The sequence below is a fragment of the Pseudomonas sp. BF-B-26 genome, assembly GCF_019956495.1.
Taxonomy (GTDB): Bacteria; Pseudomonadota; Gammaproteobacteria; order Pseudomonadales; family Pseudomonadaceae; genus Aquipseudomonas.
Genome location: NZ_JAHBDP010000069.1, coordinates 115,343 through 173,013 on the forward strand (window position 1 = coordinate 115,343; position 57,671 = coordinate 173,013).

Consider the following 57,671-nt stretch of genomic DNA (forward strand, 5'->3'; position numbering starts at 1 on the left):
CTGCTTGTCGGCTCGACTGCTGGCAATGACTTGGGATTTGTCGTTCACATGGCTCGCGTCCCACAAGCGATTGGCAATCGCGGGCGCCGGGCCCTCGGCGGGTTCGGCCACGAGCGGCGCCGGTGTGTCGCCAACACTGGTGGCCAACTCGTGGACCACACCGTTCTCGACGCTCAACACTCGACCCAGAGGCCAAGGCAAACCTGCGTGCAAACCGGGACCGAACACCTCCACCGGTTTGCCGAATCGCTCGTAGATGCCCCGCCCTTGCAGCGGTATTTCGTGAATGCCGGTGAGTGACCAACCGACAATTGCCACCACCATCAGCACCGGAAAAAATGCCCGACGCATGTAAGTGAAGGCCCAGATCTGCCGCAGGTCGATGCCGAAGCGGTTGTGCAATTCGTGCTGCAACGCCAACAACGGTTGCGGCGGCCAGCGCAGCATGTCGGCGACGAAGCTGCGCGCCAGCAAGGCAGGTTCGAGTTGTTCGCGCTGCGGACTGAACAACGACAGCAAGGCGCGCAACAGCAGCTCAGCGGCGACCAACCCTGGCAGCAAACCCATCAGTACCGCCAGACGCACCGGCCAGACCGAAGTTTCGCCACCCAGCAACAGGCACAAAGCGCTGAGCACCAGACAAATGATCGCCACCCGAGTCAGCTGCGCCAACGACGCTGCTTCGGGCCATTGCGCGACGTTTTCCTGCGCCAGTTGTCGCTCCAGCACCAGCAAACCGAAGGCCAGCAACAAGGACAGCGCCGCACCGACACTGGCCGACAATCCCAGTGCGGTTGGCGTCAGTGCAAGGTTCCAGATTTGTTCGATGCTCAATAACGTCAGCAGCGACCAACCTGCAAGCCACAGTGTCGGAGCGCCGATCTGCACCAACATTCGCAGCCATCGCTGGCTGAGCCGATCCAGCAGCCGTTCGTACCAGCCCACCGGGGCAACGACTTCCTCAGCAACGACGACCTGCACGACCGGGTGCAACGCCCGCGCGCGCCACTGCGTCACCCACCAGGCCGATTGCAAACCGGCGACCAGCACCAGCAACCCGGCACTCTGATTGACCAGCAACGCAGGCCAGAGTGACTGTGGCGCAAACAGCCCGACAAAAAACGCCAACAACCAACCTGTCGCCGCCAGAGCGCCCAGACCGATTGCGAACTGACGCAATCGTCGCCCTTGAAAAACCGCCTGCTGGAAACGCGGCAGCCCGGCTACTTGCGTCCCATCGACATCGAGATCGACTTGCATACCACCCCAGTGTTTATCGTTGCTCACATCACATTTCGTTACGATATAACGAAAACCGTGAAATTTCCGTTCTTGAATGCTGTATCTAAAGGCGCTCAACCTGTCGCTTGGCTGAAGCCTTGACCGAAATGCTGCGGAACGCACATATTACGTTCGTAATTTTACCCAAAGACTACGTTTACCCATTCCGATCCGATTCACTCCAGGAGTACACCATGAGCATTTATGACGTCGTGATTCTGGGCGGAGGCCCCGGTGGTTATAACGCGGCGATCCGCGCCGGTCAGTTGGGCCTCAGAGCGGTTTGCGTCGAAGGACGCGCCACGCTCGGCGGCACCTGCCTGAACGTCGGTTGCATGCCATCAAAAGCGCTGCTGCACGCCTCCGAACTCTACGACGCCGCCATGGGCGCGGAATTCGCCAACCTGGGGATTGAAGTCAAACCCACACTCAACCTCGCGCAAATGATGAAACAAAAGGATGAAAGCGTTGCCGGGTTGACCAAGGGCATCGAGTTTCTGTTTCGAAAAAACAAAGTCCATTGGATCAAGGGCTGGGGCCACATCGACGGGCCCGGCAAAGTGACAGTGACCGACAGCCAGGGCGAAAAGACCGAACTGAACACCAAGAACATCATCATAGCCACCGGTTCCGAGCCCACTCCCCTGCCCGGTGTGGACATCGACAACAAACGCATCCTCGATTCGACGGGCGCACTGTCACTGACTGAAGTGCCCAAGCATCTGGTGGTGATCGGCGCCGGAGTGATCGGTCTGGAGCTGGGCTCGGTGTGGCGGCGCTTGGGCGCTCAGGTGACGGTGATCGAGTTTCTCGACCGGATCTGCCCCGGTGTGGATGGTGAAACAGGCAAGACTTTGCAACGTTCGTTGAGTAAACAGGGCATCAACTTCAAATTGAGTTCCAAAGTCACCCGCGCCACAACCTCCGCGACTGGCGTTCAACTCAGCGTCGAACCCGCCGCCGGTGGCACGGCCGAAACGATTGAAGCGGATTATGTGCTGGTATCCATCGGCCGCCGACCTTACACCCAAGGCCTGGGGCTGGAGAACGTCGGCCTCGCCACGGACAAACGCGGCATGCTCGCCAACAAGGGCCATCGCACTGAAGCGGCTGGTGTCTGGGTGATTGGCGACGTCACGTCCGGGCCGATGCTCGCCCACAAGGCCGAAGACGAGGCCATGGTCTGCATCGAGCAGATTGTCGGCAAGGCAGCCGAGGTCAACTATGACCTGATCCCCAACGTGATCTACACTAAACCCGAACTGGCCAGCGTCGGCAAGACCGAAGAGCAGCTCAAGGCCGAAGGCCGCGCCTACAAGGTCGGCAAGTTTCCCTTCACCGCCAACAGCCGGGCAAAGATCAATCACGAAACCGAAGGCTTCGCCAAAGTGCTGGCCGATGAGCGCACCGACGAGATTCTCGGCGTACACCTTGTGGGGCCGAGCGTCAGTGAAATGATTGGCGAGTACTGCGTGGCCATGGAGTTCAGCGCCTCTGCCGAAGACATTGCCCTGACCTGCCATCCACACCCGACCCGCTCCGAGGCCTTGCGCCAGGCGGCGATGAATGTGGAGGGGATGGCGACGCAGATGTAAGCCCGGAGGTTGGCGGTGGCGAGTCTACCGCTATCGCGAGCAGGCTCACTCCCACATTGGTTTTGTGAACGCCACAGATCAAATGTGGGAGCGAGCCTGCTCGCGATTGGGTCGACTCGGTCTCAGCCCGGTAAATGCTCCAGCGGCAACGCCCCCGGGGTCTTCACCGTATGAATCGCAAAGTTGCTGCGGATGTCGCTCACGCCCGGCAATTTCAGCAACCGCCCCGTGAGGAAACGGTCATAGGCGCGCAGGTCCGGCACCACCACTTGCAGCAGAAAATCCGATTCCCCTGACACCAGAAAGGCCGAAATCACCTCGGGCAACGCGGTCACGGCCAGGCGAAAGGATTCGGCCTGTTCGTCGTTGTGCCGTTCGACCTTGACCCCGACAAACACCGTCAACCCAAGCCCCACTTCGTCGCGATCCAGATTGGCCTGGTAACCGCGTATCACCCCGGCTTCTTCGAGCATCCGAACCCGGCGCAAACAAGGCGAGGCGGACAGGCCGATCTCGTCAGCCAGTTGCACATTACTCAGGCGACCGTCCCGTTGCAGGGCGGCGAGAATCTTGCGGTCGTAGGCGTCGAGTTTCATGGTTTGGCAGATCCTGATGGTTTACCTGCAATTGAGTGGCAGGTTATGCCAACCGGAAGCATTTTAGAAGCGAACTACGCAACCACCTGCCCCGCCCTTCAGCCCTAGACTGGCCGTACCGAATCGACAACGAATGGGGTGCAACGTGGCAGGACTCTGGGTGTTTTTCATGGCGCTGGCGGTGGTCTATCTGTTGCCGGGCCCGGACATGATCCTGTTGTTGCAGACCGGCGCTCGTCAGGGCAAAGGCGCGGCGCTGGCGACTGCGGTGGGTCTGGGCGTTGCCCGTGGTTGCCATGTGGCGTTGGCAGCGCTGGGGTTGGCGGCACTGTTCAAGGCTGCGCCCTGGACGTTCGACGTGGTACGCCTGGCCGGGGCCGCCTATCTACTGTGGATCGGCATTCAATGCCTGCGAACCACAATGCTGCCGAGTTTGAACGGAGCAGACGCCACCACCGAGAAACCTCGCTGGCGCGCAGCGATCCAGCGCGGTTTGCTGACCAACCTGCTCAACCCCAAAGCGTTACTGTTCTGCTCGGTGCTGCTGCCGCAGTTCATCGATCCACATGCCGGGCCAGTGCTCGCGCAATTTGCGACCCTCGGAATTGTGCTGGTCGGTGTCGGCTTGCTGTTCGACAGCGCCTACGCACTGACCGGAGCAGCGCTGGGCCGTTGGCTGCAACGCAGTCCTTCAGCCCAGCGCCTGCAGCAATGGCTGTTTGGCAGCTTGTTGATCGGCTTCGCCGTGCGGCTGACCTTTGTGCAACAAGCCTGATTACGCCAGCGCCTTGCGCTTGCGGCGATTGATCAGCACCAGCGCTACCGCTGTAAACACAACAACGCCGCCCGCTTGCAGCCATTTCTTGTAAGGTCGCAAGACCGAGCGAACAGGGTCCAATGCCTGGGTTACATAACGTTTGTCAGCGTTCTGGAAATCAGGGTAGGGACAATGGTGACCGAAGTTCACTGCCCAATACACGTACGGCCCTTCTTTGACATAGCGTTGGTAGAAGGCGCTTTCTTCTTCAAGACTGCTGTTCCACCCCGCCGCATTACACAGCACTGCCGCAAAGGCATCACTGGTATGCGGCAAATTGTCCGCTGCGCGACTGGCTAATGCGGTGGCGACAAAACGATAGTGGTAGCGCTGATCGGGCTGGGCTGCGCTTGCCTGCTGGCGCTTGACTTCACCTTCAGCCACTAATGAACCGACCTTGAGTTCGCTGCTTTCGAGGCTGTAATTGCCACCGAAGGTCGCGTAATCCGGGGACATCTCGTAGCCCAACAACTCCATTCCGTCGAAACGCGCCAGTGTCGCGGCATAGTAGTAAGCGAATGCCCGTTTGGTCGGCCACCATTTGGATTCGGCTTCGTGGCGCCACTGCCCGTACCACGTGGCCTTGTGTTGCAACTCGACGTTCTCGAAGTACGCCGGAGCCTCGTCGTACCGCTCTTCGCGCAGCAAGCGTCGCCCGAGCAAATTGCGCAGTTTCGCCGCCACCGGCAACTGCACGTAGTTATCGCGATCTTGCTGAGTCAGAGGGGGCGGCGCCGGCACTTGAGTGTCGACGTATTGCTTGAGCTCATCGACGGTCAACACCCGCTCGGCGACCGTGGCGGCGTCGAACCAGTAGATATCTTTACTGCGATAAAGTTGATCGAACGCTTGCAGATAATCCCCGCGTTGCAACGCCAGGATCGCGCTTTCACCCTCGACCCGGCACTTGGGTTGAAGCGTTTCGAAGTCCCAGTCTGGCGTGCGCCGCTCACCCCACGACTCATTCTGCGGGAAGGCCTGGGCAGCCTTGGCATACGCCGCGGCAGCCGCGTTTTTATCGCCATCGCGCACGGCCAGTTTGGCCCGCAGCCACCACGCCAGTCCGCCATCACCGGCGTGTTCGAGGAACGCCTTGGCGCTGTCGTAGTCACCCTGTTGATAATTCACCGCGGCCAGGCGATCAGCGTTATCGAGGCTGCCGCGGGTGCTGTTTTGCAGCAGTTTGATCAGTTTCAATTCGTTCGGCGGTTGATCACCGAATGACCAGCCCAGTCGGCTGATCAACGAGGCCGTCACCAGTTGCTGTACCGGTTTGCCCTTGAGCAACACCGCCAGTTGATCCTCCGGCAGCGCCGCCAGATCAGCGACCAACAGTTTCAGCGAGGTGTAACCCACCGCCGAACCCTGCAGGTTTTGCGTGGCGTAGAGTTCGATGGCGCGGTTCCAGTCGCCGGCCGTGCGGGCGACGCGGGCCTCTTCGCCGAGGCTGGCGACACCCAGTTCCAGAGGGTCACTGAAGCCGTCGATGCTCAGTTGACGGGTCTGCTCGAAGGCCTTTCGAGACTGAGCCAACAGGTCGGGACCGGCGTCCGCTTCCGCGCTCATGGCAAACAGCGCCCGACCTGACGAATAAGCCGCCCAGGTGCTGCGCAACGCCCGTTGATCCGCCGGCAATGCCAGCACCTTTTGGAAGTACTCGGCTGCCAGCCCATGATCACCGGCATTGAATGCCACCGCGCCGGCCAGATAAAGCGTGAGCTCAGCCGGCAGGCTCGCGCCCTGACTCTCGACCTCATGCGCATCGGTCAGGCTGCGTAACTGTTTCACCAGCGTTTGCTGCTCAGCCGTCAAACCGGATTGCTCAGCCTTATCCCGCTGTTCTGCGTAGTCGGGCGCCTCCATGTTATAGACGGTTTCGGTGACGTTCTTCAGCCCGGCGACCGCATGCCCGAGACGACTGATTTCAAATCTGAAGTTGCCTTCCGGCAGCTCCGCCAGCGACTGGCCGCGGTTGTCCAGCAGACGCATCGGGAAATCCGGCCCGCAGGCCAGCGCCGAACCCAGCGGCAGGCTGAGGCTCAGGCAAAGCAGATGGCGGGGCCAGTTACGGGTCAACATTCGAACCTCCTTGATCAATATGTGCGCAACGAGCCCAACCCATGGCGCGCTGCCCGCCGGCCGGTATTCGACCCTCGCGCAGGCGGGTGAAGGTAAGCAGATCCGGACGTTGTTGCAATGCATAACCGGCCAGCGCATCAGCACCGTCACAACCTTGTACCGCGAGTGTCAGGCGTTCGGGCCAGGCGCTGTCGAGGTTGCCTTGATTGCTGAGGCTGATGTCATAGAGGTCGTTCTGCCCCGAGAGTTTCAACGCCAGTCGACTGTCGAGGGCATCGCCCCGCGCCACTGCCCCCAGGGTCGTCAGGCTCCAGGCCCGGCGGTCGCTGGCCAGCGGCAAACGAAACCAGATCAGGCCCGCCAGATGAGTGGGTGGATCGTTGCGTAATTCGGTCCCGAGCCGGCTCAGTTGCTGCGGATCGGCGAGCAATTCCCGGCGCTTGCCGCCCCGTTCGATCGGCACTTCGCTTTCCACTACCGGCGCACCGCCACCCGGCAACAACGCCACACCGTAGGCCGGCAGCGCCAGATAGAAAGGTTTGGAGGTGATGCGGCTCCAGGCCTTGGTCCATTGTCGAGCCTGATCCGCGTCGAACAAGCCACGACGCGGATCGCTCACCGCGTGCACTTGCAACACGCTGCTGTCGACTGTGGATAACAATGTCGGCAACTCGGGACTGTCGAGCCAGGCCGGCAATGCGGTGATGCTCAGCGGAATGGAGGCCGGCAATATTGCGCGCAGATGCGTAAGAAATTCACGGTAGGCCGGTAGCCGAGCATTACCGGCATCGTGGTCGATTTCCACGCCGGATAGATTCAGCCCCTGCCCTTGCCAATCGCCGAGCACTTGCTGGATTTGCGCGGTGACTGCGTCCCGATCCAGCGACTTGAGCTGGCCATCAAGACGAATCACCGCGATCAGCGGCCGACCGTCACGTTTAAGCAGCGCCAGGTCAATCCGCGCCCGGCTCCAACCCGCCTCGGGGAATGCCTGCAAGGCCAGCACCCGCAACGTGGAAAAGTCAGCGCGGCTGTCCCTCAGCGCCGCTTCGTGGGCCGGTGTCCATTGCCGTTGCCAGATGTAGAGTTGCTGATCGAGCGGTGGCGCATCCTGTCGTTCGCAACCGTTGAGCAATGCCATCATCGCCAGCAAGCCGATCATGCGAATGAAAAAAACCATCAAATGCCTTATCCCTGAAATGCAGGAAAGGCCTCTCAAGGCCCTTTTTCGCTCTGCTCGCTACCCTACTTAGCCAGTGGCTTGCGGGCAATGATCACCGGTGTTGAATTATCAAATATCCAATACCAAAGGTTGCGACCCCTGCGCCGGAATCGCACAACAAATCAGCACGTGTCCGTCATCCGGCACTTCGGCCGGCGGCTGTGGATAATTCACCTGGCCGCTGATCAGCCGGGTCTTGCAGGTCCCGCAGGAACCACCACGGCAGCTGAATTCCGGGCGCAATCCACGGCTTTCCGCCAACTCCAGCAAACTGCCGCCGTCCGGTTGCCAGCGGGCCTCCTTAGCCGAGCGCTGAAACACCACCGGCACCGAGGTGGTAGCAGCGGGTGGTTGCTCGATGACCACCGCGTCGGGGTCCGGCACCCGGCGCAAGGTCGAGGGGCCGAAGGTTTCGGCGTGAATCCTTGCATCACGGATGTCCAGTTCCCGCAGGCCGTCGTACAGCCCTTGGGTAAAACTGCCCGGACCGCAGAGGACAAAATCCAGCTGATCGTAGTCCTCCACTTCAAGGAGGGTCTTGAGCAGCGCAGTGTCGATCCGCCCAGTCAGGTCGAAATCCTCACCCTCCAAGGCCCCGGCTTCCGGCTGACTCACCAGACGCAGCACCCTGACCGCATCACCTGCGTCATCGAGCAAGCGATCCAGCTCAGGACGAAACACTTGATCGGCCAACGTGCGCGAACTCTGGAAAAACCAGGTGGGTCGGATGCGGCGGGTGCGCAGGCCTTGGTAAACCACCTCACGCAGCATCGACAGCAGCGGCGTGATGCCGACACCTGCGGCCAGCAACACCAGCGGCCGACGCTCATTGGGTGCCACGGTGAAATGCCCTTGAGGCGCACGGGCCTCCAACAGATCACCGACGCGCACCTGTTCATGCAGATGCGAGGACACCAAGCCTTCACGCTTAACACTGATGCGGAAAAAATCATCGGACGGCGCGCTCGACAGACTGTAAGTGCGGATATGCACCTCGCCGGCAATGTTGAAGCGCAGCGGCAAATGTTGCCCGGCCTGAAACACTGGCAATCCCGCGCCATCGGCAGGCTCCAGATAGATCGAGCGGATGTTGTGGCTTTCCTCTTTGATGCGCGTCACTCGTAGCGGCCGCCAGGTATCGCCCAAGGCCTGGGCTTGCAGACGGGCGTTGGCCTGCGCCCAGGTGCCGGTAAGCAAACTGGTGGGTGACACGCCGTCGAAGCGCCAGCGCAGAGCAAGCGCGGCGGGCCTGCGAACCACGCGTTCGACCTCGAATGTCCACAAGCGCTCGGCCCCTTGAAACGCCTCGACCTGCGGGCCTTCAAGAATGACTTCGGTGCGGCCACTGAGGTGCAGCAGGTCTCCCGAATTGAAGTCGATAAACAGCAAACCGGCCCGGGGATTGAGCAGCAGGTTGCCCAAGGTGTTGAAAAACAGGTTGCCGGCGAAATCCGGAATGGTCAGGCGATTGCCTTCTACCTGTACGAAACCGGCCTGGCCGCCACGGTGAGAAACGTCCACCGAGCGTTGGCCATCAACATCCACATAACTGGCGACAAAGAACGTATCGGCCCCCGCGATCAGGGTTTTGGCCGCTTCATCCAGCCCGTTGAGGTGGTGCGCGATGCGAGTCGACGGATCCGCCAACGGCACCGAGCGAAACTGCCGCAATTGAATGTATTGCGGGCAATTGCCGAAGGACTGTTCAACCGCCACATCGAAGCCGCTCGCCGTCATCGCACCGACTCGGCCGTTGAGACGATTGCGGCGACGGGTGTGCAGTTCGATCCCCAGCAGGCCGATCGCCGAGCCCTCCGTCAATTGCGCAGGATCATCAACCCCCGGCAGGCTGCTAAATTGCAGCGCACCCGGCGTTGGCGAGTGAGCGAAACCCGGTGGCCCTTCAAGAATACTGGCCCATGGATTACCGTCGGCATCCACTGCGCCGTACAGCATGAACGGCAGTTGCTCATAGAACGTGCGGTGCTGATCCGGCATCTCGCGGCGAATCACCTTACGACCGAGCACCTCCATTCGCTCGGCAATGCCCACATGAGCCTGCAATTGTTTCTCGCCGGCGTGCCAGGGTGAACGGTCCACAACGACTTCTCCCCTGCGCCATCGGCGCAGTGTGAATGACCCGACAGTGTCGGGCCGTAAGCATCAGGCAGTTTTTTGCAGACCGGCCACGGTGCGCGGCATGCCGACAAACCCTGGCAAGGCTTCGATTCGCGTCAGCCAGGCGCGGATGTTGGCGTAATCCTCCAGGGACACGTTGCCTTCTGGCGCATGGGCGATGTAGCTGTAGGCCGAAACGTCGGCAATAGTTGGCTCGGTGCCAGCCAGATACGGCGTTGCGGCCAGTTCCTGATCGATCACTTTGAGCACGGTGTGGGAATAAGCGATCACTTCTTCAGCGTTGTAAGCCGCCCCAAACACCGTGATCAGCCTCGCTCTGGCCGGGCCAAAGGCAATCGGCCCAGCGGCAATCGACAACCAGCGCTGAACCTTGGCCGCTCCGACCGGATCGCTTGGCAGCCAACGGCCGTTGCCATATTTTTGCGCCAGATAAACCAGAATCGCGTTGGAATCGGCCAGCACCACGCCTTGATCATCGATGACCGGAACCTGGCCAAATGCATTGAGCGCGAGGAAATCCGGCTGTTTGTGCGCGCCCTTGGCCAGGTCGACAAATATCAGCTCGGTGGGCAAATGCAGCAGGGACAGCATCAGCTCTACGCGGTGAGCGTGGCCGGAACGTGGGAAGTTGTAGAGTTTGATCGCTTGCATGGTCGACTCCGCTGGGTGGTGGCGCTGTTGAACAGTGTTCAGCACCGATGGGGGGCTATCTTCCACCCGCAACCAAAACAACAGAATAACCAGCCTACGCAATCCATTATTTCACCCAGTGAAATAAACCATCAGGCCTGCAAGGACGGGTGCTCACGTAGCGCGCTCACCGCAAAATCCACAAAACTGCGAATCCGCGCAGGGGCCTTGCGCCCGCCCTGATAAACCACATGGATAGGCAATGGCGGCAGTTCGAAGTCAGCCAGAACGATTTCAAGCTCACCGGAAGCGACTTTACTCGCGATCTGATAAGACAGAACCCGGGTCAGCCCCAAGCCAAGGCACGCCGCCGTAATAGCCGCCTGATTGGCCGTCACCACCAGGCGCGGCGCTGGTCGAACACTCAGCGGCTCTTCCCCTTCGAGGAACGGCCAGGTTCTCGACTGACCGATAGAGGACGTCGCAACAACCGGCGCCTGAGCCAGATCCTGAGGATGTCGAGGTCGACCATGGGCCGCCAGGAATTCCGGCGAGCCACAAATCACCCGCCGAACCTCACCCACGCGAATCGCGTGCTGATTACTGTCGGGCAACTCACCGATCCGCACGGCGACATCGACGCCCTCCTCAACCATGCTGACCACTCGATCGACCAGCAACCCATTGATGCTGACTTCAGGAAACTGCGTCAGATAATTCACCATCACGGGCGTGACAAACAGCTCACCAAACAACACCGGCGCAGTAATCGTCAATTGCCCACGCGGCTGGGTGTGGCTGCCCGCCGCCGAGTCCTCGGCTTCCTGCACCTCGGCGAGAATCCTCCGACAGTCTTCCAGGTAACGCTGACCCGCCTCGCTCAAATGCACGCTGCGGGTGGTGCGCGTCAGCAGCGAGGTGCCGATGCGTTTCTCCAGCGCCGCCACCGCGCGAGTCACGCTGGCGGCCGACAGGCCCAAACGCCGCGCCGCCGCCGAGAAGCCTTGGTCTTGGGCGACGGCAGCGAAGACCTGCATTTCCTGGAATCGGTCCATGGGCGTGTCCTCAATTCAGATAAAAAAAATCGCAACCGTAGGCTGCGATTTTTAATGTTTCCATCACCTGTGGATAACTTATTCCACCGTCACCGACTTCGCCAGGTTACGCGGCTGGTCAACGTCGGTGCCTTTCAACACGGCAACGTAATACGAGAGTAACTGCAGCGGAATGGTGTAGAGGATCGGCGACAGGATGTCGTGGATGTGCGGCATTTGCACAACATGAGTGCCTTCGCCATTGGTCATGCCAGCTTGTTCGTCTGCAAAGACGATCAGCTCGCCGCCACGGGCGCGGACTTCCTGGAGGTTGGATTTCAACTTCTCCAGCAGCTCGTTGTTCGGTGCCACGGTGACCACTGGCATGTCGTTATCCACAAGCGCCAACGGGCCGTGTTTCAGCTCGCCGGCCGGATAGGCTTCAGCGTGGATGTAGGAGATTTCCTTGAGCTTGAGCGCCCCTTCCATTGCCACCGGGAACTGCGCACCACGGCCGAGGAACAAGGTGTGGTTTTTCTCGGCGAACAGCTCGGCGACTTTTTCGACGGTGCTGTCCATGGCCAGGGCTTCGCCGAGGCGGGTTGGCAGGCGACGCAGCTCTTCAACCAATGTGGCTTCGACGTCTTTGGCCAACGTGCCTTGAACCTGGCCCAGGGACAAGGTCAGCAACAGCAGACCGACCAATTGAGTAGTAAAGGCTTTGGTTGAGGCTACGCCGATTTCGCGACCAGCCTGGGTCAGCAAAGTCAGGTCGGATTCACGCACCAACGAGCTGATGCCGACGTTGCAAATCGCCAGGCTCGCGAGGTAGCCCAACTCTTTGGCGTTACGCAGGGCGGCCAGGGTGTCGGCGGTTTCACCGGACTGGGAGATGGTCACGAATAGCGTGTCGGCCTGCACCACTACCTTGCGGTAGCGGAATTCGCTGGCGACTTCGACCTGGCACGGGATGCCGGCCAGTTCTTCGAGCCAGTAACGGGCAACCATGCCGGCGTGGTAACTGGTACCGCACGCGACGATCTGCACGTTACGCACTTTGGCGAACAGTTCGGCAGCCTGTGGACCGAACGCTTGCACCAGCACTTGATTCTGGCTGATGCGACCTTCCAGGGTACGTTGCACCACAGCCGGTTGCTCGTGAATTTCCTTGAGCATGAAGTGGCGGAATTTGCCCTTGTCGGCGGCTTCGGCACCATCACGGTATTGCACCGACTCACGTTCGACCACTTGACCGCTCAGGTCCCAGATCTGCACGCTGTCGCTGCGAATTTCGGCGATATCGCCTTCTTCCAGGTACATGAAGCGGTCAGTGACCTGGCGCAGGGCCAGTTGATCGGAAGCCAGGAAGTTTTCACCCATGCCCAGGCCTATGACCAGCGGGCTGCCGCTGCGGGCTGCAACGAGACGATCCGGTTGCTGAGCGCTGATCACCGCCAAACCGTAAGCACCATGCAGCTCTTTGACGGTAGCCTTCAGGGCCACGGTCAGATCAGGCAGATCCTTGAGTTTGTGGTCCAACAGGTGGGCAATGACTTCGGTGTCGGTGTCCGAGGTGAACACGTAACCCAAGGCTTTCAGTTGCTCGCGCAGGGCTTCGTGGTTCTCGATGATGCCGTTGTGCACCACCGCCAGATCACCGGAAAAATGCGGGTGAGCGTTGCGCTCGCTCGGCGCACCGTGAGTGGCCCAGCGGGTGTGGGCGATACCCAGGCGGCCGGCCAGCGATTCTTCGGCCAGCGCCAGTTCCAATTCACTGACCTTGCCCGGGCGACGCAGGCGCTCAAGCTTTTGGTCATTGGTGTAGACCGCTACACCGGCACTGTCATAGCCACGGTATTCCAGGCGTTTCAGGCCTTCGAGCAGGATGGCGGTGATATTACGTTCTGCGACTGCGCCAACAATTCCACACATGCTATTTCTCCTGATTGACAGCCGCGAGGATCAAGTTGATTCCACGGGCCTGAATCTGATCCCGTGCCTCAAGCGGCAGGCGATCATCGGTAATAAGGGTATGGACGCTGCTCCACGGCAGCTCCAGGTTAGGAATCTTGCGGCCGATCTTGTCGGCCTCCACCATGACAACCACTTCCCGGGCGACTTCAGCCATGACCCGGCTCAGCCCCAGCAGCTCGTTGAACGTGGTGGTACCGCGAACCAGGTCGATGCCGTCGGCACCGATGAACAACTGGTCGAAATCATAAGAGCGCAGGACCTGCTCGGCCACTTGCCCCTGAAAGGACTCGGAATGCGGGTCCCAGGTGCCGCCGGTCATCAACAGTACCGGCTCATGCTCAAGTTCGCTCAAGGCATTGGCGACATGCAGGGAGTTGGTCATTACGACCAGGCCCGGCTGCTGACCGAGTTCCGGAATCATCGCCGCCGTGGTGCTGCCGCTGTCGATAATGATCCGCGCATGCTCGCGAATCCGTGCAACGGCGGCGCGAGCGATAGCCTGTTTGTATATGGACACCGGCTGACCAAGGTCGGCCACCAGCTCTTGAGGCAGGGTAATCGCTCCGCCATAACGGCGCAGCAGCAAGCCATTGCTCTCAAGTGCAGCGAGATCCTTGCGGATCGTAACTTCCGACGTTTCGAAGCGCTTGGCCAGCTCATCCACACTGACTTCGCCCTGCTCATTGAGCAAGGCGAGGATGTTGTGACGGCGTTGAGGTGTATTGCGCTTCGACATGGCTTGGTAAGTTTCGATTCGAAAGATAACGGAAGCAATCAAAACCTATTGGCGAAACTTCGTCAAGCGTGGGGCGATAAAACGACCTGTGGATAAAAGCATCGCGGGCAAGCCCGCTCCCACAGGTTTTGCGAGATCCATGTGGGAGCGGGCTTGCCCGCGAATTCGATGGTGCTGCCTGTGAATAACTTAAGCAGGTCCCAAGTATGTGGATAACTCAGCTTTTCTTAATCTTCTCCGGTCGTTTCCAACCGTCGATATTCTTCTGCCGCGCACGGCCCACGGCCAACTGCAAGTTATCCACATTCTGTGTAATGGTCGAACCCGCAGCAGTGGTTGCCCCGGAAGAGATATCCACAGGCGCAACCAACGAGTTGTTGGAACCGATGAACACATCTTCACCCAGCACGGTTTTCCACTTATTCGCGCCGTCGTAGTTGCAGGTAATGGTGCCCGCGCCGATGTTGGTGCGCGCGCCGATTTCGGCATCACCCAGATAGGTCAGATGACCGGCCTTGGCGCCTTCGCCCAGGTGAGCGTTTTTCAACTCAACAAAGTTACCCACATGGGCGCGTGCATCCAGCACAGTACCTGGACGCAAACGAGCGAACGGGCCGGCATCGCTGCCTTCGCCGAGAACCGCGCCTTCGATGTGGCTGTTAGCCTTGATCACCACACCTTTGCGCAGGGTGCTGTCCTTGATCACGCAGTTCGGGCCGATCACCACGTCATCCTCGATAACGACCTTGCCTTCGAGGATCACGTTGATGTCGATCAGCACGTCGCGGCCGACGGTGATTTCACCGCGTACATCGAAACGAGCAGGATCACGCAGGGTCACGCCTTGAGCCATCAAACGACGACCGGCGCGCAGCTGATAGTGACGCTCAAGCTCGGAAAGCTGCTTGCGGTCGTTGGCGCCCTGCACTTCCATGGCGTCATGCGGTTGCTCGGTTGCCACCACCAGACCGTCGCTGACCGCCATGGCGATTACGTCGGTCAAGTAGTACTCGCCCTGGGCGTTGTTGTTCGAAAGACGGCTCATCCAGCCAGCCAATTGCGCGAACGGCAGCGCCAGAATGCCGGTGTTGCCTTCAGTGATCGCTCGTTCGGCTTCATTGGCGTCTTTTTGCTCCACGATGGCTGTCACCTTGCCGTCGGCGTTGCGGACGATGCGGCCATAGCCGGTCGGGTCGTCCAGTTCGACTGTCAACAAACCCAGTTGCTGCGGCGCTACTTGCTTGAGCAGACGCTGCAGGGTCTCGACTTCGATCAATGGCACGTCACCATAAAGAATCAGGACGGTATCGGACTCAATGAAAGGCACCGCTTGAGCAACGGCGTGGCCAGTCCCAAGCTGTTTGTCCTGCAGGACGAAATTCAGATCATCAGCCGCCAGACGCTCGCGCACTGCATCGGCGCCATGGCCGATCACGACGTGGATGCGCTGTGGATCAAGTTGGCGGGCGCTGTGGATAACATGGCCGAGCATCGAGTTGCCGGCAATCGGATGCAGAACTTTCGGCAGTGCCGAACGCATGCGAGTGCCTTGACCAGCAGCGAGGATAACGATTTCTAAAGACATGACTGGCTACCAATCCTGGGTGGTCAGCGACTGCGACCAGGTTATGAATATCTAAAAAGAAAAAAGGGTAGCCGAGGCTACCCTTTTTAATCAATCGCACAACAAGCAGTGGCCTATTAGTGGCCGAACTTCTTGCGGATCTGCTGGACGGTGCGCAGCTGAGCTGCAGCCTCGGCCAGACGTGCGGCAGCAGAACCGTAATCGAATTCTGCACCACGGTCATGCAAGGCCTTCTCGGCAGCCTTAACGGCTTCCTGAGCGGAGGCTTCGTCCAGGTCGGCAGCACGTTGCACAGTGTCGGCAAGTACCTTGACCATGTTCGGCTGAACCTCGAGGAAACCGCCGGAGATGTAATACACCTCCTCTTCCCCGCCCTGCTTGATCAGGCGGATCGGGCCCGGCTTGAGATTAGTGATCAGCGGCGCGTGACCCAGGGCGATACCAAGATCACCCAGTGCACCGTGCGCAACCACCATCTCGACCAGGCCGGAGAAGATTTCCCCTTCCGCGCTGACGATATCGCAATGGACTGTCATAGCCATCTGATTGCCTCAACCTAAATTAGCGCCCGTTGCCGGGCGCCGGGATTACAGTTTCTTGGCTTTCTCGATCGCTTCTTCGATGCCGCCGACCATGTAGAACGCTTGTTCTGGCAGGTGGTCGTAGTCACCGTTGAGGATGCCTTTGAAGCCAGCAATGGTGTCTTTCAGGGAAACGTATTTACCCGAAGCACCGGTGAAGACTTCAGCCACGAAGAACGGCTGCGACAAGAAACGCTGGATCTTACGAGCACGGTTTACCAACTGCTTGTCGGCTTCCGACAGCTCGTCCATACCCAGGATCGCAATGATGTCCTTCAGTTCTTTGTAACGTTGCAGAACATACTGTACGCCGCGAGCGGTGTCGTAGTGGTCCTGGCCGATTACGTTCGGGTCCAGCTGGCGCGAAGTCGAGTCGAGTGGATCGACCGCTGGGTAGATACCCAGGGAAGCGATGTCACGGGACAGAACGACGGTAGCGTCCAAGTGGGCGAAAGTGGTCGCTGGCGACGGGTCAGTCAAGTCATCCGCCGGTACGTATACCGCCTGGATCGAGGTGATCGAACCGTTTTTGGTCGAAGTGATACGCTCTTGCAGAGTACCCATCTCTTCGGCCAGGGTCGGCTGGTAACCTACTGCGGAAGGCATACGGCCCAGCAGTGCGGATACTTCAGTACCGGCCAGGGTGTAACGATAGATGTTGTCGACGAACAGCAGAACGTCGTTACCTTCGTCACGGAACTTCTCGGCCATGGTCAGGCCGGTCAGTGCTACGCGCAGACGGTTACCCGGCGGCTCGTTCATCTGACCGTAAACCAGTGCCACTTTGTCCAGAACGTTGGAATCCTTCATCTCGTGGTAGAAGTCGTTACCCTCACGAGTACGCTCACCCACACCGGCGAACACGGAATAACCGCTGTGCTCGATGGCGATGTTACGGATCAGTTCCATCATGTTTACGGTTTTGCCTACACCGGCACCACCGAACAGACCGACTTTACCACCCTTGGCGAACGGGCAAACCAGGTCGATAACCTTGATGCCGGTTTCCAGCAGGTCGTTGCCGCCCGCTTGTTCAGCGAAGGTTGGCGCAGGACGGTGAATGCCCCAGCGCTCTTCGGTGTCGATCGGGCCAGCTTCGTCGATCGGGTTGCCCAGTACGTCCATGATCCGGCCCAGGGTCGCTTTACCGACCGGTACGGAGATGGCTGCGCCGGAGTCCTTGACTTCCAGACCGCGCTTCAAGCCTTCGGTGGAACCCATCGCAATGGTACGAACCACGCCGTCGCCCAGCTGTTGCTGAACTTCGAGAGTAGTCCCGGCCGCGCTTTGTACCAACAGCGCGTTGTAGATGCTCGGTACGCTGTCGCGTGGAAATTCCACGTCGATAACGGCGCCGATGATTTGAACGATACGTCCGCTACTCATAGCTGGATCCTCTGAATATTTGAACCGTTAAACCGCGGCAGCGCCGCCGACGATTTCCGAGATCTCTTGGGTGATCGCAGCCTGACGCGCCTTGTTGTAGACCAGCTGCAAATCGCTGATCAAATCACCGGCGTTGTCGGTAGCGTTCTTCATCGCGATCATCCGCGCAGCTTGTTCAGCCGCGTTGTTCTCGACCACCGCCTGGTAGACCTGCGACTCGACGTAACGGACCATCAAGCCGTCAAGCAGCTCTTTGGCATCCGGTTCGTAGAGATAGTCCCAGTGGTGCTTGAGCGATTGATCCGGGGTTGCCTCCAGTGGAATCAACTGCTCCACAGTAGGCGTTTGCGTCATGGTGTTGATGAACTTGTTGGACACCACGGACAGGCGATCAATACGGCCGTCCAGGTAGGCATCCAGCATCACCTTGACGCTGCCAATCAGATCATTGATCGACGGCTCTTCACCCAGGTGGCTGATAGCTGCAACGACGTTACCGCCGAAGTTGCGGAAGAAAGCCGCACCCTTGCTACCAACAACACACAGATCGATCTCGACGCCGTTTTCGCGGTTTACCGCCATGTCCTTGACCAGGGCCTTGAACAGGTTGGTGTTCAAGCCACCACACAGACCACGGTCAGTGCTCACCACGACGTAACCGACGCGCTTTACTTCGCGCTCGCTCATGAAGGGGTGGCGATATTCCGGGTTGGCGTTGGCCAAATGACCAATAACCTGGCGGATGCGCTCCGCGTAAGGACGGCTAGCAGCCATGCGCATTTGTGCCTTGCGCATTTTACTGACCGCCACTTTTTCCATGGCGCTGGTAATCTTTTGCGTGCTTTTGATGCTCGCAATCTTACTGCGAATCTCTTTTGCGCCTGCCATGTAACACCTATCAGGTTAGCAAGCGGGAGCCTTGCGGCTCCCGCTGCGGCTTACCAGGTTTGGGTGGCCTTGAACTTCTCGATACCGGCTTTCATGCCAGCGTCGATTTCGTCATTGAAGTCACCCTTCACGTTGATCTTCGCCATCAAATCGGCGTGATCGCGGTTGAAGAAAGCAATCAGCGCTTGTTCGAAGCTGCCGATCTTGGCGATTTCAACGTCAGTCAGGAACCCACGCTCAGCGGCATACAGCGACAGCGCCATGTCAGCGATCGACATTGGTGCGTATTGCTTCTGCTTCATCAGCTCGGTAACGCGCTGACCATGCTCAAGTTGCTTACGGGTCGCTTCGTCCAGGTCAGAAGCGAACTGGGCGAATGCCGCCAGTTCACGGTACTGAGCCAGAGCGGTACGGATACCACCGGAGAGCTTCTTGATGATCTTGGTCTGAGCGGCACCACCCACACGGGATACCGAAACACCGGCGTTCACAGCAGGACGGATCCCGGAGTTGAACATGGCCGATTCCAGGAAGATCTGACCGTCAGTGATGGAAATCACGTTGGTCGGAACGAACGCGGAAACGTCGCCAGCCTGGGTTTCGATGATCGGCAGTGCGGTCAGGGAACCGGTTTTGCCGGTCACTGCGCCGTTGGTGAACTTCTCTACGTACTCTTCCGAAACGCGGGATGCGCGCTCCAGCAGACGGGAGTGGAGATAGAACACGTCGCCTGGGTAAGCTTCACGGCCTGGTGGACGGCGCAGCAGCAGGGAAATCTGGCGGTAAGCCACTGCTTGCTTGGACAGATCGTCATAAACGATCAGCGCGTCTTCACCGCGGTCGCGGAAGAATTCACCCATGGTGCAACCGGAGTACGGTGCCAGGAACTGCAGTGCTGCAGATTCCGAAGCGCTCGCAGCCACGACGATGGTGTTAGCCAGTGCGCCGTTTTCTTCCAGTTTGCGAACCACGTTAGCGATGGTCGATTGTTTCTGACCGATCGCTACGTAGACGCAGAAAATGCCGCTGTTTTTCTGGTTGATGATCGCGTCGATCGCCAGAGCGGTTTTACCGATCTGACGGTCACCGATGATCAGCTCACGCTGGCCACGGCCGACAGGGATCATGGCATCGACAGCCTTGTAGCCAGTCTGTACAGGCTGGTCTACCGACTTACGCCAGATCACGCCTGGAGCAACTTTCTCGACCGCATCGGTCTCGGTGTTGTTCAGCGGACCTTTGCCGTCAACTGGGTTACCCAGTGCGTCGACTACGCGACCCAGCAGTTCCTTACCAACCGGAACTTCGAGGATGCGGCCAGTGCACTTGGCGCTCATGCCTTCAGCCAGAGACTGGTAGGAGCCCAATACAACGGCACCTACGGAGTCTTGCTCCAGGTTGAGAGCCATACCGAAGACGCCGCCCGGAAACTCGATCATCTCGCCGTACATGACGTCGGCCAGACCGTGAATCCGCACGATACCGTCAGATACGCTGACGACAGTGCCTTCGTTACGGGCTTGGGAGGTCACATCGAGCTTGTCGATGCGGCCCTTGATAATTTCACTTATTTCGGAAGGATTGAGTTGCTGCATTGCTCTGCTGCCCCTTCAAACTCAAGATTTCAATGCTTCGGCAAGGTTCGCGAGTTTGCCGCGTACCGAGCCATCGATTACCAGGTCGCCGGCGCGGATGACAATGCCCCCAATAAGGGATTTGTCTTCCTCGACTTGCAGGCGCACTTCCCGGTTGAGTCGTGCACTGAGAACCTTGGCGAGTTTGTCTTGCTGTTCTTGGTTCAATGCAAAAGCACTGGTGACTTCAACGTCTACCGATTTCTCTTGTTCGGCCTTGTACAGGTCAAACAGAGCGGCGATCTCCGGCAACAGCGGGAGACGGTCGTTTTCGGCAACGACGTTAATGAAGTTCTGTGCCTTCACATCAAACTTGTCGCCGCACACGTCAATAAACGTGGCGGCCTTGTCTGCGCTCGTCAGTCGCGGGGCCTTGAGCACGCGCTGCATGGTGTCGTCTTGCGACACTGCTGCAGCCAGGCCGAGCATGGCTGACCAAGAGGCCAGTTGCTGGTGGGCCTGGGCGTGCTCGAAGGCTGCCTTAGCGTAAGGTCGGGCCAACGTGGTCAATTCTGCCATGATCGCCCTCGCTTAAATTTCAGCAGCCAGTTTGTTTACCAGCTCCGCGTGCGCGTTTTGATCGATTGTGGCACCCAGGATCTTCTCGGCGCCGCCAACGGCCAGAGCACCCAATTGGGCACGCAGCGCGTCTTTGACACTGTTCAGTTCCTGCTCGATCTCGGCCTGAGCCTGAACCTTCACACGGTCAGCGTCGATACGGGCTTTTTCAACAGCCTCTTCGACGATCTGGTTACCGCGTTTCTTGGCTTGCTCAATGATTTCAGCTGCCTGAGCTTTTGCTTCGCGCAGTTGATGACCCGCTTTCTCTTGGGCCAACTCCAGGTCGCGAGCTGCTCGGCTGGCAGCATCCAGTCCATCCGCGATCTTCTTCTGACGTTCGTGCAAAGCCGCGATGACCGGAGGCCACACGAACTTCATGCAAAACAGTACAAAAATGAAGAACGCAACGGACTGGCCAATCAGGGTTGCATTAATGTTCACGCCAACACCTCGCTCGTTCGTTGCACATCACACCAATTACTCGAAGGTTCGAGTAATTAGCCAGCGAGTTGACCAACGAATGGGTTCGCGAAGGTGAAGAACAGAGCGATACCAACACCGATCATGGTTACGGCGTCGAGCAGACCGGCAACGATGAACATTTTGACTTGCAGCATTGGAACCATCTCTGGCTGACGCGCTGCGCCTTCCAGGAACTTGCCGCCCAACAGGCCGAAACCAATTGCGGTACCCAGTGCGCCCAGGCCGATCAACAGTGCAACAGCGATAGCGGTTAGACCAACTACAGTTTCCATCTTTCCTCCCGACTTTTACGTCGTATGGTTTAGGTTTTTTAGATTTTAAAGCGGTAAAACAAATCGTTTCATAGCCCTGTTCGGGCACCCACTCGTTTGACCGAGTGGGACATCAGACTAGTCGAGACTGGTCTTAATGGTTCTCTTCGTGCGCCATCGACAAGTAAACGATGGTCAGCATCATGAAGATAAACGCCTGCAGGGTGATGATCAGGATGTGGAACACAGCCCACGCCCACTGCAGAACTATGCCCAGGCCGCTAAGCCAGAGCAGACCACTGCCGAACATCACAGCAATCAGAATGAAGACCAGTTCGCCGGCGTACATGTTGCCGAACAGACGCAGTGCCAGGGAGATTGGCTTGGCCACCAGCGTCACGAACTCCAGCAGGAAGTTCACCGGGATCAGCAGGGCTTGAACGAAGATGTTCTTGCTGCCGAAAGGGTGCAGGGTCAGTTCGCCGATGAAGCCGCCGATGCCCTTGACCTTGATGCTGTAGAAAATGATCAACGCGAATACCGACAGGGCCATGCCCAGGGTCGCGTTCGGGTCAGTGGTCGACACCGCACGGAACGGAATGTGATGGTCGCCAGTGATCAGGATGGCCAGCTGAGGAATCCAGTCGACCGGGATCAGGTCGACGGCGTTCATCAGGAAGACCCAGACGAAGATGGTCAGTGCCAACGGTGCAATCACCGGGCTACGGCCATGGAAGCTGTCTTTCACGCTGCCATCGACGAATTCGACCAATACTTCAACGAAGTTCTGCAAAGCACCAGGCTGACCGGAAGTCGCCTTCTTTGCCGCCATGCGGAAAAGAAGAACGAAGATCAGACCCAACGCGACCGACCAGCCGAGAGTATCGACGTGGAAAGCCCAGAAGCCCATTTCTTTGGCTTCTGCTGCGGTGTGGGCAAAACCCCACCCGCCAGTTGGGTGCTGACCGAAGGTCAGGTTCTGCAAGTGGTGCTGGATATAGCCCGAAGCGGTTGTCTCTGCCATGGTTGCCTCAAACGCCCTAAGGTCTCGAAAGTCTTGTTCTCATCAGCAGGGGCGCGAACCAGCTGACCAGTTGGGTCAACACGAAGACGCCGAATACAGCTAGCGGCGCCAATGGCTTCACACCTGCAAACGTCAATGCAAAGAGCACTGCCGTCAAAATTAGTTTGCCCGCCTCGCCGGCATAAAAAGACCGGACGATGGCTTGAGCTGCTCGGGCGCCGGAAAACCGAAATGCCCTGTGAGCGAAATAAACATTGGGTAGCAAGGCTATCAGGCCTCCGCAGAGTCCTGAGTACCCGGCTACGACTCCATGCCAGTACCAAAGCGCCAAAGCGGCCAGTACCAAAACGACAAATTGAGCCAGTAGGACCGGAAAAACTGCCAGGCGATGGAACGGCAAGCGGTTTGGCGTGCGGCTCTCCATCGTTTTTGCTCCCCAATGATCGGCTGCCAGAATTCAATAACTTGGCATAATTTGTGCCGACAAAATGCGCGCAGAGTATAGGGGCGGTTCTGCCCCTATTCAACTGTCAGGTAGTGATTTCCGACTGCACGCTACATGAGGAAATGTTTCAGCGAATGTGCGCAAGTACACCTTGAAGCTCATCGAGGGAGTTGTAACCGATCACCAACTGCCCCTTCCCCTTTTTCCCGTGGCGAATCTGCACCGCAGAGCCTAGGCGCTCAGCCAGACGCTGTTCGAGTCGAGCGATATCCGGGTCCGGCTTTACCGGTTCAGCAGGTTCCTGTTTACCACTCAACCACTGGCGAACCAGTGCTTCAGTCTGGCGTACAGTCAGCCCCCGTGCGACAACATGTCGCGCCCCTTCAACCTGTTGATTTTCCGGTAAACCGAGCAAAGCACGGGCATGACCCATTTCCAGGTCGCCGTGGGACAGCATGGTTTTGATGACTTCCGGCAACGCGATCAAGCGTAGCAGGTTGGCCACGGTCACGCGGGATTTGCCCACGGCTTCGGCCACTTGTTGCTGCGTCAGCTGGAATTCCTGCTGCAAACGCTGCAACGCAACCGCTTCTTCGATCGGGTTGAGGTCTTCGCGCTGGATGTTCTCGATCAGCGCCATGGCGATCGCAGTTTCATCCGGCACATCACGAACCATTGCCGGGATGGTTTCCTGGCCCGCTTGCTGGCTGGCGCGCCAGCGGCGTTCACCGGCGATGATTTCGAAGCGACCGCTGCCAATCGGACGAACCACGATCGGCTGCATCACACCCTGAGCCTTGATCGACTGCGCCAGCTCTTCCAGCGCCTGGGGATCCATATCCCGGCGCGGCTGGTACTTGCCGCGCTGGATCAGGTCCAGAGGCAGGTGCTGCAGCTCACGCTGATCAGCCTGCACCGCTTGTTCTTCCAGCGAGCTGACAGTCGGACCACTCAGCAGTGCATCCAGTCCACGTCCGAGACCTCGTTTCTTGACGGCCATGGGGATTCCTTAAGTTGCCTGAGCAGCGGCAGTGCGTGAGTTTTTGCGTTGACGACGAACCATCTCGCCCGCCAATGCCAGATAGGCAATGGCGCCCCGCGATGATTTGTCGTACGCCAGCGCCGGCATGCCATAGCTTGGTGCTTCAGCCAGGCGGATGTTGCGCGGAATCACCGTGTCGTAGAGCTGCTCGCCGAAGTGTTCCTTGAGCTGCGCCGAAACATCGTTCATCAGGCTCAGGCGCGGGTCATACATGGTCCGCAACAGGCCTTCGACTTTCAGGTTCGGGTTCAGCAACTCAGCGATGCGCTTGATGTTATCCACAAGGTCGCTCAAACCTTCGAGCGCGAAGTACTCGCACTGCATGGGGATAATCACCCCGTCAGCAGCGACCAAAGCGTTCAGCGTGAGCATCGACAACGACGGCGGGCAGTCGATCAAAATGTAATCGTAGTTTTCACGGATCGGCGCCAGCGCGCTGCGCAGGCGGCTTTCCTTCATCTGCATTTCCAGCAGAACCACTTCGGCCGCGGTCAGGTCGCGGTTGGCCGGCAGCAGTTGGTAACCACCGTGCTCGGAGTAGTGCATGGCCTGGGCCAGATCGCATTCGCCGATCAGCAGGTCGTAGACCGAGTTCTCCAGGCCGTGTTTATCCACACCGCTACCCATGGTGGCGTTGCCCTGTGGATCGAGATCGATCAACAGCACCCGACGCTTGGTAGCGACCAGGGAAGCTGCGAGGTTGATACAGGTGGTGGTCTTGCCCACACCACCCTTTTGGTTCGCTATCGCGAATACCTTAGCCATTCTTGCTTGTGTTCCCAATCATGCCGTGCGGCGCAGTATCAGCAGATGGCGTTGGCCTTGGCAACCGGGTACGGCCAGGGCGTGTTCGCTATCGAGGTGGAAGTCTGCCGGCAATGCTACCAGCTCATCGGCGGGATGAACGCCCTTCATTGCCAGCCAACGTGTTTCGGTGTCGCCGAGGTGGCGAGTCCAGTTGCTGAAGTTCTCCATGCTGCTGAACGCCCGGGAAATGATCCCGTTGAATGGCTGAGCAGGTTGAAAAGCTTCGACGCGACTGTGGATAACTTGCAGGTTATCCAGTTTGAGTTCGAGTTTTACCTGAGTCAGGAAGCGGGTTTTCTTGCCGTTGCTGTCCAGGCAAGTCACTTGGGACTCCGGAAACAGGATGGCCAGCGGAATACCCGGCATGCCACCACCGCTGCCAACGTCCAGCCAGCGGCCGTTTTCGACGAACGACATCACGCTCAAACTATCGAGCAAGTGACGGGAAACCATTTCATCCGGATCGCGTACGGCGGTCAGGTTGTAAGCCTTGTTCCATTTGATCAACAGGGCCAGATAACCCAGCAGCTGAGCATGCTGGGTTTCTGTCAGCGTGACACCGAGCTGGCGAGCACCTGTGGATAACTCTTCTGCGTGTTGCGAGGTGACCAACGAACTCAAGCGCTTTGCTCCAACTGACGGCCCGCGCCGCGTTTTTTCAAATGAATCATCAACAGCGAAATCGCTGCCGGCGTCACACCCGGGATACGTGACGCCTGGCCCAAAGTCTCTGGACGGGTCGCCCCGAGCTTGCTCTGGATCTCTTTGGAGAGACCGGAAATATTCGTGTAATCGATATCCACAGGCAGTTTTGTGTCTTCGCTGGCCCGCAGCCGTGCGATTTCATCCTGCTGGCGATCGATGTAACCGGCGTATTTGGTCTTGATTTCGACCTGCTCGGCGACTTGTGGATCTTCTGCGCCGCCACCGGTCACGGCGATCAGACCAGCGTAGTCGATTTCCGGACGGCTCAGCAGGTTGAGCAAGTTGTATTCGTGGGTCAGCGGCGTGCCGAATTTCTCGGAAATCGCATCGCCTTGCTCGGTGCCCGGGCGAACCCAGGTACTTTTCAGGCGTTGTTCTTCCAGCGCAATGCTTTCGCGTTTGGTGCAGAACGCAGCCCAACGCGCGTCATCCACCAGACCCAGTTCGCGACCTTTTTCGGTCAAGCGCAGGTCGGCGTTGTCTTCACGCAAGATCAGGCGGTATTCGGCGCGGGAGGTGAACATCCGATACGGTTCCTGGGTACCCAGGGTAATCAGGTCGTCGACCAACACGCCGATGTACGCCTCGTCGCGACGCGGGCACCAGGCATCTTTGCCCTGAGCACGCAGTGCGGCGTTGGCCCCGGCCAGCAAACCCTGGGCGCCGGCTTCTTCGTAACCGGTGGTGCCGTTGATTTGCCCGGCGAAGAACAGACCGCCGATGACTTTGGTTTCCAGGTTGTACTTCAGGTCACGCGGGTCGAAGTAGTCGTATTCGATGGCATAACCCGGACGAACGATGTGCGCGTTTTCCATGCCGCGGATCGATTGCACGATCTGCAGTTGCACGTCGAACGGCAAGGATGTGGATATCCCGTTCGGGTACAGCTCGTTGGTCGTCAGGCCTTCCGGTTCGATAAAGACCTGATGGCTGTCCTTGTCGGCAAAGCGATGGATCTTGTCTTCGATCGACGGGCAGTACCGCGGACCGATGCCTTCGATCAACCCGGCATCGGAATACATCGGCGACCGATCCAGGTTGGCAGCAATGATTTCGTGGGTGCGGGCGTTGGTGTGGGTAATCCAGCAGCTAACCTGTTTCGGATGCTGCTCTTTGGAACCCATGAACGACATCACCGGGATCGGTGTATCGCCGGCTTGCTCGGTCATCACCGAGAAATCCACAGAACGACCGTCGATACGCGGCGGTGTACCGGTTTTCAGGCGACCGACGCGCAATGGCAATTCACGCAAACGGTGAGCCAGGGCGATCGACGGTGGATCACCGGCGCGGCCACCGGAAAAATTCTGCATTCCGATGTGGATAAGTCCACCGAGGAAGGTGCCAGTGGTCAACACCACGGAGTCCGCGAAGAAACGCAGGCCCATTTGGGTGACAACACCGCGCACTTGTTCCTGCTCGACGATCAGGTCGTCGGCAGCCTGTTGAAATATCCACAGGTTCGGCTGGTTTTCGAGGATTTCGCGGACAGCGGCCTTGTACAGAACCCGATCAGCCTGAGCGCGGGTTGCCCGCACGGCCGGGCCTTTGCGGCTGTTCAATACGCGAAATTGAATACCACCTTTATCGGTAGCGATGGCCATCGCGCCGCCGAGGGCATCGATTTCCTTGACCAGATGGCTTTTGCCTATCCCACCGATAGCGGGGTTGCAACTCATGGCACCGAGGGTTTCCACGTTATGCGTCAACAACAGGGTTTTTGCACCCATGCGTGCTGAGGCCAGTGCTGCCTCGGTACCGGCATGACCGCCGCCGATGACGATCACTTCAAAACGGGAAGGGAAATCCACCACGCACCTCGTGCCTGCTTCAGTTAGGTAATCAGGAATAGTTTGAGCTCAGGTTTTTGGACCTGGTCGGCAAGTATAGGGACTTCGCCCTTCCTAAAGAACCCTTTGCACAAAATTTAACCAGCTGTGGAGAAGTCGCGGTTATAGAAATTAAAAAGAGAGAAATTTATTAAATCTTTGTTTTTATGTTTATTTCTACTGAGCCACCTTTCTGTGGATAGAACTCTACAAGCCTTTATATTCAATGTGTACAGAGATTCAAAACCCTGTGGTCATGTGCCAAGGAGGCCCTTGGATAACCGGTTTAAGCCTGTGGATGAAAGGGGGGGGTTATCCACAGGGGCGGTTATCTTCAGTTTTGAGGCCCTGTTATCAACTGCCCTTAGTGGCAGTTATTCACAGGGCTTAATCCACAGAAAACGGCTGAATAAGCAAATCCCGGACACGGAAAATCCGCTCAAGCAGAAAGAATCGGCTCAGCACTGGAAGAGAATTGAAGAAAAGGAGGGAACAGACAGGCACGAATGGCCTGTCTGTGGACAACGGAGAGGATTATTTACCGATACAGAAGCTGGAAAAGATCCGTCCCAGCAGGTTATCGGAGCTGAATGCACCGGTGATTTCACCTAAAGCGTGCTGAGCCTGGCGCAAATCCTCGGCCAACAGTTCACCGGCACCCGCCAGGGTCAGCTGCTCACGGCCGTGCTCAAGGGAAGCACTGGCGTGACGCAACGCTTCAAGGTGACGCCTGCGAGCACTGAAGCTGCTTTCCGAGGTCTGTTCGTAGCCCATGCAGGCCTTGAGGTGATCGCGCAGCAATTCCAGCCCTTCACCTGCAGACTTGGCGCTCAGGCTGATGGTGACGTGGCCATCCTCGCTGATTTCCAGGGCAATGGCTTCGCCCGTGAGGTCTGCCTTGTTACGGATTAGCGTAACTTTCGCCGGATCAGGGCGGATTTCCAGGAATTCAGGCCATAACGCGAACGGATCAAGTGCCTCAGGAGCCGTAGCATCGACTACCAACAACACACGATCAGCCTCGCCAATTGCTTTCAATGCGCGTTCGACACCGATTTTTTCCACCTGGTCGTCGGTATCTCGCAGACCTGCGGTATCGACCACGTGCAGCGGCATGCCATCGATGTGGATATGTTCACGAAGAATGTCCCGGGTAGTGCCGGCAATCTCGGTGACGATAGCGGCTTCACGACCGGCCAGTGCATTCAACAGGCTGGATTTACCGGCATTCGGCCGGCCGGCGATCACCACGGTCATCCCGTCACGCAGCAAGGCACCCTGCCCGGCTTCTCGGAGTACGGTGGATAACTCGTCACGTACTTTGTCGAGCATGCTCAGTACGTGGCCATCGGCGAGGAAGTCGATTTCCTCTTCCGGGAAGTCGATCGCCGCTTCGACATAGATGCGCAGGCCAATCAGTTGCTCGGTGAGGTTATGCACACGCTCGGAAAATGCGCCTTGCAAGGAACGCAGGGCATTTCGTGCAGCTTGTGCAGAACTCGCCTCGATCAAGTCGGCGATGGCTTCGGCCTGAGCCAGATCGAGTTTGTCATTGAGGAACGCGCGCTCGCTGAATTCACCCGGCCGGGCCAACCGACAGCCCAGTTCCAGGCAACGCTTGAGCAGCATATCCAGAACTATCGGACCGCCATGGCCCTGGAGTTCCAGCACATCTTCACCGGTGAATGAGTTCGGGCCGGGAAAATACAAGGCGATGCCTTGATCCAGCACCTCATCGTTTTCACTGAGGAACGGGCCGTAGTGGGCAAATCTTGGCTTGAGTTCACGACCGCTGAAGGCCTTGGCCGCAACACTCGCCAGCGGCCCGGAAATACGGACGATGCCCACACCGCCACGACCTTGAGCGGTGGCGACGGCGGCGATGGTTTCACGAGGAACGCTCATAAACCGTTATCCAGACAAAAGTGACAGATAGCAAAACGCCCCACTAGGGGGCGTTTTGAGTGGTTATCCACAGTGTAAATCAGGCAGCTGCTTTGGTAGCTGCTTCGATCTTACGCGTGATGTACCACTGTTGGGCGATCGACAGGCAGTTGTTCACTACCCAGTACAGCACCAGACCAGCCGGGAACCACAGGAAGAAGAAGGTGAAGATGATTGGCATCAGCTTCATCACCTTGGCCTGCATCGGATCCGGAGGAGTCGGGTTCAACTGCTGCTGGATGAACATGGTTGCACCCATGATGATCGGCAGAATGAAGAACGGGTCCTTGATCGACAGGTCAGTAATCCACAGCATGAACGGCGCTTGGCGCATTTCAACGCTTTCCAGCAGAACCCAGTACAGCGAAAGGAAAACCGGCATCTGCACGAGGATTGGCAAGCAACCACCCAGCGGATTGATCTTTTCTTTCTTGTACAGCTCCATCATGGATTGCGACATTTTCTGCCGGTCGTCGCCATGTTGCTCTTTCAGCGCGGCCAGTTTCGGTGCCACTGCACGCATGCGCGCCATGGATTTGTAGCTGGCAGCCGACAGCGGGAAGAAAATCCCCTTGATCAGCATGGTCAGGAAGATGATCGACCAGCCCCAGTTACCGACCAGCGCGTGGATGTGTTGCAGCAGCCAGAAGATTGGCTGGGCAATGAACCACAGAATGCCGTAGTCGACGGTCAGTTCCAGACCTGGGGACAACTCTTTCAGCACAGCCTGGCTTTTCGGACCGGCATACAGAACGGCACTGGTCTCGGCTTTTGCACCTGGCGCGACAGACATTGCCGGTGCGGTGTAGCCGATGATGTAGTTGCCTTTGCTGTCTTTACGGGTCTGGACGAGGTTGTTCTCGCCTTTCGCCGGAATCCATGCGGTCACGAAGTAGTGCTGCAACCATGCAACCCAACCACCGTTAACGTTTTCTTTCAGCTGAGCCTTGTCCATGTCCTTCATGGACACTTTCTTGTACGGCTCGTTACTTGTCCACAGGGCGGCGCCCAGGTAAGTCGCGGTGCCGGTGGCAGTGCTGGAAGAAGGATCGGAGCTGGCGTCACGCTTCAATTGCGCGAACATTGCACCGGACCAGGGTTTGGCACTCTGGTTATCGATCAGGTAGGAAACGGTTACGTCATACAGGCCGCGTTTCAGGGTGAAACGCTTGATGTAGTTGACGCCGTCCTTGCTGAACTTCAGGTCTGCGACCAATTGGTCCTGACCGTCAGCCAGTTGGTAAATCTTCTTCTCCGAGGAGTAAACCGGACGACCGGCAGGACTTGCGTCCGGACCGTCGGTGCCGATCAAACCGCTTTGAGCCAGATAAGTCCGCTCGTTGCCGTTATCGAACAACTGGAATGGAATTTCCGGATGGTCCTGGCGACGTGGATACAGCGGCAGCGTCAACTGCGCAACATCACCACCTTGTGGATCGATTGCCAGGTTGAGCACATCCGTTTTGATCTGGATGAGGTCTTTGCTTGCAGCTACTGGTGTTTCAGCAGGTGCAGTTGCACTGGTATCGCTTGCGGCGCGTGGAATGTCGTCACTGACAGAAGCATTATTGCCAGTCGCCGTATCCGGTAGGCCCGGTGCGGTAGTACTGGAAGCAACATTCTGAGTCGGCAGGGCAGCCTGGCCATAGTCCTGGTTCCATTTAAGAACCATAACGTAGGACACGATTGCCAGGGCGACGATCAGGATCGTGCGTTTGATATCCATGATTACTCGGCCATCGAAGAAGAACGGGAGGTAGGGATAGATGGAACCGGGTCATAACCACCGGGATTCCACGGATGACAGCGACCTAAACGACGAAAGGCCAGCCAGCCACCGCGCAGAAGGCCATGATTTTCTATGGCTTCATACGCGTAGCAGGAACAACTGGGGTAGAAACGACAGTGACTGGCCATCAGAGGACTAATGGCATAGCGATAAAACTGGATCGGAACGAGTGCCAGTTTACGCATCGGGACTGTCTACCCCTACAGTTTCGGTTTTGACTGCTGGTACCGGCGTGCTACGTGCCAGACGCTTCCAGAGTTTGCCGAAATGCTGAATCAATTCGGGGTTTTCTACGTCACCCAAACCTTTGCGCGCGACGATAACGATGTCCCAGCCGGCCAGTGAGTCCTGGTTCAGACGGAACGATTCGCGCATCAGACGTTTGAGGCGATTGCGCTCGACGGAGAGCTTTACGCTCTTTTTCCCGATAACCAGCCCGAGACGGGGGTGATCGAGATCGTTGTTGCGCGCAAGGAGCAGGAGATTTTTCCCCGGAACCTTGCCGGTAGGGGAGTCAAAGACTGCCTTGAAATGCCGGGGAGTAAGCAGACGCTTTTCCCGACTGAAGTCCTGACTCACCTCCAGTGCCGGATTATCAAACTGCCAGACGCGCACGACCTTTGGCGCGACGACGCGACAGGACGGCACGACCGTTCTTGGTAGCCATGCGAGCACGGAAACCGTGGGTACGAGCGCGTTTGATAGTGCTTGGTTGGAAAGTACGTTTCATTGTCGTGTTACCTGGTTCGTCCACAACGGGCCGGAATGGCCCCCGTTTTAAGAGACCGGGGATTCTAGAGAAAGCAAGCCTCTAGGTCAATTTCCAACCAGCGTTTCCTTATAAATAGATCTCCAGACGTTTTTCCTGTCCAGCTCCCCGGCTAGATATAGAAATTAAGAAGGAAAGTATTTAAAGCTTTTCTGTAAAGCTTATAAAAGCTAGGGAGGCGATCATCTGTGGATAACTGCCATCAGACCTTTAAAGTCGTGATGTACAGAGAATGACAACTACAGTGGAAAACAGTGGTAACCCTGTGCTGCGCTGTCGGATAAGCTGTGTGTGAAAGAGGTACTTATCCACAGGGTGGTTATCCACCGAGTTTCCCCCCTACTTGTGCAACGACCTTAGACCCGGTTATCCACAGAGCTTATGCACAGACCGCTGGTCGTCTTTTTTTCGTATAAATCACTGATTCTTCATGGGAGGTGCACAACCTTCGTGTGGATAAGTCGGGGCTTGGTCGGCTACAATGGCGGCTTGTTTTTGCCTCACCGGCTTTCAACTTAGGGGATATCCGTGTCAGTGGAACTTTGGCAGCAGTGCGTGGAGCTTTTGCGCGATGAGCTGCCTGCCCAACAATTCAACACTTGGATCCGTCCACTACAGGTCGAAGCCGAAGGCGACGAGTTGCGTGTCTACGCACCGAATCGTTTTGTTCTCGACTGGGTCAACGAAAAGTACCTGGGCCGCGTTCTTGAACTGCTGGATGAGCATGGCAACGGCATGGCGCCGGCGCTGTCCTTATTAATAGGCAGCAAACGCAGTTCGGCACCACGTGCCGCCCCGAATGCTCCGTTGGCTGCCGCTGCTTCACAGGCTCAGGCTGCTCAAGCACCCGTCAGCGCCCCGGCACCAGCCCAGGTAACCGCTCCGACCAAGCGTGCGACGCAAAAAGTTGCCGACATTAATGAAGAGCCATCGCGCGACAGTTTCGACCCGATGGCCGGGGCCAGTTCGCAACAAGCTCCGATTCGCGCCGAACAGCGTACGGTGCAGGTCGAAGGCGCGCTCAAGCACACCAGCTACCTGAACCGCACCTTCACCTTCGAAAACTTCGTCGAGGGCAAGTCCAACCAACTGGCCCGGGCTGCGGCCTGGCAAGTGGCGGACAATCCCAAGCACGGTTACAACCCGCTCTTCCTTTATGGTGGCGTCGGCTTGGGTAAAACCCACTTGATGCACGCTGTGGGTAACCACCTGTTAAAGAAGAATCCGAATGCCAAGGTTGTGTACCTGCATTCCGAGCGGTTCGTGGCCGATATGGTCAAGGCCCTGCAGCTGAACGCTATCAACGAGTTCAAGCGCTTCTACCGTTCAGTGGATGCGTTGCTGATCGATGACATTCAATTCTTCGCCCGCAAGGAACGTTCCCAGGAAGAGTTTTTCCACACCTTCAACGCCCTGCTTGAAGGTGGCCAGCAGGTCATTCTCACCAGTGACCGCTACCCGAAAGAAATCGAAGGCCTTGAAGAGCGCCTCAAATCCCGCTTCGGCTGGGGCCTGACGGTTGCCGTCGAGCCGCCGGAGCTGGAAACCCGCGTGGCGATCCTGATGAAAAAGGCCGATCAGGCCAAAGTCGATCTGCCCCATGACGCGGCATTCTTCATTGCCCAGCGTATTCGTTCCAACGTCCGTGAGCTGGAAGGCGCGCTCAAACGCGTGATCGCCCACTCGCACTTCATGGGCCGCGATATCACCATCGAGTTGATTCGCGAATCCCTGAAAGATCTGTTGGCACTGCAAGACAAACTGGTCTCTGTGGATAACATTCAGCGCACTGTCGCCGAGTACTACAAGATCAAGATCTCCGACCTGCTGTCCAAGCGTCGTTCACGCTCGGTCGCTCGTCCGCGTCAGGTTGCCATGGCGTTGTCCAAAGAGTTGACTAACCACAGCCTGCCGGAAATCGGCGATGTGTTTGGCGGCCGCGACCACACGACCGTTTTGCACGCCTGCCGCAAGATCAATGAACTTAAGGAATCCGACGCGGACATCCGCGAGGACTATAAGAACCTGCTGCGTACACTGACCACTTGATGAACACCAGCGCAGCTTATTAAGGCAAGGGACTAGACCATGCATTTCACCATTCAACGCGAAGCCCTGTTGAAACCCCTGCAACTGGTCGCAGGCGTCGTCGAGCGCCGACAGACCTTGCCGGTGCTCTCCAACGTGCTGCTGGTTGTCGAAGGCCAGCAATTGTCGCTGACCGGTACCGACCTGGAAGTCGAGCTGGTCGGTCGTGTACAACTCGAAGAGCCTTCTGATCCAGGTTCCATCACTGTGCCTGCGCGCAAGCTGATGGATATCTGCAAAAGCTTGCCCAACGATGCGCTGATCGACATCAAGGTCGACGAGCAGAAGCTCGTGGTGAAGGCCGGCCGTAGCCGCTTCACCCTGTCGACCCTGCCGGCCAATGACTTCCCGACTGTGGAAGAAGGCCCAGGCTCGTTGACGTGCAGCCTTGAGCAAAGCAAATTGCGTCGTCTGATCGAACGCACCAGCTTCGCCATGGCCCAGCAGGACGTGCGCTATTACCTCAACGGTATGCTGCTGGAAGTTTCCGAAGGCATCATCCGCGCCGTGGCCACCGACGGTCACCGTCTGGCCATGTGCTCGATGAAGGCCGATATCGGTCAGCCGGACCGCCACCAGGTCATCGTGCCACGTAAAGGTATCCTTGAACTGGCGCGCTTGCTGACTGAGCCGGACGGCATCGTCAGCATCGTCCTGGGTCAACACCACATTCGCGCCACCACCGGCGAGTTCACCTTCACCTCGAAACTGGTCGACGGCAAATTCCCGGACTACGAACGTGTTCTGCCAAAAGGTGGCGACAAGCTGGTACTCGGCGATCGTCAGGCCCTGCGTGAAGCCTTCAGCCGTACCGCGATTCTGTCCAACGAGAAGTACCGCGGCATCCGTCTGCAATTGGCCAATGGCCAACTGAAGATCCAGGCGAACAACCCGGAACAGGAAGAAGCGGAAGAAGAAGTGGGCGTCGAGTACAACGGCGGCAATCTGGAAATCGGCTTCAACGTGAGCTATCTGCTCGACGTACTGGGCGTGATGACCACTGAGCAGGTTCGTTTGATCCTGTCCGACTCCAACAGCAGCGCGCTGGTGCAAGAGTCCGACAACGACGACTCGGCCTACGTTGTCATGCCGATGCGTCTGTAATCATGCTCAGCAGAAGCTAGATGTCCTTAAGTCGCGTCTCGGTCACCGCGGTGCGCAATCTGCACCCGGTGACCTTCTCCCCCTCCCCCCGAATCAACATTCTTTACGGCGCCAACGGCAGCGGCAAAACCAGTGTTCTGGAGGCCATTCACCTGCTGGGGCTTGCCCGTTCGTTTCGTAGCACCCGCCTGTTACCGGTCATCCAGTACGAGCAGCTCGCCTGTACGGTGTTTGGTCAGGTGGAGTTGGCCGAGGGTGGGCACAGCGCTTTGGGGATCTCCCGAGACCGGCAAGGGGAGTTCCAGATTCGCATCGACGGGCAGAATGCCCGGAGCGCGGCGCAACTGGCGGAAATCCTGCCGCTGCAGTTGATCAACCCTGACAGTTTCCGCTTGCTGGAAGGCGCACCGAAGATTCGCCGACAGTTTCTCGACTGGGGCGTGTTCCACGTGGAACCCCGATTCATGTCCACCTGGCAGCGCTTGCAGAAGGCCCTGCGCCAGAGAAACTCTTGGCTGCGGCATGGTACACTTGACGCCGTTTCGCAAGCGGTTTGGGACAGGGAACTGTGCCAGGCCAGCGCTGAAATTGATGAATACCGCCGCGCATATATCAAAGCCTTGAAACCAGTCTTTGAACAGACCTTGAGCGAACTGGTTGAGCTCGAGGGCTTAACGCTCAGCTATTACCGAGGTTGGGACAAAGACCGAGAACTGAGTGCAGTGCTCGCCGGGTCCCTTCAGCGGGATCAGCAAATGGGTCATACCCAGGCCGGACCACAGCGTGCTGATTTGCGTCTTAGATTGGGCGCACATAACGCCGCGGACATCTTGTCTCGCGGTCAGCAGAAGTTGGTGGTCTGTGCATTGCGGATTGCCCAAGGGCACTTGGTCAGCCAGGCCCGACGGGGCCAGTGTATTTATCTGGTGGATGACCTGCCGTCCGAACTGGACGAGCACCACCGCCGCGCGCTTTGCCGCTTGCTGGAAGACTTACGCTGCCAGGTGTTTATCACCTGTGTAGATCACGAATTATTGAGGGAAGGCTGGCAGACGGATACGCCAGTCGCTCTGTTCCACGTGGAACAGGGCCGTATCACCCAGACCCACGACCATCGGGAGTGAAGGCATTGAGCGAAGAAAATACGAATACCTACGACTCAACGAGCATTAAAGTGCTGAAAGGCCTGGATGCCGTACGCAAACGTCCCGGTATGTACATTGGTGACACCGACGATGGTAGCGGTCTGCACCACATGGTCTTCGAGGTAGTCGACAACTCCATCGATGAAGCGCTCGCTGGCCACTGCGACGACATCAGCATCATCATCCACCCGGATGAATCCATCACCGTTCGCGACAATGGTCGTGGTATCCCGGTAGACGTGCACAAAGAAGAAGGCGTCTCGGCAGCCGAGGTCATCATGACCGTGCTGCACGCTGGCGGTAAGTTCGACGATAACTCCTACAAAGTATCCGGCGGCCTGCACGGTGTAGGTGTGTCGGTTGTGAATGCCTTGTCCGAAGAGCTGGTCTTGACCGTTCGCCGCAGCGGCAAAATCTGGGAACAGACCTACATTCACGGTGTTCCAAAAGAACCGATGAAAATCGTCGGCGAAAGCGAAACCACCGGCACCCAGATCCACTTCAAACCGTCCGACCTGACGTTCAAGAACATCCACTTCAGCTGGGACATCCTGGCCAAGCGGATTCGTGAACTGTCCTTCCTCAACTCCGGTGTCGGCATCGTCCTCAAGGATGAGCGCAGCGGCAAGGAAGAGCTGTTCAAGTACGAGGGTGGCCTGCGTGCGTTCGTTGAATACCTGAACACCAACAAGACTCCGGTCAACCAGGTGTTCCACTTCAACATCCAGCGTGAAGACGGCATCGGCGTAGAAATCGCCTTGCAGTGGAACGACAGCTTCAACGAGAACCTGTTGTGCTTCACCAACAACATTCCACAGCGCGATGGCGGTACTCACCTGGTGGGTTTCCGTTCCGCTCTGACGCGTAACCTGAACACCTACATCGAAGCCGAAGGTCTGGCGAAGAAGCACAAAGTCGCGACCACCGGTGACGATGCCCGTGAAGGCCTGACCGCGATCATCTCGGTAAAAGTGCCGGATCCGAAGTTCAGCTCCCAGACTAAAGACAAGCTGGTTTCTTCCGAAGTGAAGACCGCGGTCGAACAGGAAATGGGCAAGTACTTCTCCGACTTCCTGCTGGAAAACCCGAACGAAGCCAAGCTGGTCGTCGGCAAGATGATCGATGCGGCTCGCGCTCGTGAAGCGGCGCGTAAAGCCCGTGAGATGACACGTCGTAAAGGCGCGCTGGATATCGCCGGCCTGCCGGGCAAACTGGCTGACTGCCAGGAAAAAGACCCTGCCCTTTCTGAACTGTACCTCGTGGAAGGTGACTCTGCTGGCGGCTCCGCCAAGCAGGGACGCAACCGTCGGACCCAAGCCATCCTGCCTCTCAAGGGCAAGATCCTGAACGTCGAGAAGGCGCGCTTCGACAAGATGATCTCTTCGCAAGAAGTGGGCACCTTGATTACCGCGCTGGGCTGTGGCATTGGCCGCGATGAGTACAACATCGCGAAGCTGCGTTACCACAACATCATCATCATGACCGATGCTGACGTCGACGGTTCGCACATCCGTACCCTGCTGCTGACCTTCTTCTTCCGTCAGTTGCCGGAGCTGATCGAGCGCGGCTACATCTACATCGCCCAGCCACCGCTGTACAAGGTCAAGAAAGGCAAGCAAGAGCAATACATCAAAGACGACGACGCCATGGAAGAGTACATGACGCAGTCGGCCCTGGAAGATGCGAGCCTGCACCTGAACGAGGAAGCACCGGGCATTTCCGGACCGGCCCTCGAGCGTCTGGTGAATGACTTCCGTCTGGTCATGAAGACGCTCAAGCGTCTGTCGCGCCTGTACCCACAGGAGTTGACCGAGCACTTCATCTACCTGCCTGCCGTCAGCCTGGAGCAACTCTCCGATCACGCAGCGATGCAGGATTGGATGGCCCAGTACGAAGTTCGCCTGCGCACCGTCGAGAAGTCCGGCCTGGTTTACAAAGCCAGCCTGCGTGAAGACCGTGAACGTAATGTCTGGCTGCCTGAGGTCGAACTGATCTCCCATGGCCTGTCGAACTACGTCACCTTCAACCGCGACTTCTTCGGCAGCAACGATTACAAGACTGTTGTTTCCCTGGGAGCTCAACTGAGCACCTTGCTGGACGACGGCGCGTACATCCAGCGTGGCGAGCGCAAGAAGCCGGTCACCGAGTTCAAGGAAGCCCTTGAATGGCTGATGGCCGAAAGCACCAAGCGTCACACCATCCAGCGATACAAAGGTCTGGGTGAGATGAACCCGGATCAGCTGTGGGAAACCACCATGGACCCAAGTCAGCGCCGGATGCTCAAAGTGACCATCGAAGACGCCATTGGCGCGGACCAGATCTTCAACACCCTGATGGGTGATGCGGTCGAGCCTCGTCGTGACTTCATCGAGAGCAACGCCCTGGCGGTTTCCAACCTGGACTTCTGATCCAGCGAACCTGCCAACGAAAAAGGCCAACGCTCAAGCGTTGGCCTTTTTTATTACCTGCAATTCCCTGAGATCACTTCCCTCTTCAGCCTTTTCCGAAACCTGAGATCCAACAAATCGCAGGCATAAAAAAACCGGCTATATCAGCCGGTTTTTTTGCGCCCGAAAAAAACTTATGCACCATTTTCGGCGTTTTATGTGTTTAAGAAATATGTATATAAATCATAAGCTTAAAAACAAAAAACGCTACTTTTCGACAAAACGGTACACAGGTTATCCACAGAATCTCAGACAGCCACCTGATCATTGGCAGAAGGGGCCGCAGGGGCTGCCGGCAGCGAACCCATTTCACGTTGCATCTGCTCGTTCCAGGCCTGGACCCGATCATTCAGCTCGGCAATCGCTCGCGGCCCGCTACCTTCGGCATACATGGGGGCGCCAATGATCACGGTAATGACGCCCTGCTTCTTCGCCCAACCGGTTTTCGGCCAGAACTTGCCAGCATTGTGCGCAATCGGCAGCACGGGAAGTGCGGCGTTGACGGCTAACGCGGTACCACCGCGAGAGAACTTTCCGATAGTGCCGTAAGGAACGCGTGTTCCCTCAGGGAAGATTAGAACCCAGACACCATCCTTCAGCAGTTCATCGCCCTTCTTCGCCACATGCTTGAGCGCCGCTTTCGGGTTGTCGCGGTCGATGGCGATGGGTCGCAGCATGGCCATGGCCCAGCCGAAAAAAGGAACGTAGAGCAGTTCGCGCTTAAGGACCTGGCTCAATGGCTCAAAGTAGGCGGATAGAAAGAACGTCTCCCATGTGCTCTGGTGGTTAGACTGAATCACGCAGGGCTGGTCGGGCACGTTCTCGCCCCCCTTTACTTCGTAGCTGATGCCCAGAAAGACTTTGCTCAGCCACAACGCGCAGCGGCACCAGTACACGTTGATGAAGCGATAGCGCGCCTTGAACGACAGAAAAGGCGCGATAAAAAAGCTCAGGCTGCACCAAAGCAAGGAGCTGGTGCCTAGCAACAGATAAAAGAGGAAAGTTCTGATGGCCTGCAGTATCGACATGGCGACGTTTACCGTTGCGGGCTCTGCCCGTCTATATAAAGCGCACTCCCGATCAATCCCTGGTCAGGACAATCGAAGCACTCTAATTGTGGATAAGTTCTGCGGCAATCGCCGCCAGATCGTCAAAAATCAAGGTGCCTACCGGTAGGGTCTTGCCCAAAGTCTTTTCGCCTTTCCCGGTCTTTACCAAAACTGGCTGAGAATCGACGGCTTTGGCAGCCTCCAGGTCACCAAGGGTGTCGCCGACAAACCAAACATTGGTCAGCGATACGTTGTAATGCGCGGCGATGGTTTTCAACATCCCGGGTTTTGGTTTGCGGCAATCGCAGCCATCGTCCGGCCCGTGCGGGCAATAGACGATCAGCCCGACTTCACCGCCCTGCTCCGCCACTCGCTCGCGCAAGCGCTCGTGCATGGCGTCCAGGGTGGCGATGTCGTAATAGCCGCGAGCGATGCCTGACTGGTTGGTAGCGACCGCTACCGTCCAGCCGGCCTTGCTCAACTGCGCGATGGCTTCGATCGAACCCGGGAGCGGAATCCACTCCTCCACCGACTTGATGTAAGCGTCGGAGTCGTAATTGATCACCCCGTCCCGATCGAGAATCAGCAGTTTCAACAGCAGCCCCTCAGCCCAGCAGCGAAATGTCGGCGACGCCGAGGAACAGCCCACGCAGACGCGACAGCAACGCATAACGGTTGGCGCGGACCTTGGCATCTTCAGCGTTGACCATCACGGCTTCGAAGAACGCATCCACTGGTTCGCGCAAGGCAGCCAGACGTGCCAGCGATTCGCTGTACTGACGCGCCGCAGCCATCGGCTGGACAGCCTGGTCAGCCTGCTGGATCGCCGAATACAGGGAGAACTCGTTGGCATTGTCGAAGTACTTGGCTTCCACGACCGAAGGAACAGAGCCTTCGACCTTGCTCAGCAAGTTCGAAACGCGCTTGTTCACTGCGGCCAGGGCAGCGGCTTCCGGCAATTTGCGGAACGCTTCTACCGCTTGTACGCGCTGATCGAAGTCCAGCGCCGACCCCGGTTTCAGGGCACGCACCGACAGGTAAGTGCCGACATCCACGCCTTCGTCTTCGTAACGGGCACGCAGACGGTCGAAGATGAACTCCAGCACCGAATCGTTGAGGCCGGCCGCCTTGACCTTGGTACCGAACGCATTCACGGCGAACGCCACGGCATCGTTCAAGTCGAGGTCGAGCTTCTTGTCGATCAGGATGCGCAACACGCCAAGTGCAGCACGGCGCAGGGCATACGGGTCTTTGCTACCGGTTGGCAGCATGCCGATACCGAAAATGCCCACCAGTGTGTCGAGCTTGTCAGCGATGGCCACGGCCGCACCGGTCAGGGTGGTCGGCAGTTCAGCACCGGCACCGCGCGGCATGTATTGCTCGTTCAGCGCCAGAGCGACTTCTTCCGGCTCGCCGTCGTTGAGGGCGTAGTAGTAACCGGCGACACCTTGCATCTCCGGGAACTCACCGACCATCTCGGTCGCCAGGTCGCACTTGGACAGCAGGCCTGCACGGGAAGCCCACGCGGCGTTACCGCCAATGCGTTGGGCGATGAACGCAGCGAGTTTGGAAACGCGCTCGGCCTTGTCGTAGACGCTGCCGAGTTTTTCCTGGAACACCACGTTCTGCAGACGCAGGTTGAAGTCTTCGAGTTTCTGCTTCTTGTCTTGCTTGAAGAAGAACTCGGCGTCGGTCAGGCGTGGGCGAACCACTTTCTCGTTACCGGCGATGATCTGCTGCGGGTCTTTGCTTTCGATGTTGGCCACGGTAATGAAACGTGGCAGCAACTTGCCGTCGGCATCCAGCAGGCAGAAATACTTCTGGTTGTCCTGCATGGTGGTGATCAGGGCTTCTTGCGGCACGTCGAGGAAACGCTCTTCGAACGAGCACACCAGCGGCACCGGCCATTCAACCAGCGCGGCTACTTCGTCGAGCAGCGCTGGCGGCACGATCGCCGTCCCTTCCTGCATCGTCGCCAGCTCTTCGACACGCTTGCTGATCAGCTCGCGACGCTCATTGGCATCGGCCAGTACGTAAGCGGCACGCAGGTCGCTCAGGTAGCTGGCCGGCGAGGTGATGCGCACGCTTTGCGGGTGATGGAAGCGGTGGCCACGGGAATCGCGACCGGCTTTCTGGGCGAGGATGGTGCAATCGATGACCTGGTCACCGAGCAACATCACCAGCCACTGGGTAGGACGAACGAATTCTTCCTTGCGAGCACCCCAGCGCATGCGCTTGGGAATCGGCAGGTCGTTCAGGGAATCTTCGACGATGGTCGCCAGCAGGCTCGCGGTCGGTTTGCCGGCGATGCTCTGGCTGTAACGCAGTTTCGGCCCGCTTTGATCGATTTCGCTCAGGTCGACGCCACACTTCTTGGCGAAGCCCAATGCCGCTTGAGTCGGGTTGCCTTCGGCATCGAACGCGGCCTGACATGGCGGGCCATCGAGGTTGATGCTGCGATCCGGCTGCTGAGTCGCCAGATCGGTGATCAGCACAGCCAGACGACGTGGCGCGGCGTAGACGGTTTTGGTCTCGTAGTTCAGGCCAGCGGCTTGCAGACCCTTGTCGATACCGGCCAGAAACGCGTCGGCCAGGGTGTTCAGGGCTTTGGGTGGCAGCTCTTCGGTGCCCAGTTCAACCAGAAAATCCAGAGCACTCATTGTGCTGCCTCCAGCTTGGCCAGTACTTCGTCACGCAGGTCCGGGGTCGCCATTGGGAAGCCCAGCTTGGCGCGAGCCAGCAGGTAAGCTTGCGCAACGGAACGCGCCAGAGTGCGGACACGCAGAATGTATTGCTGACGCGCGGTCACCGAAATTGCCCGGCGAGCATCCAGCAGGTTGAAGGTATGGGAGGCCTTCAACACCATTTCGTAGCTTGGCAACGGCAGCGGCTGGTCGAGTTCGATCAGGCGCTTGGCTTCGCTTTCGTAGAAATCGAACAGTTCGAACAGCTTCTCGACGTTGGCGTGTTCGAAGTTGTAGGTCGACTGCTCCACTTCGTTCTGGTGGAACACGTCGCCGTAGGTCACCTTACCGAACGGACCGTCAGCCCAGACCAGGTCGTAGACCGAGTCCACGCCTTGCAGGTACATGGCCAGGCGCTCAAGGCCGTAAGTGATCTCGCCGGTCACCGGGTAGCACTCGATGCCGCCCGCTTGCTGGAAGTAAGTGAACTGCGTCACTTCCATGCCGTTGAGCCAGACTTCCCAGCCCAGACCCCAGGCGCCCAGCGTTGGCGATTCCCAGTTGTCTTCAACGAAGCGAATGTCGTGGACCAATGGGTCCAGACCGACGTGCTTGAGGGAGCCCAGGTACAGTTCCTGGAAGTTGTCCGGGTTCGGCTTCAGGACTACCTGGAACTGATAGTAGTGCTGCAGACGGTTCGGGTTTTCGCCGTAGCGGCCGTCAGTCGGGCGACGACTGGGCTGCACATAAGCGGCGTTCCAGGTTTCCGGGCCAATGGCGCGCAGAAACGTGGCAGTGTGGAAAGTCCCGGCGCCTACTTCCATATCGTAGGGCTGAAGTACCACACAACCTTGCTCGGCCCAGTATTGCTGGAGGGCGAGGATCAAGTCTTGGAAGGTACGCACGGCTGGCGTAGGCTGGCTCACGAAATTCACCTGTTTCTTGGGCTGCGATTTAAAGAGCGGGAGTATACCCGATTCGGTCCTGCGCACGCCCCCTGGAGCCTTATGCCACGCTGCTTTTGGTGTTCCGAAGATCCGCTGTACATGGCTTATCACGATCAGGAGTGGGGCACGCCGCTACGCGATGCGCAGGGATTGTTCGAGTTGCTTTTGCTCGAAGGGTTCCAGGCCGGCCTTTCCTGGATCACCGTGCTGCGTAAACGTGAGCGTTATCGCGAGGTGATGTTCGGCTTCGACGTACAACGCGTGGCGCAGATGAGCGACGCCGAAATCGATGAGTTGATGCTCGATCCGGGCATCATTCGCAATCGCCTCAAACTCAACGCGGCCCGGCGCAATGCCCAGGCCTGGCTGGTGCTGGAGGATCCGGTGGAGTTTCTCTGGTCCTTCGTCGACGGTAAGCCTGTGATCAATCATTTCAAGGATCGCAGCGAAGTGCCGGCCGTGACGCCGACCGCCGTGGAGATGAGCAAAGGCCTGAAAAAGGCCGGCTTCACCTTCGTCGGCCCGACTATTTGTTACGCGCTGATGCAGGCCTCGGGCATGGTCATGGACCACACTCAGGATTGCGATCGCTACGCGGTGCTGGCGAACGGCGGTTAGAATAGCCGCCTCGCGCACAGCACAAAATCAGGAGTGACCTGTGGATAAGTTTAAAGGCGCCTTGCTGGTAGGCGCTCTGCGGCTGTTTGCCCTGCTTCCGTGGCGGGCAGTGCAGGCAGTGGGCTCGGTCATCGGCTGGGTCATGTGGAAAACCCCTAACCGTTCCCGCGACGTGGTGAGGATCAATCTCGCCAAGTGTTTCCCGGACATGGACCCGGCCGAGCGTGAGCGTCTGGTAGGCCAGAGCCTGAAAGACATCGGCAAATCCCTGACCGAAAGTGCCTGCGCCTGGATCTGGCCGGCCCAGCGTTCCATCGACCTGGTGCGTGAAGTCGAAGGCCTCGACGTATTAAAGGACGCCCTCGCCTCTGGCAAAGGGGTCGTCGGCATCACCAGTCACCTGGGCAACTGGGAAGTGTTGAACCACTTCTATTGCAGCCAGTGCAAACCGATCATCTTTTATCGTCCGCCAAAGCTGAAGGCTGTGGATGATTTGCTGCGCAAGCAGCGGGTACAATTGGGCAACCGGGTGGCCGCTTCCACCAAGGAAGGCATCCTCAGTGTCATCAAGGAAGTGCGCAAAGGCGGTGCAGTGGGCATTCCCGCTGACCCGGAACCGGCCGAATCCGCCGGAATTTTCGTGCCGTTCTTCGCCACCCAGGCCCTGACCAGCAAGTTCGTACCGAACATGCTCGCCGGCGGCAAAGCGGTCGGCGTGTTCCTGCATGCGCTACGTCTGCCGGACGGTTCGGGTTACAAAGTGATCCTCGAAGCCGCGCCAGAAGCCATGTACAGCACCGATACCGAAACGTCCTGCGCGGCCATGAGCCAGGTGGTCGAGCGCTATGTGCGGGCGTATCCGAGCCAGTACATGTGGAGCATGAAGCGCTTCAAGAAGCGGCCGCCGGGTGAAGAACGCTGGTACTGAGTCGATTGGCATGATCTGTGGATAACCCAGGGGCCAGGGTTATCCACAACCGTTCAATAAAGGGCGCAGAAGATGTCCGAACACCGCAAATCGTTTCGCATCAAGATCAGCCACCACAGCTTCGGCGAATGTCTGGGCCAGACGCGTAACCTGTCGACGACAGGCGTCTACGTCAAGCATCCGGGCTTGTCGGCCTTGCCCAAGGGCGCGGTGGTTTACGGTCAAGTGCAAGACTTACCCACAGGCGCGCCGCGGGTGCGTATGGAAGTGGTGCTGGTGGATGCCGAGGGCATTGGCCTGCGATACCTCTGATCAGTGAGCCTGACGCTCAAGCTTCTTCAGAAACACAGTCATTTCCTTCTCGGCCTGCTTGTCGCCATGGGCGCGAGCGGCTTCCAGGCCCTGTTCCCACGCTTGACGTGCGGACGCGAAATCCTCCAGCCCCAGATGGGCTTTGCCCAATAGCTTCCAGGCTGCCGAATATTTCGGATCGAATTCGACGCAACGCTGGAAATGCTCAGCGGCCTTGGCGTATTCCCCAAGATCCAGATAACCCTTGCCCAGGCCGAAGCGCAGCAATGAGTTATCCACACCCTTGGCGAGCATTTTTTCCAGGGATTCGAGCATGGTGGATTCCTTATTGAGGTTATTCAGGGATGCCTGTTCGTTCTTGAGATTGCTTTCGCGGGCAAGCCCGCTCCCACAGGAATCTCGGTCGTACACAAAATATGTGTTCACTGCAAAACACTGTGAGAGCGGGCTTGCCCGCGAAGGGGCCCGGCAAGCCACTGCAAATGCCGGATCAGAAGAAGCTCAGTCCCACATGGAACAGCTTTTCCACATCCCGAATATGCTTCTTATCCACAAGGAACAGAATCACATGGTCGCCCGCCGCAATCACGGTGTCGTCGTGGGCAATGATCACCTCTTCGTCGCGGATGATTGCGCCGATGGTGGTGCCCGGCGGCAGGCCGATGTTCTCAATGGCCTTGCCGATGACCTTACTCGACTTCTCATCACCGTGGGCAATCGCCTCGATGGCTTCCGCCGCGCCCCGGCGCAATGAGTGCACGCTGACGATATCGCCGCGGCGCACATGGGCCAGCAAGGTGCCGATGGTTGCCAATTGCGGGCTGATGGCGATGTCGATGTCGCCGCCCTGGATCAGATCGACGTACGCCGGGTTGTTGATGATGGTCATCACCTTCTTCGCACCCAGGCGCTTGGCCAGCAGCGAAGACATGATGTTGGCTTCGTCGTCGTTGGTCAGGGCCAGGAAAAGGTCGGCGTCGGCGATGTTCTCTTCCATCAGCAAGTCGCGGTCGGAGGCACTGCCCTGCAACACCACAGTGCTGTCGAGGGTGTCCGAGAGATGACGGCAGCGCGCCGGGTTCATCTCGATGATCTTCACTTGGTAACGGCTTTCGATAGCCTCGGCCAGACGTTCACCGATCTGCCCGCCGCCAGCGATGACGATGCGTTTGTAGCTCTCGTCGAGACGGCGCATTTCGCTCATCACAGCGCGAATATTCGCCTTGGCGGCGATGAAAAAGACTTCGTCGTCGGCCTCGATCACCGTATCGCCCTGCGGCAGGATCGGCCGATCACGACGGAAAATCGCCGCCACACGGGTTTCTACATTTGGCATGTGTTCGCGCAACTGACGCAGTTGCTGACCCACCAGCGGGCCGCCGTAGTACGCCTTGACCGCCACCAATTGGGCTTTGCCTTCGGCGAAGTCGATCACCTGCAAGGCGCCCGGATGCTGGATCAGACGCTTGATGTAATTGGTGACCACTTGCTCCGGGCTGATCAGCACGTCCACCGGGATCGCTTCGTTATCGAACAGCTCGGAACGAGTCAGGTAGGCCGCTTCGCGAACCCGGGCGATTTTGGTCGGGGTGTGGAACAGGGTGTGGGCAACCTGGCAGGCCACCATGTTGGTTTCGTCGCTGTTGGTCACCGCCACCAGCATGTCGGCGTCGTCCGCGCCGGCCTGACGCAGCACCGTCGGCAGCGAGCCGCGGCCCTGCACGGTGCGGATGTCCAGCCGATCGCCGAGGTCGCGCAGGCGTTCGCCATCAGTGTCGACGACGGTGATGTCGTTGGCCTCGCTGGCCAAGTGTTCTGCCAGCGAACCGCCGACCTGCCCTGCGCCGAGGATGATGATTTTCATCCAGTCACTCCATTGAATCCGTTTAACCGCGCGCGGCGGCGATCTTGATCAGCTTGGCGTAGTAAAACCCGTCGTGGCCGCCTTCCTGGGCCAGCAATTGGCGGCCATGGGGCTGCTTGATACCGGCCGTCGTGGCGAGGTCCAGTTCACGGGCGCCCGGCGTGCGGGCGAGGAAGGCTTCGATGACTTCGGTGTTCTCGGTCGGGAGCGTGGAGCAGGTGGCGTAAAGCAGGATGCCGCCGACTTCCAGAGTTATCCACATGGCATCGAGCAGCTCGCCCTGGAGAACCGCGAGTGCGGCGATGTCGTCGGGTTGGCGGGTCAGCTTGATGTCCGGGTGACGACGGATGACACCAGTGGCCGAGCATGGCGCGTCGAGCAGAATGCGCTGGAACGGTTTGCCGTCCCACCAGGTCGCGGTGTCGCGGCCGTCGGCGGCGATCAGTTCGGCGCTCAGGCCCAGGCGTGCGAGGTTTTCCCGCACTCGCACCAGACGCTTGGCTTCCAGGTCCACCGCGACCACGCCAGCGAGTGCCGGCTCGGCTTCAAGAATGTGGCAGGTCTTGCCGCCCGGTGCGCAGCAGGCGTCCAGCACCCGTTGGCCCGGTGCCAGGTCGAGCAGATCGGCGGCCAGTTGCGCGGCTTCGTCCTGCACACTGATCCAGCCTTCGGCGAAACCCGGCAAGCTGCGCACGTCGGCAGCGGCGTCGAGAATGATGCCGTCCTGACTGTAAATACACGGCGTGGCGGCGATGCCGGCGTCGGTCAGCAACCCGAGATAAGCATCGCGGCTGTGATGGCGACGGTTGACCCGCAGGATCATCGGCGGATGCGCGTTGTTCGCCGCGCAAATGGCTTCCCATTGTTCAGGCCAGAAGGCTTTCAGGGATTTCTGCAGCCAGCGTGGGTGGGCAGTGCGCACCACCGGATCGTGTTCCAGCTCGGCCAGCAGCGCTTCGCTTTCACGCTGGGCGCGGCGCAGCACGGCGTTGAGCAAGGCCTTGGCCCAGGGCTTTTTCAGCTTGTCGGCGCAACCCACGGTTTCACCGATGGCGGCATGGGCCGGAACCCGGGTGTAGAGCAACTGGTAGAGACCGACCAGCAACAGCGCTTCGACATCGGCGTCGGCTGCCTTGAACGGCTTCTGCAGCAACTTGGCCGCCAGCGCCGACAGACGCGGCTGCCAGCGCGCGGTGCCGAACGCCAGATCCTGGGTGAAGCCGCGGTCACGGTCTTCGACCTTGTCCATCTGCGTCGGCAGGGAACTGTTGAGTGAGGCTTTTCCGTTAAGAACAGCAGCAAGTGCCTTGGCGGCGGCCAGACGTGGATTCATTGAGCGTGCGCCGCTTGACCGAGGACGGTGCCGACGGCGAATTTCTCACGACGGCTGTTGAACAAGTCGCTGAAGTTCAGCGCCTTGCCGCCGGGCAATTGCAGACGAGTCAGACACAGGGCTTGCTCACCGCAGGCGACGATCAAACCGTCCTTGCTGGCGCTGAGGATTTCACCGGGAGCGCCCTGCCCTTCAGCGAGGCTGGCGGCCAGCACCTTCAATGCTTCGCCATTCAGCGTGCTGTGGCAAATCGGCCACGGATTGAAGGCGCGAACCAGGCGTTCCAGCTCAACCGCCGGACGACTCCAGTCGATGCGCGCTTCATCTTTGTTCAATTTGTGAGCATAAGTGGCGAGGCTGTCGTCCTGCACGTCGCCTTCCAGCGTCCCGGCAGCGAGGCCGGCAATCGCCTGAATCACCGCTGGCGGACCCATTTCCGCCAGACGGTCGTGGAGGCTGCCGCCGGTGTCTTCACCGGTGATCGGGGTGGTGACTTTGAGCAGCATCGGCCCGGTGTCGAGGCCCAGTTCCATGCGCATCACGGTCACGCCGCTTTCGCTGTCGCCCGCTTCGACGGCGCGCTGGATCGGCGCCGCACCGCGCCAGCGTGGCAGCAAGGAGGCGTGGCTGTTGATGCAGCCCAAACGCGGAATATCCAGCACCACTTGCGGCAGGATCAGGCCGTAGGCGACCACCACCAGCAAGTCCGGCTTGAGCGCAGCCAGTTCAGCCTGAGCGTCTTCGTTGCGCAGGGTTGGCGGTTGCAGCACCGGGATGTTGTTTTCCAGAGCCAACTGCTTGACCGGACTTGGCATCAACTTTTGCCCGCGACCCGCCGGACGGTCCGGTTGGGTGTAGACCGCGACGATCTCGTAAGGGCTGTCGAGCAGGGCCTTGAGGTGTTCGGCGGCGAATTCCGGGGTGCCGGCAAAGACGATGCGCAGTGGCTCAGTCATTCAAAAGGTCTCGCAAAAGAAAAAGGCTTGCCGCAGCAAGCCTTTGAAAGGAGGGCATCAAGCGTTCTGGCGATGGAGCTTTTCCAGTTTCTTCTTGATTCGGTCGCGTTTGAGATTGGACAGGTAGTCGACGAACAATTTGCCATTCAGGTGGTCGCATTCATGCTGGATGCACACGGCGAGCAGGCCTTCGGCGATCAGTTCGTAAGGCTGGCCGTCGCGGTCCAGGGCCTTGACCTTGACCTTCTGTGGGCGATCGACGTTTTCGTAGAAGCCCGGCACCGAGAGGCAGCCTTCCTGGTATTGCTCCATCTCGTCGGTCAGGGTTTCGAACTCGGGGTTGATGAACACCCGCGGTTCGCTGCGGTCTTCGGAGAGGTCCATCACGACGATACGTTTGTGCACGTTGACCTGGGTCGCGGCGAGGCCGATGCCTGGCGCTTCATACATTGTTTCAAACATATCATCGACCAACTGACGCACTTCGTCGTCCACTACGGCCACTGGTTTGGCGATAGTGCGCAGGCGCGAATCGGGGAATTCGAGGATGTCTAAAATGGCCATAAGCTCAATTGCTGCACATGTGAGGTAATGTCGGGTCGATGGCCTGGCGGGTCCGAAGATGCAGGCTACCGTTGTAAAACGTAGCTCCTTCTCTTTTTGGTAAAGAGTCAGGAGCGAGCCACGAGGGCTCTGGCGTTCTACGCGAATGCACATAATAAAGGGATTCACCGCATGAGGAAATCACTACTCGCCTTGCTCCTTCTGGCCTCGGCCGGTTTGGCGCACGGGCAAGTGCAACTCAAGGAAGGTTTTCCACAGCAATACACCGTGGAATCCGGTGACACACTCTGGGACATATCGGGGAAATTCCTTCGTGAACCGTGGAAATGGCCGGAGCTCTGGCAGGCCAATCCGCAGATCGAAAACCCCAATCTGATTTACCCCGGCGACTCGCTGTCGCTGGTCTACGTCAATGGGCAACCACGCCTGACCCTCAACCGTGGCGCGTCCCGGGGCACCATCAAGCTGTCGCCACGCATCCGCAGTAGCCCGGCTGCCAATGCGATCCCGAGTATTCCGCTGGAATCGATCAACAGCTTTCTGCTGAGCAACCGCATCGTCGACAAGGTCGAGGACTTCGACAAGGCGCCTTACATCGTTGCTGGCGATGCCGAACGCGTGCTCAGTGGCACCGGTGACCGAATCTTCGCTCGCGGCCATTTCGACCCGGCTCAACCGGTTTACGGCATCTTTCGTCAGGGCAAGGTCTACATCGATCCTGTCAGTAAAGAGTTTTTGGGGATCAACGCCGACGACATCGGCGGTGGCGAGATTGTGGCCACCGAAGGCGACGTTGCCACCCTGGCGCTGCAACGCACCACCCAGGAAGTCCGCCTCGGTGACCGCTTGTTCAGCGGTGAAGAGCGCTCCATCAACTCGACCTTCATGCCCAGTGCGCCAAAAAACCAGATCAACGGGTTGATCATCGACGTGCCGCGCGGGGTTACCCAAATTGGCGCGATGGATGTGGTCACCCTGAACAAGGGCCAGCGCGATGGCCTGGTCGAAGGCAACGTGTTGGTGGTGTTGAAAACCGGTGAAACCGTGCGTGACCGGATCACCGGTCAGCCACTGAAAATCCCGGATGAGCGCGCCGGTCTGCTGATGGTTTTCCGCACCTATGACAAGCTCAGCTACGGGCTGGTGCTCTACGCATCACGCTCCCTGGCGGTGCTGGACAAGGTGCGAAATCCTTAACGGGCTCCACAAGTTACCAACAGAGTTATCCACAGCTTATTCCCGTTTGAACGGGACTCATAACGATCAAGGATGATCCATGCCGCTGTCTGCCTTTGCACCGGTTTCCCCGGCGGAACTGGAAGCTCGTTTACGTTTGCATCGCCTGCCGGAACTCGGTCCTGTGCGATTCAAGAAATTGCTTGAGGCCTTCGGCTCGGCGTCCAAGGCTATCAGCGCGCCGGCCAGTGCCTGGCGTTCGTTGGGTTTGCCCCTCGCTTGTGCGCAGGCCAGGCGCTCCAGTGAAATCCGCGATGGCGCGAGCCATGCATTGGCCTGGTTAGAGCGTCCGGACCAGCATTTACTGATGTGGGACCAACCGGACTACCCGGCACTGTTGGCGGAAATCAGTGATGCGCCGCCGCTGTTATTCGTGGCGGGCGACCCCGGCATTCTGGAAAAACCGCAACTGGCGATGGTCGGTAGCCGTCGCGCTTCGCGGCCGGGCATGGACACCGCCGCCGCCTTTTCCCGCAGTCTGGCCGGCGCCGGGTTTGTCATTACCAGCGGTCTGGCGCTGGGCATCGATGCTGCCGCCCATCAAGCCGCTTTGGACGTGGGCGGGCGAACGGTCGGTGTACTTGGCACGGGACTTGAAAAGTTTTATCCACAGCGCAATCGACGGCTGGCAGACGCGATGATTGCCTCGGGCAGCGCAGTGCTTTCGGAGTTCCCGCTGGACGCCGGACCGACCGCCAGTAACTTCCCCCGGCGCAATCGGATCATCAGCGGTTTATCCCTCGGCGTGCTCGTGGTCGAGGCGAGTGTCGCCAGCGGTTCGTTGATCACCGCGAGGCTGGCGGCGGAACAAGGGCGCGAGGTGTATGCGATTCCCGGGTCGATTCATCACCCGGGCGCAAAGGGTTGTCATCAGCTGATCCGCGACGGAGCGGTGCTGGTGGAAACCATCGAGCATATCCTTGAAGCGTTGCGCGGCTGGCAGCAGTTGCCGTTATCCACAGCGACACCAGCGGTGACACATCCGTTGCTCATGCTGCTGCATGCCGCGCCCCACACCAGTGAAGCGTTGTGCGCCTCCAGCGGCTGGGCATTGCCCAAAGTGCTGGCAGCGCTGACGGAGCTGGAAATGGACGGCCGGGCGGTCTGCGAAAGCGGGCGCTGGTTTGCGCGGGTGAGCTAGGTTTTACAAGGAAGATCGGTAAACTGCGCAGAGCCTTATTCCGGAGAGTTTTTCATGGTCAACAGTTGGCGTGTGCAACAAGCCGCACGAGCCATTCGCGCAGGCGCGGTGATTGCCTACCCAACCGAGGCGGTCTGGGGTCTGGGGTGCGACCCGTGGGACGAAGAGGCGGTCTATCGTCTGCTGGCGATCAAGGGGCGGTCGGTGGAAAAAGGGTTGATTCTGGTGGCCGACAACATTCGCCAGTTCGACTTCCTCTTCGAAGACTTTCCTGAATTGTGGATGGATCGCATGGCCAGCACCTGGCCAGGGCCGAACACCTGGCTGGTGCCGCATCAGAATATGTTGCCGCAGTGGATTACCGGCGTGCATGAAACGGTGGCGCTGCGGGTCAGCGATCACCCGTTGGTGCGGGATTTGTGCGCGGTGGTCGGGCCGTTGGTTTCAACGTCGGCCAACCCGCAGGGCCAACCGGCGGCGCGCACGCGGATTCGCGTCGAGCAGTATTTCCGTGGGCAGGTGGATTACGTGTTGGGTGGGAATCTGGGTGGGCGCAAGAATCCGAGCGTGATTCGCGATCTGGCGACGGGCAAGGTTGTGCGCCCGGACTAAGACCGCATCATCGTTCTTCGCGAGCAAGCCCGCTCCCACATGAGATCTTCAGTGAACACAGAATTTGTGTTCGACAACGATCCACTGTGGGAGCGGGCTTGCTCGCGAAGAGGCCCTCAAGGCAACAAAACAGTCGAACCAGTCGTACGTCGTGCCGACAACTCGGTCTGCGCCTTCGCCGCTTCGGCCAACGGATACTTCTGGCTAATGGCCACTTTCAGCTTGCCGCTGATGATCATCTCGAACAGTTCATCCGCCATACGCTGCAAGTTTTCAGCGTTGTTGGCGTAAGTCGCCAGGGTTGGGCGGGTCACGTACAACGAACCCTTCGCCGACAGAATCCCCAGGTTCACCCCGTCTACCGCGCCCGACGCATTACCGAAGCTCACCACCAGACCGCGAGGCGCCGCGCTATCCAGCGAAGTCAGCCAAGTGTCCTTGCCCACGCCGTCATACACCACCGGGACTTTTTTCCCGTCAGTCAATTCCAGTACGCGCTGTGCGACGTTTTCATGGCTGTAATCGATGGTCGCCCAAGCGCCGTTGGCCTTGGCCAGTGCAGCTTTCTCCGGTGAGCTGACCGTGCCGATCAACTTCACGCCCAAGGCCTTGGCCCACTGGCAAGCCAGGGAGCCGACGCCACCCGCGGCAGCGTGAAACAGGATGGTTTCGCCACCCTTGAGTTCATAGGTCTGACGCAACAGGTACTGCACGGTCAGGCCCTTGAGCATTACGCCGGCGGCCTGTTCGAAGCTGATTGCGTCCGGCAAAAGGACCAGATTGGCCTCCGGCAACACGTGAACGTCGCTGTAAGCGCCCAACGGACCGCTGCCGTACGCCACGCGATCACCCACTTTGAACCGGGTGACTTCACTGCCCACCGCTTCGACCACGCCCGCACCTTCCGAGCCCAGGCCTGATGGCAGGGCTGGCGGTGCATAGAGACCGCTGCGGTAATAGGTGTCGATGAAATTCAGGCCGATGGCCTTATTGGTGACGCGAACCTGCTGCGGGCCGGGCTCGGCGGGTTGGTAGTCAACATACTCGAGCACTTCGGGGCCGCCATGGGCGCGAAACTGGATACGCTTTGCCATCAGAACTCTCCTTAGGTCGTCTTGCGAAGCTCCCTATCGGACTCCTAACCATGATCTTCGTCAACTGCGGCAGGCCCATCTGCGATGTTATGCTACGCGCCCATTTGCGCCGGCCCTGCTCCCATGGAGCGCCGCGTAGTTTTGCCCGATTCAAGGTGATGACATGACGACCCGCACCGAGGCCGTAAAAGCCTACCTGCTCGACCTGCAAGACCGCATTTGCGCGGCCCTCGAAGCTGAAGACGGCGGCACGCAGTTCGTCGAAGACGCCTGGACCCGGCCTGCCGGTGGTGGCGGTCGCACCCGGGTGATCGAAAATGGTGCTGTCATCGAAAAGGGCGGCGTCAACTTTTCCCACGTCTTCGGCAGCGGCCTCCCACCGTCCGCCAGCGCCCATCGACCAGAACTGGCCGGCCGTGGCTTCGAAGCCCTTGGCGTCTCTTTGGTCATTCACCCGCACAACCCGCATGTGCCGACGTCCCACGCCAACGTGCGCTTTTTCATTGCTGAAAAAGAAGGCGAAGAACCGGTCTGGTGGTTCGGCGGTGGCTTCGACCTGACCCCTTACTACGGCAATGAAGAAGACTGCGTGCATTGGCACCGCGTCGCCGAGCAGGCCTGCGCGCCGTTCGGTCCGGACGTCTACTCGCGCTACAAGGCCTGGTGCGACAGCTACTTCCACATCAAGCATCGCCACGAGCCGCGCGGCATCGGCGGCTTGTTCTTTGATGACTTGAACGAATGGGACTTCGACACTTGTTTCGCCTTCATGCGTGCCATCGGTGATGCGTTCATCGACGCCTACCTGCCGATCGTGCAGCGCCGCAAAAACGATGCGTTTACCGCTAAACAGCGTGAATTCCAGGAATTCCGCCGTGGGCGCTACGTTGAGTTCAACCTGGTCTACGATCGCGGCACGCTGTTCGGTCTGCAATCGGGTGGGCGTACCGAGTCGATCCTGATGTCCCTGCCGCCGCAAGTTCGTTGGAGTTACGATTGGAAAGCCGAGCCGGGCAGCGAAGAAGCACGGCTGACCGAGTACTTCCTGCAAGACCGTGATTGGTTGGCCAAGGCCTGAACGAGGAATTCTGATGGACCGTTACGTCGTATTCGGTAACCCGATTGGCCACAGCAAGTCGCCGTTGATCCACCGTCTGTTCGCCGAGCAGACGGCTCAAAAACTGGACTACAGCACGTTGCTGGCACCCCTCGACGATTTTTCCACCTGCGCCCGGACGTTTTTCCTCGAGGGTCGCGGGGCGAATGTGACGGTGCCGTTCAAGGAAGAAGCCTATCGTCTGGCGAACAGCCTGACGGCGCGGGCGCAACGCGCCGGTGCGGTGAACACCCTGAGCAAACTGGCCGATGGCAGCCTGCTGGGCGACAACACCGATGGCGCCGGGCTGGTGCGGGACCTGACGGTCAACGCCGGTTTCAGCCTCAAGGGCAAACGCATCCTGCTGCTCGGTGCCGGCGGTGCGGTGCGCGGCGCGCTGGAGCCGTTGCTGGCCGAGCAATCCGCCTCGGTGATCATCGCCAACCGCACGGTGGAAAAAGCCGAACTGTTGGCGGAATTGTTCGCAGACCTGGGGCCGGTGTCGGCCAGTGGTTTTGATTGGTTGAAGGAGTCGGTGGACCTGATCATTAACGCGACGTCCGCCAGTCTGTCAGGGGATGTACCGCCGATTGCCAGCAGTTTGATCGAGCCGGGCAAAACGGTGTGCTACGACATGATGTACGGCAAGGAGCCGACCTCGTTCTGCCGTTGGGCCAGTGAACATGGCGCGGCGGTATCGATGGATGGCTTGGGGATGCTCGCGGAACAAGCGGCAGAAGCCTTCTTCCTGTGGCGCGGCGTGCGCCCGGACACGGCGCCGGTGCTGGCCGAGTTGCGTCGGCAGTTGGCCCTTTAAAAGCATCGCGAGCAGGCTCGCTCCCACAGGGAATCACCGAAAACCTGTGGGAGCGAGCCTGCTCGCGATGGCCGCGACACCGATTTCGGATCAGTCCTCAAACCGGATCGGGCATTTCTCCGCCCCTTCCAGCTTCCGCAACTCTTCCACCACCTGCGGCCGCGCGCGCCGCAAAGTCAGGCTGCGATCCTGCCGCAGCAGCCGCCGCGCTTCCTGATGGAGCATCTCCACACCTGAATAATCGATGAAGTTGATCTGCTGCGCTTCGATCACCACGCGTGCGCCGTGCATCCGCTGCAGGCGTACTTGCAGGTAATGGCTGGCGCCGAAAAAGATCGAACCGCCAACCCGCAGAATGTCTTCATCCCCATCCTGCCAATGCTGGACCCGCGGTTGCGAGGTGCGTTTGAGGTAGAAGAACAGCGAAGCCAGCACTCCGGCGTAGATCGCGGTCTGCAATTCCAGCAGCAGCGTGGCGACGCAGGTCAGCGCCATGACCAGGAACTCGGCGCGGCTGACCCGCAACAACGCGCGAATACCGCGATGATCCACCAGCCCCCAGGCGATCAACAAAATGCTGCCGGCCATGGCCGGGATCGGAATGTGCGCGATCAAATTCGCGCCGAAGATGGCGAACAGCGCCACCCACACCGCCGAAAAAACCCCGGCCATCGGCGAACAGGCGCCCGCTTCGTAGCTCAGGCCCGAGCGGGTGAAGGAACCGGCTGACAGCGATCCGGAAAAAAACGCACCGACCATGTTCGACAAACCCTGGGCGCGGACTTCCTGATTGGCGTCGAGCAACTGCTGGGAGCGGGCCGACAAGGATCGGGCAATCGACAGACTGGTGACCAGCCCGAGCATGCCCACCGCCACCGCACTGGGTAACAAGCGCAGAATCAGGTCCAGATCCAGCGGCAGCGGGCTGAAGGGCGGCAGCCGCCCGACAAACGCGCTGACCAACTTCACATGGCCAAGCATCGATGGCCAGAACCAGACCAGCAATCCGCTCAGCACCAGGGTGATCAATAGCGTCGGCCAGCGTGGCAGGAGCAATTTGAGGATCACGCCCACGACGACGGTCGCCAGGCCCAGCATCAGCGACGGTTTATCCACTTCGCCGAGGTGACTGAAGAGCATCATCAAGCTGTTCAGCGCTGTTGCCTGGTTGGGCAAATCCAGCCCCAACAAATTCGGCAGTTGGCCGATGGCAATCACCACCGCCGCGCCGAGGGTGAAACCCAGCACCACCGAGTGCGAGACGAAATTCACCAAGGCGCCGAAGCGCAGCAAACCGAGCAGCCACTGGAAAATGCCGGCAAGCAGCGTCAGCAATAGGATCAGGGTGACGTAGTCCTCTGACGCCGGAACGGCCAGAGGACTGACGCTGGCGTACAAGACGATAGAAATCGCCGCCGTAGGACCGCAGATCAAATGCCACGAAGACCCCCAGAGACAGGCGATCAGCACCGGGATAATCGCCGCGTACAGACCGTATTCAGGTGGGAGACCGGCGATCAGCGCGTAGGCAATGGATTGCGGCAACGCGAGAATCGCGCCGCTGAGACCGACAATCAGGTCACGACCGACACTGGCGCGGGTTTGCCGAGGCATCCAGCTGAGGAAGGGGAAGAGCGAATGGCGGCTTGGAAAGGCCATGGGTCCTCTCGGGTGAGATTTTGCGCAAGGGTAGCAGGGTTGTGAGGGGTGTCAGATGAATCCACCCCTCACCCTAACCCTCTCCCCAGAGGGTAGAGGGGACTGACCGTGTTGAATGTTCGGAATACTGCGACCTGAAATAACGAGGCGA

General features: G+C 58.8%; 53 protein-coding genes (1 of these 53 cut by a window edge). 14 read left to right on the forward strand and 39 right to left on the reverse strand.

What is annotated here, in order from left to right:
* Positions 1–1,260 carry the 5' portion of a protease modulator HflK gene (gene hflK / locus KGB03_RS12980; RefSeq protein WP_223527266.1) on the reverse strand. Its footprint begins 699 nt before the window's first position, so 1,260 of the gene's 1,959 nt are visible here — the first part of the coding sequence; its start codon is at positions 1,258–1,260; its stop codon lies beyond the left edge, outside the window.
* 215 nt (positions 1,261–1,475) lie between these two features.
* On the opposite strand from hflK, the gene lpdA reads away from it, so the two are divergent.
* A complete protein-coding gene (lpdA, locus tag KGB03_RS12985) occupies positions 1,476–2,876 on the forward strand; it encodes a dihydrolipoyl dehydrogenase (protein WP_223527226.1) in 1,401 nt (466 codons plus the stop codon).
* Positions 2,877–2,998: 122 nt separating this feature from the next.
* Here lpdA and KGB03_RS12990 read toward each other — a convergent pair whose 3' ends face one another.
* Positions 2,999–3,472: an Lrp/AsnC family transcriptional regulator gene (locus KGB03_RS12990; RefSeq protein WP_008155731.1), complete on the reverse strand. Its 474-nt coding sequence runs from the start codon at positions 3,470–3,472 to the stop codon at positions 2,999–3,001.
* Positions 3,473–3,617: 145 nt separating this feature from the next.
* On the opposite strand from KGB03_RS12990, the gene KGB03_RS12995 reads away from it, so the two are divergent.
* Positions 3,618–4,247, forward strand: a complete 630-nt coding sequence (locus tag KGB03_RS12995) for a LysE family translocator (RefSeq protein ID WP_150113547.1) — start codon at positions 3,618–3,620, stop codon at positions 4,245–4,247.
* Here KGB03_RS12995 and KGB03_RS13000 read toward each other — a convergent pair whose 3' ends face one another.
* From KGB03_RS13000 to rpmH, 26 genes are all read right to left on the reverse strand, one after another.
* Positions 4,248–6,368, reverse strand: coding sequence for a hypothetical protein (locus KGB03_RS13000; RefSeq protein ID WP_223527227.1), 2,121 nt, complete (start codon positions 6,366–6,368; stop codon positions 4,248–4,250).
* Positions 6,355–7,548 (reverse strand): DUF3142 domain-containing protein, encoded by a 1,194-nt coding sequence (locus tag KGB03_RS13005; protein ID WP_223527228.1) that lies wholly within the window; start codon positions 7,546–7,548, stop codon positions 6,355–6,357. The genes KGB03_RS13000 and KGB03_RS13005 overlap by 14 nt, the downstream gene beginning before the upstream one ends.
* A gap of 111 nt (positions 7,549–7,659) precedes the next feature.
* A complete protein-coding gene (locus tag KGB03_RS13010) occupies positions 7,660–9,690 on the reverse strand; it encodes a pyridoxamine 5'-phosphate oxidase family protein (protein WP_223527229.1) in 2,031 nt (676 codons plus the stop codon).
* Positions 9,691–9,753: 63 nt separating this feature from the next.
* Positions 9,754–10,380: a glutathione S-transferase family protein gene (locus KGB03_RS13015; RefSeq protein ID WP_223527230.1), complete on the reverse strand. Its 627-nt coding sequence runs from the start codon at positions 10,378–10,380 to the stop codon at positions 9,754–9,756.
* A gap of 131 nt (positions 10,381–10,511) precedes the next feature.
* The gene (locus KGB03_RS13020; protein ID WP_223527231.1) at positions 10,512–11,414 is read right to left on the reverse strand and encodes a LysR family transcriptional regulator; all 903 of its coding nucleotides are present in this window, start codon (positions 11,412–11,414) and stop codon (positions 10,512–10,514) included.
* Positions 11,415–11,492: 78 nt separating this feature from the next.
* Positions 11,493–13,325, reverse strand: coding sequence for a glutamine--fructose-6-phosphate transaminase (isomerizing) (gene glmS / locus KGB03_RS13025; RefSeq protein WP_218538467.1), 1,833 nt, complete (start codon positions 13,323–13,325; stop codon positions 11,493–11,495).
* A 1-nt stretch (position 13,326) separates the two neighbouring features.
* Positions 13,327–14,103, reverse strand: a complete 777-nt coding sequence (locus KGB03_RS13030; RefSeq protein WP_111448181.1) for a DeoR family transcriptional regulator — start codon at positions 14,101–14,103, stop codon at positions 13,327–13,329.
* A gap of 217 nt (positions 14,104–14,320) precedes the next feature.
* Entirely contained in the window at positions 14,321–15,688 is a 1,368-nt protein-coding gene (gene glmU / locus KGB03_RS13035) for a bifunctional UDP-N-acetylglucosamine diphosphorylase/glucosamine-1-phosphate N-acetyltransferase GlmU (protein ID WP_223527232.1), read from the reverse strand.
* 116 nt (positions 15,689–15,804) lie between these two features.
* The gene (locus KGB03_RS13040; RefSeq protein ID WP_008155716.1) at positions 15,805–16,230 is read right to left on the reverse strand and encodes a F0F1 ATP synthase subunit epsilon; all 426 of its coding nucleotides are present in this window, start codon (positions 16,228–16,230) and stop codon (positions 15,805–15,807) included.
* Positions 16,231–16,275: 45 nt separating this feature from the next.
* Positions 16,276–17,655 (reverse strand): F0F1 ATP synthase subunit beta, encoded by a 1,380-nt coding sequence (gene atpD, locus KGB03_RS13045; RefSeq protein ID WP_033059678.1) that lies wholly within the window; start codon positions 17,653–17,655, stop codon positions 16,276–16,278.
* A gap of 27 nt (positions 17,656–17,682) precedes the next feature.
* On the reverse strand, positions 17,683–18,543 hold the full coding sequence (gene atpG, locus KGB03_RS13050; RefSeq protein WP_008155714.1) for a F0F1 ATP synthase subunit gamma: 861 nt from the start codon (positions 18,541–18,543) through the stop codon (positions 17,683–17,685).
* 50 nt (positions 18,544–18,593) lie between these two features.
* The gene (atpA, locus tag KGB03_RS13055; RefSeq protein ID WP_008155713.1) at positions 18,594–20,138 is read right to left on the reverse strand and encodes a F0F1 ATP synthase subunit alpha; all 1,545 of its coding nucleotides are present in this window, start codon (positions 20,136–20,138) and stop codon (positions 18,594–18,596) included.
* Between the two features lie 21 nt (positions 20,139–20,159).
* Entirely contained in the window at positions 20,160–20,696 is a 537-nt protein-coding gene (locus tag KGB03_RS13060) for a F0F1 ATP synthase subunit delta (protein ID WP_008155712.1), read from the reverse strand.
* Between the two features lie 12 nt (positions 20,697–20,708).
* Positions 20,709–21,179, reverse strand: a complete 471-nt coding sequence (locus KGB03_RS13065) for a F0F1 ATP synthase subunit B (RefSeq protein ID WP_008155711.1) — start codon at positions 21,177–21,179, stop codon at positions 20,709–20,711.
* A gap of 56 nt (positions 21,180–21,235) precedes the next feature.
* On the reverse strand, positions 21,236–21,493 hold the full coding sequence (gene atpE / locus KGB03_RS13070) for a F0F1 ATP synthase subunit C (protein WP_002555987.1): 258 nt from the start codon (positions 21,491–21,493) through the stop codon (positions 21,236–21,238).
* A gap of 133 nt (positions 21,494–21,626) precedes the next feature.
* On the reverse strand, positions 21,627–22,496 hold the full coding sequence (gene atpB / locus KGB03_RS13075) for a F0F1 ATP synthase subunit A (protein ID WP_090177604.1): 870 nt from the start codon (positions 22,494–22,496) through the stop codon (positions 21,627–21,629).
* Positions 22,497–22,512: 16 nt separating this feature from the next.
* A complete protein-coding gene (locus KGB03_RS13080) occupies positions 22,513–22,920 on the reverse strand; it encodes a F0F1 ATP synthase subunit I (protein WP_007948092.1) in 408 nt (135 codons plus the stop codon).
* 148 nt (positions 22,921–23,068) lie between these two features.
* Positions 23,069–23,941 carry a ParB/RepB/Spo0J family partition protein gene (locus tag KGB03_RS13085; RefSeq protein WP_008027541.1) on the reverse strand — a complete coding sequence of 291 codons (873 nt, stop codon included), beginning with the start codon at positions 23,939–23,941 and terminating at the stop codon, positions 23,069–23,071.
* A gap of 9 nt (positions 23,942–23,950) precedes the next feature.
* Positions 23,951–24,748, reverse strand: coding sequence for a ParA family protein (locus KGB03_RS13090; protein WP_008155709.1), 798 nt, complete (start codon positions 24,746–24,748; stop codon positions 23,951–23,953).
* 18 nt (positions 24,749–24,766) lie between these two features.
* Positions 24,767–25,411 (reverse strand): 16S rRNA (guanine(527)-N(7))-methyltransferase RsmG, encoded by a 645-nt coding sequence (rsmG, locus tag KGB03_RS13095; protein WP_008155708.1) that lies wholly within the window; start codon positions 25,409–25,411, stop codon positions 24,767–24,769.
* Positions 25,408–27,306 carry a tRNA uridine-5-carboxymethylaminomethyl(34) synthesis enzyme MnmG gene (mnmG, locus tag KGB03_RS13100; RefSeq protein WP_223527233.1) on the reverse strand — a complete coding sequence of 633 codons (1,899 nt, stop codon included), beginning with the start codon at positions 27,304–27,306 and terminating at the stop codon, positions 25,408–25,410. The genes rsmG and mnmG overlap by 4 nt, the downstream gene beginning before the upstream one ends.
* Positions 27,307–27,858: 552 nt before the next feature.
* Positions 27,859–29,229 (reverse strand): tRNA uridine-5-carboxymethylaminomethyl(34) synthesis GTPase MnmE, encoded by a 1,371-nt coding sequence (mnmE, locus tag KGB03_RS13105; RefSeq protein ID WP_223527234.1) that lies wholly within the window; start codon positions 29,227–29,229, stop codon positions 27,859–27,861.
* Between the two features lie 79 nt (positions 29,230–29,308).
* A complete protein-coding gene (gene yidC, locus KGB03_RS13110) occupies positions 29,309–30,994 on the reverse strand; it encodes a membrane protein insertase YidC (protein WP_134098305.1) in 1,686 nt (561 codons plus the stop codon).
* Positions 30,995–30,996: 2 nt separating this feature from the next.
* On the reverse strand, positions 30,997–31,242 hold the full coding sequence (yidD, locus tag KGB03_RS13115) for a membrane protein insertion efficiency factor YidD (RefSeq protein ID WP_074872215.1): 246 nt from the start codon (positions 31,240–31,242) through the stop codon (positions 30,997–30,999).
* The gene (gene rnpA, locus KGB03_RS13120) at positions 31,235–31,636 is read right to left on the reverse strand and encodes a ribonuclease P protein component (RefSeq protein ID WP_031319201.1); all 402 of its coding nucleotides are present in this window, start codon (positions 31,634–31,636) and stop codon (positions 31,235–31,237) included. The genes yidD and rnpA overlap by 8 nt, the downstream gene beginning before the upstream one ends.
* A 16-nt stretch (positions 31,637–31,652) precedes the next feature.
* The gene (gene rpmH, locus KGB03_RS13125) at positions 31,653–31,787 is read right to left on the reverse strand and encodes a 50S ribosomal protein L34 (protein ID WP_003213577.1); all 135 of its coding nucleotides are present in this window, start codon (positions 31,785–31,787) and stop codon (positions 31,653–31,655) included.
* Positions 31,788–32,354: 567 nt separating this feature from the next.
* On the opposite strand from rpmH, the gene dnaA reads away from it, so the two are divergent.
* Genes dnaA through gyrB form a run of 4 tightly spaced genes read left to right on the forward strand, consistent with a single transcriptional unit; the run spans position 32,355 to position 38,571 of the window.
* Positions 32,355–33,875: a chromosomal replication initiator protein DnaA gene (gene dnaA / locus KGB03_RS13130; protein ID WP_008155703.1), complete on the forward strand. Its 1,521-nt coding sequence runs from the start codon at positions 32,355–32,357 to the stop codon at positions 33,873–33,875.
* Between the two features lie 39 nt (positions 33,876–33,914).
* Complete coding sequence (gene dnaN / locus KGB03_RS13135) at positions 33,915–35,018, forward strand: DNA polymerase III subunit beta (RefSeq protein WP_223527235.1); 1,104 nt, start codon at positions 33,915–33,917, stop codon at positions 35,016–35,018.
* 20 nt (positions 35,019–35,038) lie between these two features.
* Positions 35,039–36,142, forward strand: coding sequence for a DNA replication/repair protein RecF (gene recF / locus KGB03_RS13140; RefSeq protein WP_008155701.1), 1,104 nt, complete (start codon positions 35,039–35,041; stop codon positions 36,140–36,142).
* A gap of 5 nt (positions 36,143–36,147) precedes the next feature.
* Positions 36,148–38,571, forward strand: coding sequence for a DNA topoisomerase (ATP-hydrolyzing) subunit B (gene gyrB, locus KGB03_RS13145; protein ID WP_008155700.1), 2,424 nt, complete (start codon positions 36,148–36,150; stop codon positions 38,569–38,571).
* A 287-nt stretch (positions 38,572–38,858) separates the two neighbouring features.
* Here the strand turns inward: gyrB and KGB03_RS13150 are convergent, their stop codons facing one another.
* From KGB03_RS13150 to glyQ, 4 genes are all read right to left on the reverse strand, one after another.
* Positions 38,859–39,638: a lysophospholipid acyltransferase family protein gene (locus tag KGB03_RS13150; protein ID WP_223527236.1), complete on the reverse strand. Its 780-nt coding sequence runs from the start codon at positions 39,636–39,638 to the stop codon at positions 38,859–38,861.
* An 82-nt stretch (positions 39,639–39,720) separates the two neighbouring features.
* Positions 39,721–40,260, reverse strand: a complete 540-nt coding sequence (gene gmhB / locus KGB03_RS13155) for a D-glycero-beta-D-manno-heptose 1,7-bisphosphate 7-phosphatase (RefSeq protein ID WP_165934035.1) — start codon at positions 40,258–40,260, stop codon at positions 39,721–39,723.
* A 4-nt stretch (positions 40,261–40,264) separates the two neighbouring features.
* On the reverse strand, positions 40,265–42,319 hold the full coding sequence (glyS, locus tag KGB03_RS13160) for a glycine--tRNA ligase subunit beta (protein ID WP_223527237.1): 2,055 nt from the start codon (positions 42,317–42,319) through the stop codon (positions 40,265–40,267).
* Complete coding sequence (glyQ, locus tag KGB03_RS13165) at positions 42,316–43,269, reverse strand: glycine--tRNA ligase subunit alpha (RefSeq protein ID WP_003213601.1); 954 nt, start codon at positions 43,267–43,269, stop codon at positions 42,316–42,318. Before glyQ ends, glyS begins: the two co-directional genes overlap by 4 nt.
* A gap of 81 nt (positions 43,270–43,350) precedes the next feature.
* On the opposite strand from glyQ, the gene tag reads away from it, so the two are divergent.
* The 3 genes from tag to KGB03_RS13180 all read left to right on the forward strand — a co-directional run bounded on the left by tag (position 43,351) and on the right by KGB03_RS13180 (position 45,148).
* Positions 43,351–43,908: a DNA-3-methyladenine glycosylase I gene (gene tag / locus KGB03_RS13170; RefSeq protein WP_192408751.1), complete on the forward strand. Its 558-nt coding sequence runs from the start codon at positions 43,351–43,353 to the stop codon at positions 43,906–43,908.
* Between the two features lie 40 nt (positions 43,909–43,948).
* Entirely contained in the window at positions 43,949–44,836 is an 888-nt protein-coding gene (locus KGB03_RS13175; protein ID WP_008155690.1) for a lysophospholipid acyltransferase, read from the forward strand.
* A gap of 72 nt (positions 44,837–44,908) precedes the next feature.
* Positions 44,909–45,148, forward strand: a complete 240-nt coding sequence (locus tag KGB03_RS13180; RefSeq protein ID WP_008155688.1) for a PilZ domain-containing protein — start codon at positions 44,909–44,911, stop codon at positions 45,146–45,148.
* Here KGB03_RS13180 and KGB03_RS13185 read toward each other — a convergent pair whose 3' ends face one another.
* The 5 genes from KGB03_RS13185 to def form a co-directional block, all read right to left on the reverse strand.
* Positions 45,149–45,463: a tetratricopeptide repeat protein gene (locus KGB03_RS13185; RefSeq protein ID WP_218538470.1), complete on the reverse strand. Its 315-nt coding sequence runs from the start codon at positions 45,461–45,463 to the stop codon at positions 45,149–45,151. It abuts the gene before it with no gap.
* 175 nt (positions 45,464–45,638) lie between these two features.
* Positions 45,639–47,012, reverse strand: coding sequence for a Trk system potassium transporter TrkA (trkA, locus tag KGB03_RS13190; protein ID WP_008155683.1), 1,374 nt, complete (start codon positions 47,010–47,012; stop codon positions 45,639–45,641).
* Positions 47,013–47,034: 22 nt separating this feature from the next.
* Positions 47,035–48,345 (reverse strand): 16S rRNA (cytosine(967)-C(5))-methyltransferase RsmB, encoded by a 1,311-nt coding sequence (gene rsmB, locus KGB03_RS13195; protein ID WP_223527238.1) that lies wholly within the window; start codon positions 48,343–48,345, stop codon positions 47,035–47,037.
* Entirely contained in the window at positions 48,342–49,301 is a 960-nt protein-coding gene (fmt, locus tag KGB03_RS13200; RefSeq protein WP_192408744.1) for a methionyl-tRNA formyltransferase, read from the reverse strand. The genes rsmB and fmt overlap by 4 nt, the downstream gene beginning before the upstream one ends.
* A gap of 57 nt (positions 49,302–49,358) precedes the next feature.
* Positions 49,359–49,865: a peptide deformylase gene (def, locus tag KGB03_RS13205; protein ID WP_008155676.1), complete on the reverse strand. Its 507-nt coding sequence runs from the start codon at positions 49,863–49,865 to the stop codon at positions 49,359–49,361.
* A 171-nt stretch (positions 49,866–50,036) separates the two neighbouring features.
* On the opposite strand from def, the gene KGB03_RS13210 reads away from it, so the two are divergent.
* The 3 genes from KGB03_RS13210 (at position 50,037) to KGB03_RS13220 (ending at position 52,854) form a co-directional block, all read left to right on the forward strand.
* Complete coding sequence (locus tag KGB03_RS13210) at positions 50,037–51,062, forward strand: LysM peptidoglycan-binding domain-containing protein (RefSeq protein ID WP_223527239.1); 1,026 nt, start codon at positions 50,037–50,039, stop codon at positions 51,060–51,062.
* 79 nt (positions 51,063–51,141) lie between these two features.
* Positions 51,142–52,242 (forward strand): DNA-processing protein DprA, encoded by a 1,101-nt coding sequence (gene dprA / locus KGB03_RS13215; protein ID WP_223527240.1) that lies wholly within the window; start codon positions 51,142–51,144, stop codon positions 52,240–52,242.
* A gap of 54 nt (positions 52,243–52,296) precedes the next feature.
* Positions 52,297–52,854, forward strand: coding sequence for an L-threonylcarbamoyladenylate synthase (locus KGB03_RS13220; RefSeq protein WP_046056609.1), 558 nt, complete (start codon positions 52,297–52,299; stop codon positions 52,852–52,854).
* Between the two features lie 116 nt (positions 52,855–52,970).
* Here KGB03_RS13220 and KGB03_RS13225 read toward each other — a convergent pair whose 3' ends face one another.
* Positions 52,971–53,948 (reverse strand): NADPH:quinone reductase, encoded by a 978-nt coding sequence (locus KGB03_RS13225; protein WP_223527241.1) that lies wholly within the window; start codon positions 53,946–53,948, stop codon positions 52,971–52,973.
* Positions 53,949–54,111: 163 nt separating this feature from the next.
* Here KGB03_RS13225 and hemF point away from each other — a divergent pair, with 163 nt between their 5' ends.
* Together hemF and aroE are read left to right on the forward strand one after the other, a co-directional pair.
* Complete coding sequence (hemF, locus tag KGB03_RS13230) at positions 54,112–55,026, forward strand: oxygen-dependent coproporphyrinogen oxidase (RefSeq protein WP_192408735.1); 915 nt, start codon at positions 54,112–54,114, stop codon at positions 55,024–55,026.
* 13 nt (positions 55,027–55,039) lie between these two features.
* Positions 55,040–55,861 carry a shikimate dehydrogenase gene (aroE, locus tag KGB03_RS13235; RefSeq protein WP_223527242.1) on the forward strand — a complete coding sequence of 274 codons (822 nt, stop codon included), beginning with the start codon at positions 55,040–55,042 and terminating at the stop codon, positions 55,859–55,861.
* A 90-nt stretch (positions 55,862–55,951) separates the two neighbouring features.
* Here the strand turns inward: aroE and KGB03_RS13240 are convergent, their stop codons facing one another.
* Positions 55,952–57,520, reverse strand: a complete 1,569-nt coding sequence (locus KGB03_RS13240; protein ID WP_223527243.1) for a SulP family inorganic anion transporter — start codon at positions 57,518–57,520, stop codon at positions 55,952–55,954.
* Positions 57,521–57,671: the final 151 nt, after the last annotated feature.

Bases quoted from the DNA above. Each gene is read 5' to 3' on its own strand.
- lpdA (WP_223527226.1), top strand. From the start codon at position 1,476: ATGAGCATTTATGACGTCGTGATTCTGGGCGGAGGCCCCGGTGGTTAT.
- KGB03_RS12990 (WP_008155731.1), bottom strand. From the start codon at position 3,472: ATGAAACTCGACGCCTACGACCGCAAGATTCTCGCCGCCCTGCAACGG.
- KGB03_RS13000 (WP_223527227.1), bottom strand. From the start codon at position 6,368: ATGTTGACCCGTAACTGGCCCCGCCATCTGCTTTGCCTGAGCCTCAGC.
- KGB03_RS13005 (WP_223527228.1), bottom strand. From the start codon at position 7,548: ATGGTTTTTTTCATTCGCATGATCGGCTTGCTGGCGATGATGGCATTG.
- KGB03_RS13015 (WP_223527230.1), bottom strand. From the start codon at position 10,380: ATGCAAGCGATCAAACTCTACAACTTCCCACGTTCCGGCCACGCTCAC.
- KGB03_RS13020 (WP_223527231.1), bottom strand. From the start codon at position 11,414: ATGGACCGATTCCAGGAAATGCAGGTCTTCGCTGCCGTCGCCCAAGAC.
- glmS (WP_218538467.1), bottom strand. From the start codon at position 13,325: ATGTGTGGAATTGTTGGCGCAGTCGCAGAACGTAATATCACCGCCATC.
- KGB03_RS13030 (WP_111448181.1), bottom strand. From the start codon at position 14,103: ATGTCGAAGCGCAATACACCTCAACGCCGTCACAACATCCTCGCCTTG.
- glmU (WP_223527232.1), bottom strand. From the start codon at position 15,688: ATGTCTTTAGAAATCGTTATCCTCGCTGCTGGTCAAGGCACTCGCATG.
- KGB03_RS13040 (WP_008155716.1), bottom strand. From the start codon at position 16,230: ATGGCTATGACAGTCCATTGCGATATCGTCAGCGCGGAAGGGGAAATC.
- atpD (WP_033059678.1), bottom strand. From the start codon at position 17,655: ATGAGTAGCGGACGTATCGTTCAAATCATCGGCGCCGTTATCGACGTG.
- atpG (WP_008155714.1), bottom strand. From the start codon at position 18,543: ATGGCAGGCGCAAAAGAGATTCGCAGTAAGATTGCGAGCATCAAAAGC.
- atpA (WP_008155713.1), bottom strand. From the start codon at position 20,138: ATGCAGCAACTCAATCCTTCCGAAATAAGTGAAATTATCAAGGGCCGC.
- KGB03_RS13060 (WP_008155712.1), bottom strand. From the start codon at position 20,696: ATGGCAGAATTGACCACGTTGGCCCGACCTTACGCTAAGGCAGCCTTC.
- atpE (WP_002555987.1), bottom strand. From the start codon at position 21,493: ATGGAAACTGTAGTTGGTCTAACCGCTATCGCTGTTGCACTGTTGATC.
- atpB (WP_090177604.1), bottom strand. From the start codon at position 22,496: ATGGCAGAGACAACCGCTTCGGGCTATATCCAGCACCACTTGCAGAAC.
- KGB03_RS13080 (WP_007948092.1), bottom strand. From the start codon at position 22,920: ATGGAGAGCCGCACGCCAAACCGCTTGCCGTTCCATCGCCTGGCAGTT.
- KGB03_RS13085 (WP_008027541.1), bottom strand. From the start codon at position 23,941: ATGGCCGTCAAGAAACGAGGTCTCGGACGTGGACTGGATGCACTGCTG.
- KGB03_RS13090 (WP_008155709.1), bottom strand. From the start codon at position 24,748: ATGGCTAAGGTATTCGCGATAGCGAACCAAAAGGGTGGTGTGGGCAAG.
- mnmE (WP_223527234.1), bottom strand. From the start codon at position 29,229: ATGAGCGTTCCTCGTGAAACCATCGCCGCCGTCGCCACCGCTCAAGGT.
- yidC (WP_134098305.1), bottom strand. From the start codon at position 30,994: ATGGATATCAAACGCACGATCCTGATCGTCGCCCTGGCAATCGTGTCC.
- yidD (WP_074872215.1), bottom strand. From the start codon at position 31,242: ATGCGTAAACTGGCACTCGTTCCGATCCAGTTTTATCGCTATGCCATT.
- rpmH (WP_003213577.1), bottom strand. From the start codon at position 31,787: ATGAAACGTACTTTCCAACCAAGCACTATCAAACGCGCTCGTACCCAC.
- dnaN (WP_223527235.1), top strand. From the start codon at position 33,915: ATGCATTTCACCATTCAACGCGAAGCCCTGTTGAAACCCCTGCAACTG.
- recF (WP_008155701.1), top strand. From the start codon at position 35,039: ATGTCCTTAAGTCGCGTCTCGGTCACCGCGGTGCGCAATCTGCACCCG.
- KGB03_RS13150 (WP_223527236.1), bottom strand. From the start codon at position 39,638: ATGTCGATACTGCAGGCCATCAGAACTTTCCTCTTTTATCTGTTGCTA.
- glyS (WP_223527237.1), bottom strand. From the start codon at position 42,319: ATGAGTGCTCTGGATTTTCTGGTTGAACTGGGCACCGAAGAGCTGCCA.
- tag (WP_192408751.1), top strand. From the start codon at position 43,351: ATGCCACGCTGCTTTTGGTGTTCCGAAGATCCGCTGTACATGGCTTAT.
- KGB03_RS13180 (WP_008155688.1), top strand. From the start codon at position 44,909: ATGTCCGAACACCGCAAATCGTTTCGCATCAAGATCAGCCACCACAGC.
- KGB03_RS13185 (WP_218538470.1), bottom strand. From the start codon at position 45,463: ATGCTCGAATCCCTGGAAAAAATGCTCGCCAAGGGTGTGGATAACTCA.
- trkA (WP_008155683.1), bottom strand. From the start codon at position 47,012: ATGAAAATCATCATCCTCGGCGCAGGGCAGGTCGGCGGTTCGCTGGCA.
- rsmB (WP_223527238.1), bottom strand. From the start codon at position 48,345: ATGAATCCACGTCTGGCCGCCGCCAAGGCACTTGCTGCTGTTCTTAAC.
- fmt (WP_192408744.1), bottom strand. From the start codon at position 49,301: ATGACTGAGCCACTGCGCATCGTCTTTGCCGGCACCCCGGAATTCGCC.
- def (WP_008155676.1), bottom strand. From the start codon at position 49,865: ATGGCCATTTTAGACATCCTCGAATTCCCCGATTCGCGCCTGCGCACT.
- KGB03_RS13210 (WP_223527239.1), top strand. From the start codon at position 50,037: ATGAGGAAATCACTACTCGCCTTGCTCCTTCTGGCCTCGGCCGGTTTG.
- dprA (WP_223527240.1), top strand. From the start codon at position 51,142: ATGCCGCTGTCTGCCTTTGCACCGGTTTCCCCGGCGGAACTGGAAGCT.
- KGB03_RS13220 (WP_046056609.1), top strand. From the start codon at position 52,297: ATGGTCAACAGTTGGCGTGTGCAACAAGCCGCACGAGCCATTCGCGCA.
- KGB03_RS13225 (WP_223527241.1), bottom strand. From the start codon at position 53,948: ATGGCAAAGCGTATCCAGTTTCGCGCCCATGGCGGCCCCGAAGTGCTC.
- hemF (WP_192408735.1), top strand. From the start codon at position 54,112: ATGACGACCCGCACCGAGGCCGTAAAAGCCTACCTGCTCGACCTGCAA.
- aroE (WP_223527242.1), top strand. From the start codon at position 55,040: ATGGACCGTTACGTCGTATTCGGTAACCCGATTGGCCACAGCAAGTCG.
- KGB03_RS13240 (WP_223527243.1), bottom strand. From the start codon at position 57,520: ATGGCCTTTCCAAGCCGCCATTCGCTCTTCCCCTTCCTCAGCTGGATG.